Source organism: Streptomyces durhamensis, assembly GCF_000725475.1.
In the GTDB taxonomy this organism is placed as follows: Bacteria; Actinomycetota; Actinomycetes; order Streptomycetales; family Streptomycetaceae; genus Streptomyces; species Streptomyces filipinensis.
Genome location: NZ_JNXR01000006.1, coordinates 279850 through 335734 on the forward strand (window position 1 = coordinate 279850; position 55885 = coordinate 335734).

Consider the following 55885-nt stretch of genomic DNA (forward strand, 5'->3'; position numbering starts at 1 on the left):
CCACCGCGTTGCTCCGGCCGTCCGTCCCGTTCGGGGCAGGCCCCGTGACGACGTCGGGGACGAACCAGAAGTAGTGACCCCACTTCCGGTCGTCGTAGTGGGTCTGCCAGGTGCCGGAGACGGTCTGCATCACCTGCGCACGGGAGATCCAGCCCACCTCCCCGGGCTTGACCGTCATGTTGACGGAGCTGGTCTCCGAGTGGCTGCTCGACCAGGTGTGGCTGTAGGTCGCCGTCACGCTGAGGTCGATGATGTCCGCGATCTTGCCGCCGGCGGTCACGGACACGCCTGCCGAGTCCGTGGAACCGACGGTGTCGGACCAGGTCATCGACTGGGTGGCAGACGAGGTGCTGCAGTTGTAGAGCGAGTCGGACACCCGGTGGAAGCCTCCGAGATACGCCTGGCCCAACTCGGGGTCGTTGAAGGTGCACTTCCCCGCGCCCGAGTCGCAGTCGGCTATGAGCTGCGCCCGGGTCGGCTGGTCGTCGGCCGAGGCCGGACCGGCCATCGCCGCGACCATGCCCAGGGCAGCCGCTGAGAGCGCCAGCACCCGTCCGCCGTGGCGCATCCTGCGGTTGTTCGTCATACATGTGCCTTTCGCTGTGCATGAGGGGGGTCGGTGATCGCCGGAAGAGCGACTGAGGAGTCACCGCGATCACCTCCTGTTGCGATCCAGAGGACGCAACAACTGGCTTATCTACACCATGAGTTGACGGAAGCCCAACCGCAGGCGCGGAAGGATTGCCTCCCGGTGGTCAGGCAGGCACCGTGGAGACCGACGTCGCCGGCTCCGCCTGTCCCAAGGAAGTCGCCCGTGGGAATTCGCAGCTCTGTGCAGATCATGGCCCTGTCGGTACGTCTGGACGCGCGGATCAAACAGATCGGCCTCACCGGTGGCACGGCCGGGCTGGTGGCGCTCGACGCGGCCGTGGAAGACGCGACACGGCTGAGGCGGTTGCTCGAACAGAGCCGCGAGACGCACGTGATCTCCACCGTGGTGCTCATCAGGTTTCACAGCCTTCGCCATCACCTGCTCCCCCTCGGGGAGGGGACAGGAGATCTGCACATCGCCGCCCGTCTGGCGGATGCGGCGCTGAAGTCGAATCCGGCGCTTGTGCCCGGAGCTCTTCGGGCCTGCCGGAACGCCGACGAGGTCGCGGCTCTCCTGGTCTGCGACCGGGTTCGGCGGATGTTCACCGAGGCGGACGCCACGAGCGACCGGTCTTCGCTGGACCAGGCCATCGGCCTGGTGCGTGCCGCCCTTCCCAGTATCTCCACGGCCAACCCGCAGCGGGCAGTGGTGGCTTCGCTGCTGTCCGCGGCGTACCTCACACGGCACCAGCGCTTCCACGAGCCGGAGGACTGCGACGAGGCCGTCAACGCGGGACGGGAGGGCGTGCGGTATGCGGCCACACCGTCCGACCGGGCCCGCGCACAGTTCCACCTCGGCCGGGCGCTGCTCGCCGCGTTCGCCCGCACCACCAGCTCCACCGAACTGGAAGAAGCGATCGGCCTGCTCAGGGCCTCGGTCTCGGCCACCCCGACGACGGACCCCGCACACGAACCGCGGCGCGACCTGCTGGAGGCCGCCCTGCAGTCGGCCGAGCACGTCGAGGGGCTGCTGGACGACGGCGTCGCGATCAGCCGGGCCGTCATGGAGATCACGGGCGACGGCGATCCGTACCGGGCACAGCACCTGGAAGGCCTGGGCTTCTTCCTGGTCGGCCGTCACTACAAGTCCGGCTCCTTCTCCGACTTGGACGAGGGCATAGCCGCGTTGCGCGAAGCGGTCGCCGCGTCCTCGGCCGATGACGACGAACTGCCCTGGCGCAACCTCCAGTTGGGGGAGGCGCTGCTCCTGCGGGCCCAGCACACCGGCGCTCCCGCCGACTTGGACGACGCCGTCGCGATCACCCGCGTCGCGCTGTCCCTCGTACCGGAGGGCGACCCCCGCACGGCGGACCACCTCACCGCACTCGCCGGACAGTTGAGGGTCCGGGCCGAACGCGGCTTCTCCGTCGAGGACCTGGACGAGGCCATCACGCTGGGCCGGGCGGCCGTGGCCCGCGCCGGGGCGGACCGCTCCCACGCGCGGGAGGGGAGCCACGGCCTGATCAATCTGAGCGGCGCGCTCGGCACACGGTTCGCCTGGTTCGGAGCCCTGTCCGACCTTCGCGAGGCCATCGACGTCAGCCGGGCGGCCGTGGCCGTCGCCCACTCCGGAAACCGAGCGCTGTGCCTGTCGAACCTCGGCGCCAACCTGCAGCGGCTCTTCGTCTGGTCGCAGGAGCCGGCCGATCTCGACGCGGCCTTGGAGACGGCGCGCGCGGCAGTGGAGGCATGTCTGCGATCGGACCAGGACCGCAAGCGGTATCTCGCGAACCTGGCCGCCCTGCTGAGCATGCGCGTGACCCTGGGCACGGGACCGTCCGAAGATCTTGACGAGGCGATCGCGGTGAGCCTGGCGGCCCTGGAGCTGACACCGGTGGGGCATGAGGACCGCCCGCGCTGGCTCGCCGGCCGAGCGCTGATGCTGCGCGGCCGGGCCGAGCGCGACCGGGCCGCGACGGAAGCGGCCGAAGCCGCCACGCTCGCGCAGACGGCCCTGGACGAGCTTCCCGCCGTCCACGCCGACAGAGGCCAGCTGATGTCCGTCGTGGCGTCCTGCCTCCATCTGCACGCGGAGTTGGCCGCATCGCCCGCCGACGCACGCCGGGCGATCGGGCTGTGGAGCCAGGCGGCGGAACTGGCGTCGTCGCCGGTGATGGCGCGCGTCACGTCCGCGCGGGCCGCCGCCTACGCGGCGGCGTCGCTGGAGCCGGGGGGCACGGCGGCGGCCGACCTCTATGCGACGGCGGTCTCCCTGCTGCCCCTGGTCGCCTCGCGCGCGATCGAGCGCCGCAGCCAGGAACAGCGACTCCAGAGCGTGGCGGACGTGGCGGGCGACGCCGCTGCCTGCGCCCTGGCGACCGACCGGGCCGAGCAGGCCGTGGAGCTGCTCGAACAGGGGCGGAACCTCATCTGGAACCAGACCCTGGACGCGCACGACGACTTCGCCGACCTGCGTGCGCACCATCGTGAACTGGCAGATCGGCTCCGTGCCGTCTCCTTGGGGCTCAGCGACACGCGTCTCGACGAGACCGGCTTGTTCCCACCTCCCGCACCGCCCTGAGCGGGCAGCGCGGCAACGCCGGTGATCGACAGAAGTCCGCAACGCGGGGGGAATCGGGGATCCGACATGACGAGTACCCCACGGCCCGGGGCGGCCGCCACACGCACGGCCGAACGACGCATGGCCCTGGCACGCGAGTGGGACCGGCTCATCGAAGAGATCCACGGGCTCGACGGGTTCCAGGACTTCCTCGCACCACGGCTGGGCACCCTCCTGCCCGCCGCGCGCTCCGGTCCCGTCGTCGTCCTCAACACCAGTCGGTGGCGGTGCGACGCACTGGTGGTCACCACGAGCGGGGTACAGGTCGTGCCTCTGCCCCGGCTGACCCTCGAGTCGATCGCCGAGCACACGGTGACCCATCTCGAAGCGCTCCAGGAAGTGGACCTGGCCGTCCACGACCTGCAGACGGCCCGCCTGGAGTACGGCCGGGGCGAGCCCACGCCGGCCGCGGCCAGGCACCGTTCGCGGGCGATGGTGTCCCTGCACCGCGCTCTGGAGAGGCGCGAGACGACGCTGGTGTCGCTTCTGCGATGGCTGTGGGACACCGTCGCCGAACCGGTGCTGGGATTCCTGGGCTTCGTCGAGCCGCCCGGCGGCGACACCGCCGCATGGCCTCGGCTGTGGTGGTGTCCCACCGGTCTCCTCACCCTCCTGCCCGTGCACGGCGCCGGCTACCACGACGGAAGCCGCCGCACCGTCCTGGACCGTGTGGTGTCCTCCTACACCCCGACGCTGCGCGCGCTGGCGGAGGCCCGGCGGCCGGTCGACTCGCGCCCCGACGACGAGCGTCTGCTGATCGTGTCGCTTCCCGACGATCCCGGCCAGGTGCCGCTGACCGACGTCGCCCGTGAACGAGAGTTGCTCCTCTCCCTGTTCCCGGACCGGCACACCCTGCTGGAAGGCGCCGACGCCACGGTGCAGGCCGTGCGTGCGCAGCTCCCGCGACACCGGTGGGTGCACTTCAGCTGTCACGGGGGCCAGGACCTGCTGGACCCGTCCCGAGGGGGCCTCTCCCTCCACGGCGGCGACGTCCTCCGCATCACCGACTTCGGCGTCCAGCGGCACCGCGGCGCGTTCGCGTTCCTGTCGGCCTGCCAGACCGCCACCGGCGTGGCGACGCTCCCCGACGAGACCATCACGTTGGCGGCGGCCATGCACTACACCGGCTACCGGCAGGTCATCGGGACGCTGTGGTCGGTGTACGACGACATCGCGGCCGACGTCGCCGCGGCGGTGTACGCGGACCTCACCTCCACCGGCCGTTTCGAGCCCGCCCGCTCGGCCCGCGCCCTGCACACGGCGGTGCGCGCGCTGCGTGACGACCGGCGCCTTGCGCCCGGTGTGTGGACGCCGTTCACTCATACCGGGCCCTGAGGAACCGTCACCCGGAAAGGGCCGCAGCCGTTCGTCCGTGGCCTGCCCCGACCCGTCACCCGTACCGGGCCCTGAACGGGGTCCGCCACCGCAACCGCCCCTCAGGAGTGACCATGGCCTTCGCCCTGCCTGGCCGGAGGCGTCGTCGACCGCTGCCCTACCGGGAGACGACCGCCGCGGAATACGGAGCGCATGTGTCACGGACCTTCACCGTGACCGAGCCGAGGCCCGACACGCTCATCCTGAGCGGCCACTGCCCCCGCTGCGCGGCAGCCATCGACGTTCCGGTCGTCAGCGGCGTCTTCCGCACCGGCGGCCCCCGGTCCGGCCGACGACAGCACGGGACGCCGGACGGCACGGCGCGGCCTCGGGTCGAACTGATGATGTGCACGTGCGACGAGGACCACCCCGACCGGCCGGAAGGCCGGTACGGATGCGGCGCCTACTGGACCGTGCGCGTACCGGCGGCACCTCGGTGAGCCGCCCGCTCTCCCCGGACCCCACCCCGGCCACCCCCGCCGACCTGCGGCGGGCGCAGGAACGCGACCGGCTGCTGCGCACGGAACTGCCCCGCGTACGAGCGGCGGCCACCGCGTGGCGCAACGGGCTCGGGGGGCTGCTCGCCGCCCTCGTGGGGTTCAGCCTGGTCAGGGGCCGCTCCGACATCGGTCAGCTGGCCGAGCACTGGGCCGTGGCCGTGGGGTTCCTGCTCCTGGCCGCGTTGGTCGTGGGCACCTCGGGAGCGCTGATGCTGCTGCGGGCCGCCCACGGAAGGCCGGCCGTCACCGCGGCCGAGGATCTGCTGCCCTCCCCCGTCGGTGACCATGTCGAGGCGCTCGACTGTGCAAAGGCCCTGCGCAGAGGGATCGCCCTCACCCTCGCCTGTGCGCTGCTCCTGCTGAGCGCGGTGGCGACCACCTGGTACGGACCGGAGCGTGCTGACCCGATGACACAGGTCACCACCCCCTCCGGCACGTTCTGCGGGTCCACGGTCCGGGTCGGTCACGGCACCCTGGTGCTCAGGACCGCGGCCGGCGAGGTCACGGTCGACCTCGCACGCGTCTCGGCCCTCAGCGCCGCCACGGCATGTCCGTGAGCGGCCCGGCGGGTTCCGCCCGCTCCCTGCGTCCATAACCCGATGTTCTGGGGATTCGGGAGCTGGTCGTCGGGTCCGGTCCCCTCCACCCTTGGCGCAAGCCCGCTGTGCAATGTCACATCACATAGGAGCTCAATCGTGAGAGCACGACGATCCGGGATGGTCATGGTCGCCGCCCTCGGGCTCGTCGCCGTCGCCGGCTGCGGGGGAGCCGGCGGAGGCGACGGGCAGGGCGGACCCGCGAGCAGGGGAGGCACCCTGCATGTGCTGTCCAGCACCGACCTGGAGCACCTGGACCCGGCCCGCAACTACGTCACGTCCGCCGAGGACGTGGGCCGCCTCGTCTACCGGACGCTGACGACATACGCGGCGGCACCCGGGCCGGCCGGAGGCAGGATCGTGCCGGACCTGGCGACGGACACCGGACGGCCGAGCGCCGATGCCCGCACCTGGACCTTCACGCTCAAGGCGGGGGTGAAGTTCGAGGACGGGCGGCCCATCACCAGCCGGGACATCAAGTACGGGGTCGAGCGGACGTTCGCCGCGGAACTCCCCGAGGGGCCGCCGTACGCACGGATGTGGCTTGCGGGAGGCCGGAGTTACCACGGCCCCTACAAGGACAAGCGCGGGCTCGCCTCGATCCGGACGCCTGACGACAGGACGATCGTCTTCCGGCTCAACCGGCCGGTGGCCGACTTCGGTTCGGCGGTGTCGCTGCCGATCTTCGCCCCGGTTCCGCCGGACAAGGACACCGGGGTCCGTTACGACAGCAGGCCGTTCTCGTCCGGCCCGTACAAGATCGGGGACTTCGAACCCAGGAAGCGGCTCACGCTGGTCCGCAACACGCACTGGAGCCGGGCCACCGACACGGTGCGCAAAGGCCTGCCGGACAAGATCGTGATCGATCTCGACCTCGATCCGGCCGTCGTCGACCAGCGGCTCATCGCCGCTCAGGGACAGGACGCGGACGCCGTCGCCTTCGCGCCGGTCGGTCCGGCCTCGGTCGGGCCGGTGATGGCCAACCCCGCGGTACGGGCGCGACTGGTCACCGGCGAGTCGATCAACACGCGCTACCTGAGCATCAACACCCGGCACCAACCGCTCGACGACGTCCGGGTGCGGCGGGCGATCGCCTACGCGCTGGACAAGGACGCGCTGCGCACCGCCCGGGGCGGCCCGATCGCCGGCGAACTGGCCACCACCCTGCTGCCGCCGTCGCTGCCCGGCGCCGTCCCCGACGATCCCTTCCCGAGCCCCGGCGGCAAGGGCGACCCGGCCAAGGCCAAGGCGCTGCTCGCCCGGGCGGGCCACGCCTCGGGCCTGACCCTCACGCTCGACACCCCGGCCACCGCGGGCGGACAGACGCAGGGCGAGGCCGTACAGGCGTCCCTGGCCAGGGCGGGGATCAAGGTGAACATCAACGCGATCAGCTCGTCGGCGTTCTACAGCACGGTCGGGAACACCTCCCAGGAGCACGACCTGGTGATCGACGGCTGGACCCCCGACTGGCCCGGCGCCTCCACCTACCTGCCCCTCGTGTTCGACGGCCGGCTGATCACACCCGAGGGCAACAACGACCACGCCCAGTACGACTCACCCGCCGTCAACGCCCGCATCGACGCGATCGCCCGGATGAAGACCCCGGCCGCCGCCGCGACGGCGTACGGCGAACTGGCCCGGCACATCATGCGGGACGCGCCGGTCGTGCCGTTCCTGTGGGACAAGGCGGCCGTCCTGACCGGACCTCATGTCAGCGGCGCCTACGGGCACATCGCCTACGTCGGCGAGCTGGATCTGGTCTCCCTGGGGCTGCGCAAGTGACCGGCACCCTTCCCGCCCCGGTACCGTCCGCCGCACCACCGCGCGGCGGAGCGCGCGAGTCGTCCCTGCTGCGCCGGCTGCTGGCCCAGCGCTCCGCCGCGGTCGCGCTGACGATGGTCGTGCTCCTGGTACTGGTCGCCCTCGCGGCCCCGCTGATCGCCTGGGCCGCGGGCACCTCCCCGACCGACTTCCATTCCGAAGCGGTGGATCCGGCGCTCGGCGGACTCCCGCGCGGCACCGGGGGCGGGATCAGCGCCACGCACTGGCTGGGCGTCGAGCCCGGCAGCGGCCGGGACATCCTCGCCCGGGTCGTCTACGGTGCCCGGGTCTCGCTGCTGATCGCCCTGCTCGCCACCGCGGTGTCGGTGGCGCTCGGAACGGCGCTCGGACTGGTCGCCGGGTTCTTCGGCGGCTGGACGGACACCGTCGTCGGCAGGCTGATGGACCTGCTCATGTCCTTTCCCGCCCTCATCTTCATGATCGCGCTGATCTCCGCGGCGCCGGGTGTGAACCGGCAGCTGCTGCTGGTCGTCGTGCTCGGCTTCTTCGGGTGGCCGTACGTCGGGCGGATCGTGCGCGGGCAGGCCATGGTGCTGGCCCGGGGCGAGTTCGTGGCCGCGGCGCGGGTGCTGGGCGCCTCCCGGCGCGCGCTGCTGGCCCGGGAGGTGCTGCCCAATCTGAGCGGGCCGATCCTCGTGGTCGCGACCATGTCGATCCCCGGCTACGTGGCCACCGAGGCGGGCCTGTCCTTCCTCGGCATCGGTGTGCGCCCGCCGACCCCCTCGTGGGGGCAGATGATCGCCTCCGCCGTGCCGTGGTACGCCGCCGACCCCGTCTACTTCCTCGTCCCGGGCGTCTTCCTGTTCGTCACCGTGCTCGCCTTCAACGTGCTGGGTGACGCGGTACGGGACGCACTCGATCCCCGGAGCCGCCGACGATGATCCTCTATGTCCTGCGCAGGCTGGCCGCGACGGCGGCGATCCTGCTGGTGGTCTGCGCGGCCACCTTCGCGATCTTCTATCTGATGCCCGCCGACCCGGCCCAGGGCGCCTGCGGAAAGGCGTGCAGCCCGGAGCGGATCGCCGAGATCCGCGCCACGCTCGGCCTGAACCACTCGGTGTTCGTACAGTTCCGCGACTATCTCGTCGGCATCGTGGCCGGCCGTAGCTTCGGCACGGGCGCACATGCCGTGAACTGCCCTGCCCCCTGCCTGGGTTTCAGCTTCCAGACGGATCAGCCGGTGTGGCGGATGCTCACGAACCGGCTGCCGGTCAGCGTCTCCATCGCCGTGGGCGCGGCGGCGCTGTGGCTGATCGTCGGTGTCACGGCGGGGGTGGTCTCGGCACTGCGCCGCGGCAGCCTGTGGGACCGGGCGGCGATGACGGCGGCGCTGGGCGGGGTCTCGCTGCCGGTGTACTTCACCGCGCTGGTGCTGCAGTACCTCCTCGTCGTCAAGCTCGGTCTGCTGCCCTATCCGCAGGCGATCCCGCTCACCGCGGACCCGGTCGGCTGGGCCGGGTCGATGGTCATGCCGTGGATCACGCTGGCGATGCTCTACGCCGGCATCTATGCCCGGATCACCCGCGGCGAGATGCTCGACAGCCTCGGCCAGAACTACGTCCGCACCGCCCGCGCCAAGGGCCTGTCCGAGCCGGTGGTGCTGCGTCGCCATGCGCTGCGGCCGGCGCTGATGCCCATCGTGACGATCTTCGGCATGGACCTCGGCGCGCTCCTCGGCGGCGCCCTCATCACCGAGTCCGTCTTCGGTCTGCCCGGTGTGGGCAAGCTCGCGGCCGATGCGATCAACAGCGCCGACCAGCCGGTGATCCTCGGGGTGACGCTCTTCGCCGCGTCGTTCGTCGTGATCGCCAACGTCGCGGTGGACCTGGTCTACGCGCTCCTGGACCCGAGAGTGAGGGCCGTGGGATGACCCTGCTGACCGTACGTGATCTGACCGTGGACTTCGCGGGCGGCGTACGCGCCGTCGACGGGCTCGATCTGGACCTGGCCGCCGGGGCGGTGCTCGGCGTGGTGGGTGAGTCCGGCAGCGGCAAGTCCGTGACCAGCCTGGCCGTCATGGGTCTGCTGCCCGATGCCCGTGTCACGGGTGAAGTCCGGTTCGACGGCCGCCGGTTGACCGGACTGGACGGGCGGTCGCTGCGCCGGCTGCGCGGCGACCGGATCGCGATGATCTTCCAGGATCCACTGTCCTGTCTGAACCCCTACTACCCGGTGGGCTTCCAGATCGCCGAGGCCTACCGTGCGCACCGGCGGGCCGGGCGCCGCGAGGGGCACCGGGTCGCGGTGCGGATGCTGGACCGGGTCGGCATTCCCGAGCCCGAGCGGCGCGCCCGCGCGTACCCGCACGAGTTCTCCGGCGGTATGCGCCAGCGCGTGATGATCGCGATGGCCCTGTGCCTGGAGCCCGACCTGCTCATCGCCGACGAACCGACCACCGCGCTCGACGTGACCGTGCAGGCCCAGATCCTGGAACTGCTGCGGGAGCTGCGGGAGACGTCCGGCACCGCCGTCATGCTCATCACCCATGACATGGGCGTGGTCGCCGGACTGGCCGACGAGGTCGTCGTGATGTACGGCGGCCGTGCGGTCGAACGGGGGCCGGTCCGCGAGGTGTTCCACCGTCCGCGTGACACCTACACCAAGGGCCTGCTCGCCTGTGTGCCCCGGGTCGACGGGCCGCTGCCCGACCGGCTGCCCACCTTGTCGGCACGGGAGGTGAGCGCGTGAACGCACCGCTGCTGCAGGCGCGCGACCTGGTCAAGCGGTTCCCGGTACGGCACGGCCTGACCAGGCGGCTCGTCGGACAGGTCAGGGCGGTCGACGGTGTGTCGGTGCGGGTAGACGCGGGAGAGACACTGGGTCTGGTCGGCGAGTCCGGCTGCGGCAAGTCCACCGTCGCACGGTTGCTGACCCGGCTCATCGAGCCGACCTCGGGCACGGTCTCGGTGTCCGGACGGGAACTGACCACGCTGGACGAGCGGTTGATGCGGCCCGTGCGCCGCGACCTGCAGATGATCTTCCAGAATCCGTACTCCTCGCTCAACCCCCGTCAGACCGTCCGGCAGATCCTGACCGCCCCGTACCGCTACCAGGGGCTGGCCCCGGACGAACCGGTGGAGGAGCTGCTGGAGCGGGTGGGCCTGCGGCCGGAGCACGCCGCCCGCTACCCCCATGAGTTCTCCGGCGGCCAGGCACAGCGCATCGGGATCGCCCGGGCGCTGGCGCTGCGGCCGAGGCTGGTGGTGTGCGACGAGCCCGTCTCGGCGCTCGACGTGTCGGTCCAGGCCCAGATCCTCAACCTGCTCAAGGACCTGCAGCAGGAGTACGGGCTCGCCTACGTGTTCATCGCGCACGATCTCGGCGCGGTCCGCCAGATCAGCACGCGCGTCGCCGTGATGTACCTGGGCACGGTCGTGGAGACGGCCGACCGGGACACGCTCTACGGCCGCGCCGCACACCCGTACACACACGCCCTGCTCTCGGCCGTACCGCTGCCCGACCCGGACGCCGAGCGGGCCCGTGAGCGGATCGTGCTGCGCGGTGACCTGCCCAGTCCGCTCGCCCCGCCCAGCGGCTGCCCCTTCCGCACCCGTTGCCCCCGGGCGGCCGACCGCTGTGCAGCCGAGCGGCCCCTGCTGCGCACGATCGCCTCGGGCCACGAGGTCGCCTGCCACTACCCCGAGGGAAGGACCTGATGAGCCTCAGCTACCGCCTGCCCGGTCTCACCGTGACCGGCCACTCCTTCACCGTGCCGCTCGATCACGCCGACCCCACGGGGCCCTCGATCCAGGTGTTCGCCCGGGAACTGTCCGGCCCGGCCCGCGCCGGCGAGCGGCCCCACAGGCTCAGGGCCTTTGCCGCGGGTGCCGCCGCGACGGCGTTCCTGTCGTTCGGCGCCGCCGCGGCCCCGACCGCCGCCCAGGCCGCGACCACCGCCCGGCCCATGCCCGCCGTGCCCGAGCACGGCGCGGCTCCGGCCACGGAGTGCGCCCTTCCCGGCCGGACCGGCTGGACGGACGAGGGCCACACCACCGACTACACCACCCAGTTCCAGCGCCCCCTCGGCACCAGGCACGTGCTGATGCTGTTCGTCGACTTCCCCGACGCCCAGGCCTCGGGCTCCACCTCCGACTACTACCGGCAACTCGCCCCGGCCGCCGACTGGATGAAGCGCGACTCCTACGGACGGACCACGCTGGACATCACCCCGCTGGGCCGGTGGATCCGGATGCCGCAGGACTCCACCAGCTACGGCTTCCAGCGCGGAATCACCTTCGAGCAGCACGAGGCCTACGTCCGGCAGGCGGTGGCCGCAGCCGACCCGTACACCGACTTCTCCCGGTTCGACATGGTCTATGTCGTCCCGGTGAGGTCCGCCTCCGCGATCGGCTTCTCGCCGACGTACCTGTACGACCCCACGACCGCGGGCGTCAGCGCCGACGGCACACGCATCAAGTGGGCCGTGACGTTCGGGCAGGACATGTGGCACTGGGGCTTCAAGGTCGCCGACCACGAGACCGGCCACACCTTCGGGCTGCCCGACCTCTACGCCTTCACCGGCACCGACCACCACCGCTTCGTCGGCGGCTGGGACCTCATGGGCGACATCGCCGGCGCTGCCCCGCAGCACCTCGGCTGGGAGCGGTGGAAGTTCGGCTGGATCGACGACCGCCAGGTCGCCTGCCTGCCCGCGAGCGGAAGCCGCACGGTCCGCCTGAGAGCCGTGGAGAGCCCCGGCGGTACGAAGATCGCGGTGATCCGCACCGGCGAGACCACCGCGTACGTCGCCGAATCCCGCAGGGCCGTCGGCGCGGACGAGCAGGCCTGTTCCACCGGAGTGCTGATCTACCAGGTGGACACGTCCCTCCAGACCGGCTACGGCCCGGTCCGGATCGTGAACGGCAACCCCGGCGCCACCCCGCCCCCGGGCTGCCGGGCGCTGGACATGGCGGCCTTCCGCCCCGGCCGGTCCTTCACCGACCCGGCCACGCGCGTCCGGATCGACGTCGAGGGCGGCGACGCTCTCCAGGACGAGATCTCGATCACCGAGCAGTGAGACCACCGGCTCTCCCGGACAACCGCGGCGACTCCGGATGGCGGCGCCGCCATCGCACGTACGCCGGTGCGGCGGCGCAGGCGGCGAGATACCCCTCGGCCACCCTGCGGAGGACCGCGTCGCCGTGTGCGGCCAGCGGCCCGTCGCGGCGCCAGCCGAGTACATGGCGGTACCAGAGCGGATTGCCGAGGAGAGGGCGCACCGCGACGCCGGGTACCTCGGTGAAGGTCGCCCGGCAGAGGCTGACGGCCAGACCCGCCCGTACCACGTCGATCAGTTGCTGGCCTTCGGCCTCGTAGGGAGCGTGAGGCTGACGGGCCGTCCGGGAGAAGACGGACGCCCAGTACTCCCGGGTGCGATCACTGTCCGGGTGGGGCAGGGCCCAGTCCTCCCCGATGAGTTCCTCCAGGCGCACCTCGTCACCCGCGGCCAGCGGGTGGGCGGACGGCAGGAGGGCGAAGACGGGCTCGGTGGCGACCGGGCGCAGGACGACCGCCTCGCGAGGCGGGAGTTCACGGCCGGGGTTGTCGCCGAGCACCGCCGCCTCCAGCCGTCCCGCCGCGAGGTCGTCCAGCAGGGGCGAGGGGGAGCGCTGACACCGGGTCGTCACCTCGGCGCCGGGGATCAACTCCCTGGTGGCCACGATGAGTTCGGTGATCAACGGCGCGCCTGCCGACCCGAGGCGTATACGGTCCGGGGTGGTTCCGCAGCGAGCCGCGCGGGCGGTGTCCGAGAGCAGGCCGTCGATGCCCGGCAGGATGGCCCGCGCCCGGGGCAGGACCAGCTCGCCCAAGGCGGTGGGTACGGCGCCGGTCTGCCCTCGGTCGAAGATCGCTCCGCCCAGCATCGCTTCGATACGCCGGAGTTGGGCGCTGAGCCCCGGCTGGGTCATGCGCAGTGACGCGGCGGCACGGGTCAGGCTTCCGGCCTCCGCGATCGCGCAGATCACACGCAAGTGCCGTACCTCTAGATCCATGGCGCGGATGGTAGGGACCGGCGGGGGCCTTCCGTCAGGGGGCGGCGCGGCATGGTCCCATATGCAATGTCACATGCCACCCAAGTGTTATGGGACACGCCGCACACGTGAGGCCGGCTCACACCCTTGACAGGCCATTCTCCCCGCTGAAGGCTACCGACCAGTTGGTATGCTGCGCGAACGCCCGGTGCGTACGGAACAGCAGCGCACACCCCGTTCGCCGACTCTCCGAAGAGGTGACCCATGAAGGCAGCGCGTGCGGCCTGGCGCGGACTCGAACCCGTACACGGCATGATCTACTTCGTCCCGGAGGCACGGCGACGGTACGGAGACCTGGGACTGAGCGGCCGCGCCGGGTACTTCGCCTCGCGGAGCGCCGCGTTCGGCCGGGCGTCCGCCGAGCTGGTCATCTCGACCTTCTACAACTTCAATCCCGATCTGGTGCGCCAGGCACTCGACGGGGCCTGGGACGCGACGACGCCGCAGCAGGTGCTGGACGCGCGGTACGCGGCGGCGGGCGAAGCGCTGCGGCGGGCCGGGATCCACGAGCTGCCGCACCTGGCGGAGGTCGTGGAGCTGACCCGCCGGGCAGCCGAGGCGGCCTGTGAACACGCGGAGGGCCGCCCGCTGTTCGCCGCGCACGCCACACTGCCCTGGCCGCAGGAGCCGGTGCTGCAGCTGTGGCACGCCCAGACGCTGCTGAGGGAGTTCCGTGGGGACGGCCATGTCGCGTGTCTGCTCAGCGAGGGCGTCGGGGGCCTGGAGGCCCTGGTTCTGCACGCCGCCACCGATGAGATTCCCGTCGACTTCCTGAAGGCGAGCCGTGCCTGGCCCGAGGACAAGTGGGCCGGCACCCAGGAACGCCTGCGCGAGCGAGGCCTCCTCGACGGCGACTCCCTCAGCCCGGCAGGCGCGCTCCTGCGCCGGCAGATCGAGGAGCGCACCGACCGTCTGGCCCTTCCGGCCTACGCCGTCCTGGGTGACGCCGGCTGTGAGCGCCTGGCCGAACTCGCGAGCCCCTTCGGCCGCGCCGTGGTCGATGCGGGCCTGCTCAAACTCCGCTGACCCGGCCTCTCCCCCGCTGCCTCGTACGCGATCCGCCGGACGCGAAGTCCAGGATGTGCGGGACCGCCTCACGCAGACTGGCGAAGTGGCGGTGCACGCCTTCCACCGCGACCTCGGTGTTCACGCCCCAGACCGTCATCCCGGCTCCCCGTCCGGACCGTACCCCGGACGGGGCGTCCTCGACGACCAGACAGTCTTCCGGCTCGGCACCCAGCCGCTCGGCGGCCCGCAGATACGGGACGGGCGAGGGCTTGCCCTCCTCGACAGCGGCGGCGTCCACGATCAGGCCCGGCAGCGGCAAGCCGGTCCGCAGGAAGCGGCCGCGCACCCGGTGCTCGTAGTTCGAGGTCACCAGCGCCCAGGATCCGGGCGGCAGGCCGTGCAGCAGCTCCGACGCACCGTCGAAAGCCGCGTAGACGCCGGACCGGACGTCCTCGTCCTCCAGCTCGTGCAGCGTGGCCAGGTACGCGCCGGGATCCCGGTCCGGGGCGACCTGGGCGAAGGTCTCCATGGGCCGTGTCCGCAGCGCCACCCGGTGGACGTCGTCCGCGTCCAGCCCGTAGCGCTCCGACCATGTCCCCCAGACCCGGCGCTGGTTGCTCACCGCGTCGATCAACGTGCCGTCGACATCGAACAGGACGTACTTCGTGCGGTCGGGCCCCGCGGATTCACCGGTCACTCATCGATCATGCCAGGCGGCGAGACCGCGTGGCCGATGCCTGTCCTGACCCCGGGGCGGTCGACCGGCTCGCCCCTCGCGCGCCCGGTGTCACGCGGTCCACGCCGTCACGGCAGGCGCTCGCCGCACCTCACGATCACGGGCCGCCCGGTGCCCGGGCGCTGTTCCGGCTTCAGTCCAGGAGCAAGGGATTGGGCAGGTCCGCCGCGGGATGCATGCGCAGCAGCGTGTGCAGGACTCCGCCGAGGCCGGACATGAGGCTGGGCGAGAACGCCTCGCGGGCCAGGCCGCCGACGGGGCCGCGCTGTTCGAGACCGGTGAGGATCTCCGCGTCGAGTTCGAGCGGGTCGCCGAAGCCCAGGGAGGTGAGGAACTCCCAGAGGCCGAGGTCGCCGTGGCAGAGGGTGTGGCTCCAGCCGAAGCCCTCGGCGGCGCAGGCGCGTGCCGCGCGTTCGGCCATGTCGAGGTGGACGGGATCGCCCGTGCGCCGGTGCAGGTCGAGCATGCCGATGCCGATCCCCGCGCTGCCGTGGCACCAGCTGGTGAAGAAGTCCTCCTCGGCCCCGATCCGGACGTCGAGCCAGTTGCCCTGTCCGGGCTGCCAGAGCGACTCCTGGAAGGCGAAGGCCTGCTGAGCCACGCGCCTCCAGCCGTCGCGTTCGGCCACGGAGCCGGCGTCGCTGAGGGCGAGCCGGGCCAGCGCCCAGCCGATGCCGGTGGCGCCGTGGGCGAAGCCGCCGATGCCCTCGGGGTTGAGCCGGGTCGTCCAGCGGGCGCCGCTCGCGTCGAGCGCGGCCAGCCCGGTCAGCCGGCGCCCGATGTGTGCGGCGGCGCCGAGCCACCGGTCCTGCCCGGTGGCGGTGGCCAGGTCGAGCAGGGGGACGATCGCACCCGCGGCCCCGTTGAGGAGGTCCACCTCGATGTCGTCCTCGACCAGCTCAGCCCCCTCGGTGAGCAGCCGGGCCCGCTCGGCGGCCCGTTCCAGCAGGGAGTCCTCGCCGAGCACCCGGTGCAGCGCCAGCCAGGTCCACACCTGGGAAGCCGCACCGCTGAACGCCCCGGCCGACGGCGTCGGCGTGCGGTCCTCGGTGCCGAGCAGCACGCGCAGGGCGCCGTCGAACGTCTCGGCCACGCCCGGGATGTCGTCGGCCCGGCCGGCCCGTACCTCGGTCAGGTACTCCGCGAGCGTCAGCGCGACCCCGCCCTGCCCGGTGTAGAGGTCGGCGGGCAGCACCCGGATGGACCATCCGGCGGGAGTGAAGACGGGGCTGATCCAGGTGACGGTACCGTCGGCGCCGCGCACCGCACCGTCGCACAGCCGCCGTACCATCTGCGCGGCCAGGTCCCGGCGGCGCCGCTCCCGGTCGCGGGCGTGCGGGTCGCGGGCGGCGGCCTGCACCCGGGCGGGCAGCGAACGCTCGTTGAGGTAGGCACCCACCAGCGCGTCCTGGATCACCGCCTCCTCCAGCGCCAGATCGGCGGTGCGCCAGTCCTCGACCGTGTCACGTACGCAGGTCGCGTCCACGGCGAAGGTGAACATCGGTACGTCGCCGGCCAGCAGGTCCGCGATCTCGCTGTCGATGGTCGCGCGGTCGGCGGGCGCTCCGGGCAGCACCTCGGCGTTGCGCCGCAGGATGTCCCGGGCCCGCTCGACCGCTGCCGCCTCGTCGTGCAACGACGCGGGATGCCACAGCATCCGCCCGATGTCGACGTACGCCTGCGTGGGCCGCCGGATACGCCGCGCCTGGGTGCCCTCGAAGCGGTGCAGCAGCCGGTACGGGTCCCGGCCGGGCCGGTGCAGGTGCGCGGTCATCTCGCGAAAGCCGGCAAGGATCCGGTCCCAGTACGTGCTCAGGACGGGTGTGGGGCTGGGGTGGTTGCCGGTGGCGGGCATCGCCACGAGGTCCACCTGGAAGCGGGCCGCCGCGGTGCCGCCGTCCGCGATCACCGGGTTCGGGATGAGCGGCTGCTGGCCGGGCAGCGCCCCGACCCCGGAGATGTCCACTCCGCCGAGCGCGAATCCGGTGCCGCGCACGGGCAGCAGTCCGGTCCGCAGCACCGTACGGCGGATCGCCGCCGCGGCCACGTCCACCGCGTCGCCCCGGTCGCTGGGCGGGAACGGCGCCGGGGCGTCGAAGAGTGTCTCGGCGTCCACGATCACCGGCACCGGACCGGCGGCGATCATGTTCTCGGCGTGCATGTCGGTGCCGCCGGTGAACCGGAGGACGGCCAGCCAGTGTCCGACAGCGCGATAGAACGCGGCGAGTCCGGCGTCGTCCACGCAGTACCGGTGGGGGACGAACTCGGCCCAGCCGTAGCCCTCACGTGCCAGCGTGCGCGGCACGCGGATGCGCTCGTCCACCGCCGGGGCACCGGGGAAGTCCGCGAACAGCTCGTCGAGCAGGGCGCCCAGTGCCACGTCGATCCCGGACGGCCGGGGCTTGTACATGACGCTTCCGCCCGCGAGGTCGACCCGGCTGACGGTCAGTCCGCCCCGGTGGCTGTCGCCCGCGCCGAAACCGACCGCGCGCAGCTCTCCCGGTGACCGGCCCAGCAACGGCGCCAGCAGTGAACGGTCCGCGGCGAGCCGTGTCGCGAACGCCGCCGTCGCCGCCACCGACAGCCGCGCGACGGACGCGATCCGCCGGCCGAGGGTCGGGTACCGGCCGGCCAGCCGGTCGAGGTAGCCCGGGTCGCTGGCCTGCTCGATGAACGCGGACCAGGTCTCCTTGTCGGTGACGGCCTCCCCGGCGCCCGCTGTTGCCGCCTCACCCGCCGTCAGGCGCAGCGCGTGCAACTCGATCAGGAACAGGCGGGAGAGCTTGGCGTGCAAGGACCTGAGGAGGGCGGTGTGGCCGGCCTCCAGCACCACGTCCCGTTCTCCCCGGCCGAGTGCGTCCACGTCGGCCAGCCGCCGGGCCAGCTCGTCCAGCCAGGGCCGGGCGATGCCTCGTACGGGTTGGGTGAACCATTCCGCCTGGTCTCGCGTCTCCAGCCCCGAACCGCTCACCGTCCGCCTTCCCCGTGCCACCTTTGTCGCGCCCTGGAAGGCGCCCGGACGGAGCGTGGGGAATCGTTTCATCAGACGCGTTCCCCACACTCCTGCTCGTAGAACCTCACCCCGCGAAAGCGCTCCGCGAGCGCAGGCCCTCACAGGGCACCGAATGCCTCGAAGGACGAGGCCGACGTGTCAGCAGCACCAACTGCCGTGCGAACCGCTCGGGCTGGAACAGAAGCCGTAGAGGGAGTCGCTCGGGTCGGTGAGTGCGGCCTCGGCAGCCGTGCCGCCGACGTACAGCGGCCCGGCGGGGTTGGACTGGCCGTACGCGCTCTCGGCGCCCGACAGCCAGGCTTCGATCACGGCGGTGTGGGACACACGGGTCTGGGGCATGGGTGGCCTCCGGACGTAGGAATGGGGCGGATTGCCCAGCCCTGAGTATGGCCGTTTCCGAACACACGTCAGATGTCCGATCCGGCCACACACATGTGGTGCTGATGCGGCGCTGCACCGTCTCCGGGGCCGACGAGGGGCTACGACGGCCACGCCGTGCGACGCTTCGGGCAACGGCAGACTCCAGCGCCCGGCACGGTGCGGGCCGCGAGGTGGCGGAAAGAGGTCTCGACGCGTGTGGGGGTGCGTGCGTTACCGGCCGACCGGGCCGCCCGGCGTCCCGACGCGAACGTCGTACGCGCCGTGCGGCCGTTCTCCTCGCCCGCCGTACAACTCTCCGGCCCTGCGGCTGGTCTCCACCACCGTACGGACCAACCGGGCCTTCCGCGCAACTCACCCCAGGGGTACACATGAGCATCGTCCGCAACCCCAGCCGCACCGTCGCGACCGCGGCCGGCGCCCTCCTCATGGCGGCGGCCCTCGGGACCGCCGGTGCCGGAACGTCCACCGCCGAGGCCGCGGCGCCGCGAACCCGGCTGATCGCCTCGTCCGTCCTCGGCAGCGACTACAAGGTCACGCTGACCGCACTGCGGTCGACGCAGGACCAGTACGCCGCCTCCGTGCGCCTGCGCGTCTACACCCGCTCCGACGGCGGCTGGAAGGAGTCGGACCGGGTCACCGTGGGCGACGTCGACGGGTGGTTCTGGTACCCGCTCACGGGCAGCGGTGCCGTCTGCGAGTTCTCGACCGCGAGCACGGAGCCCGCGCCGCTCACCGTGAGCCTGCTGGTCACTCCGTCCATCGGCTGCTCCCGGCCCGCGCACTACGTCGTGAAGCACGGCAGGGTGTTCGCCGGCTGACCCGCCGCCTACCCGGCGGCGGGCGCGGGGCAGGAGGCGACCGGGGTGAGGGAGTCGGCCCGGGACAGGTCCACGGTCGTGGCGACACCGCCCACCTTCAGCACGACCGTTCCCCGGCCGGCCGAGACGACCTCTCCGCACAGGGAGGTGGCGCCCTGCCGGACCAGCAGCCCCGGCGGGTCTTTCGGCGGGGCGTACCAGGTCACTCCGACCGCGGTGACCAGCAGTGCCGTGCACAGACAGGTCAGCACGGTGCCCGTGCGCAGGAAGCGGGCGCTGGCCAGGGCCTCGTCGTGGTCCTCCACCTCCAGCGGCCGCCCGGTCGCGTCGTCGGCCTCGGACAGCCAGCGGGCGTACGGACGACCGTGCGCGGCGCGCAGCAGGCAGAAGGCGCCCGCTCCGCCCACCGTCAGGGCGCCCAGGAGCAGCAGTCCGACGGCCATGGCCCAGCCGGGGGTGATCTGTCCGACGTCGCTGCGGCCTTTGACCAGGCTGAACCCCACGAGTCCGGCCAGGATCGCGCCGAGCCCGTTGCGCCAGGCCACGGCGGCCTCGCGGACCCGGTCCAGCTCCCGCTCCAGGGCCCGGCGCAGCGACCTGGCCCGGCGCAGCTGGGCGGCGGTCGGGGTGGGGCCCGGCAGCAGACCGCCGCTCATCCGCCCGCTCCGGCCGGGAGCCTCAGGCTCCAGAACGCACCGCAGCCGGGCCCGCCGTCCGGGGAGCCGTCGTACACCACCTCGGCCGTGCAGAACATCACGACCGGACGGCCGGGTGCCGGAACCGCCCCCGCGCCGTCCCGGAACAGTTCTTTCACCAGCGTGAACTCCATCTCCTGACCGCACCGCGGGCAAGGCCCGGACAGCACCAGCGCGGAGCCGAAGTCCTCCAGGGAGAAGGTGACCGCGGCGCGCTGCGCGAACTGCGGGTCGGTGCCGCGCTGATAGGGCAGGGGGGACGCTGCGCTCATCGGTGCTCTCCCGTGGGGTTCCGTCGGGGCCGTCCGTCCGGTGAACCGGTGCCGGCATGGCCCGTGTAGGTGAACGCCCCCCAGTCGGAGAGCGATGCGAAGGGGCGGACGGGAGTCTGCGGGGGCGGGGCGGGCGGGGCCTTTGTGACGTCCGGGCCGCGCAGCACGCGCAGTCGCTCGGCCAGCGCGCCGTGCGGCAGGTCCCGTAGCCCGACCTGGGCGGCGCGCAGCGCCTCCGCCGGTGCTGTCCCTTCGGCCCACCGGTCGACGAAGCCGGTCATCACCAGGCAGGCGGCGAGGTCGTTGACCGGCCAGGACGCCGACACGACCCCCCGCGCGCCGGCGCCGATGAGGGTGCTTGGCAGGCCGACCACGTCGTCGGGCAGCTCCCGGCCCGCCACGGAGGTGGCGCATGCGGAGAGGATCACCAGGTCGAGTCCGCCGCGCAGGTCCAGCAGATCCCGAACGGCGAGGCGCGCGCCGCCGCCGAGGACGAGCGCGGAGGACAGGGGCTCGGCGGGGTCCGTCTCGGCGTGGCAGGCGAAGTGGGCGACGCCACCGCCCTGTCGGAGCCAGTCCAGCACCCGCTCGGGTGTGGCCTCCTCGTCCACCAGCACCAGGGACTCGGTGAACCGGCCGACGGCCGCCCGTACCTCCCGCTCGGCGAAGGGGAGTTCACGCAAACCCGTGCCGCGTCCCACCGCCACTCCGAGGTACCGGGGTGTCCGGGCGGGTCCGCCCGTGGGCAGCACACGCAGGCAGGGCGCGAAGCCGACGGCGTGGCCGTCGAGCAGGAACCGGGGCGGCCGCCCGGCGCCGGGTGCGGCGTACGCCGTCTGCCAGGGCAGGTGCACCAGCTCTCCCACGGGGATCAGGGTGAACGGCGCGCCCTGCCCGGGCACCACGTGGGCCAGGACGTCCTCCCAGGCCCACCGGGCGAACCGGTCGAGCCGCTCGCTGTCGCGCCACGTCCCGTCCTGCCAGGGGGCGAGCGCGGTCGCGCCCAGTCCGTCGAGGGGCGTGGCCCTTACGGCCGACTCCGCGACGGTGAAGGCCACGCCTGTTTCCGCGCCCGGAACCAGGTAGACGACGGTGCCGCTGCCGACGAGCGCGTCCGTGCCGGTCGGGTCGTCTGCCGTCCGGCCCAGCCGCAGGCGTTCGGCCAGCAGCAGGGCGCGGGTGCGTTCCAGGCGGGTGACCGCGCCCGCCGCGTCGCCGGACCGCCAGGCCGCCACGGCCACCGCGGCGGGCAGGCCGCGCGAGGTGCGCAGCCAGGTCTCCTTGGCCGCGCGCTGTCCCTGCTCGGCCACGAGCCGTCCCACCGCCTGTTCGGCGAGGTCGAAGGCGGCCACGGCCTGTGGATGCCGCTCCAGCCGGGTCTGCCACAGGCCCCACTCCATCGCGCCTTCCGCCGCGGCGGCCGGATACCGGTCACGGGCCACCTCGTAGCCCTGCCGGTACGCCTCCTCGGCCTCCCGCAGCAGCTCCGGATCGGCGGTCAGCGCATGGCGCAGCCGGCACAGCCCGGCCCGTACGAACACGGCCGACACCCAGGTCCGCGACGCGGGGTGGGCCTCAGCGCGGGCCGCCTCGGCGTGGCCCGCGGCCTCCTCGGCCAGCGCCGCTGAACCGGCGCGTTCCGCCTGCGCGCCCAGCGCGAGTGCCAGTCCGATGCGGGCGTTCACGGGCGATCCCGCCTCCGGGCCGCCCTGGGCGATGGCCTCCCGTTGGGCGGCCACCGCGCGGGCCAGTTCCCGGGGATCGTCGGTGGCCTCGTAGCGTGCCTGGTGGGCGTGGCCGAGGTTGTTCAGGACGGCGCGGCGTTCCGCCGGGTCCGCGGGCTGCGCGGCGGCGGCCAGCAGCCGCTCCACCGCCTCGTCCAGGTCGGTGGCCGTGCCACGCCGCTCGTACCGCTGGTGCAGGGCCACGGCCAGCCCGCTGTGCGCGGTGACGGCGTGCGGCGATCCCGGGCGCCTCCGGTCCGCGGCCTCCTGCCACAGCGCGATGGCCTCGTCCAGCTCGCCCATCGAGCCGCGCGCGAGGAACCGCTCGTACAGCCCGACCGCGAGATTCCCCGCCGTCCGGGGCCGGTCGGGCAGCCCGCCCGGATCGGCCAGCGCCCGCCGCAGCAGGTCCACGCCCCGGTCCAGGGCGCCGGGGTCGGAGGTGAGGCCCGCGAGCCGGACCAGCGCGCTGCCCCAGGCATCGCGGAAGGAGGCGACCAGCAATCCGCCCCCGGGCGGCAGATACGGTGCCGCCGCCTCCATCTTCCGGCAGGCTTCCTCCCATTCCTGCGCGCCGCCGCCTCCGCCCTGCGCCTGCCGGGCGATCCGCGCCTCGGCCGCGGCGGCGGTGGCAGCGAGGTACAGCGGTGACCGGGATCGCAGGGTCGCGGCCGCCTCCTCGGCCAACTCCACCGCTCGGTCGAGCAGTTCCGCCCCGCCGGCCGAAGCGGCGGCGGTCTCCCGGAGTACGACCGCGAGATTGAGCTGTGCTCCGGCGCGCGCGGTGGAACCGTGTGGCAGTCCGGCCAGAGCCCGTTCGAGTGCCGTGCGGGCCCGTGCCAGGCCGTCGCGGGTGCCCAGCAGGCGGTAGCGCTCGAAATGGGCGATGCCCAGGTTCACCGCGCGCGCCGCCGGATTCTCCGCCTGGGCGACCGGCCCGGAAGGATCGAGCAGCCGGATCGCCTCGTCGAAGTCCTCCTCCGACTTGCGCCACACGGCCCGTACGAGCAGGGTGCGGGCGAGCCCCTTCTCCGGCGCGGCGCGCAGGCCCGGGTCGTCGCCCGCGAGGTCCAGAGCCTGGCGGGCACGGTCAAGGGCGTGCGACAGCAGGCGTTCGTCGTGGTCGAGTTCGGCCTGTTCGCGTAGGCATTCGCCCAGCACGTCGAGGGCGGAGATCCAGGTGTGCAGTTCCTCGGGGTCCTCGTCGCCGGTCGAGGGTGCCTCGCCCGCGGTGTCGAGTTCCCGCTCCAGCAGGGTCCGGGCCGTCTTCAGGTCGGCCGGATCCCCGCCTGCCGCGAACCGGTCGGCCAGGCACCGCCCCAGGTGCGCCGCGGTCATGAGGCGCGGCCAGGTGCCTTCGTCGGCCACGGCCAGCACCGCCCGGAACAGGACGATCGCCTCCCGGGCGTCGTCGAGGTCCCCGCGCTCCGTGAACCGCGAGTGGAGGGCGACGCCGAGGCGGAACTCCGCGTCGGGCCGGTCGTCGCTGTCCGAGTCGAGCTCCGTCAGGGCGGCGCCGAAGTGGCGCACGGTGCCGTCCAGATCGCCCAGCCGCTCGCAGACCGCGCCCGCCATCGCGTACCACAACTGCCGTTCCCCCGGCGCGAGGTCCTCGGGCGGACCGGCCGCGGCCCGGTCCCGTACGGGGCCCAGCACCCGGTCGGCGAGTTCCGGGGGCGGCACCCGCAGATCCATCAACTCCGCCAGCGTCAACCGCACTTCGCTCCCCTGCGACGTCCGCGCTCGGCCCAGGTCCGTGCCGAGATCCTACGGGGCGTGGCGGGTCCGTACCGGCCGATGCGGAAAGACCCGGCGGAGTCCTCCGCGGGCCGTGGACGACGCGCCGCCGGTCGCGTCCGGCACGGGGACGGCGGCGCGGCCGCGGCGCACGGCCGTACCGGCGTCCTGTGAGCTGCCTCACCCCGCGCGGCCCGCGCGGTGCCCGAACCGCCTTGCCAGCGCCCTTCCCGACCGTCCGACGCCACTCGTTGGCCGGATACGTCAGTAATCTGTCATTGCAGCCAGTGCGACTTCCGATACAGGCTGTGACCGTGTTGGAGCGACGTGTTGTTGTGGTGGTGTACGCGGGCGCGATGGCCCTGGACATCACCGGACCGATTGAAGTGTTCGATACCGCGAACCGGCTCCTGGGACCCTCGGGCACCGCCTACCGGACCGAGTTCGTCTCCGCCGACGCACCACTGGTGCGCACGAGTTCGGGGGTGGTGGTGGAGGCCTCGCCCCTGGAGGAGGGGCAGGGCCCGATCGACACCCTCCTCGTGCCGGGCGGATGGAGTCTCCACGACGCTCTCGGGGACCAGGCGCTCGTGTCCTGGATCGGCCGGGCGGCGGCCCGGTCGCGCAGAGTGGCCTCCGTATGCGGCGGATCCTTTCTGCTGGCCGAGGCGGGCCTCCTCGACGGCAGACGCGCCACCACGCACTGGGCGTACAGCGAGGCGATGGCGTGCCGCTACCCGGATGTGACGGTGGACGCCGAGCCGATCTTCGTCTGGGACGGCCCCTTCGTGACCTCCGCGGGCGTCTCGACGGGCATCGACATGGCGCTGGCCCTGGTGGAGGCCGATCACGGATCGGCGCTCGCGCTGGAGACGGCACGGTTTCTGGTGCTGTTCCTCAAACGGCACGGAGGACAGTCCCAGTACAGCGCCGTCCTCGACGCACAGCTGGCCGACCATCCGCCGATCCGGGCCGCACAGGAGTGGATTCTGGAGAACCTGGACAGCCCGCTGCCCGTGGCCGAGATCGCGCGGCAGGCCAACATGAGTCAGCGCAACTTCGCCCGGGTCTTCCGGCGCGAGGTGGGCGCGACACCCGGCCAGTACGTCGAGCGGACGCGCATCGCCCGCGCCCGAGAACTGCTGGAGACCACCGACCTGACGATCAGCCAGATAGCCGGCCGCTGCGGATTCGCCGCCACCGAGACGTTCTTCCGCTCCTTCGGACGCACCCTGGGACTCACCCCCAGGGAATACCGGCACCGCTTCCAGGTGATCTCGCCGTCCGGCCTCATCGACCACCGCCACGAGAGGGAGGGAAGCCCCGTATGACCACCATGGCCCCGGAGGCGGGCACGGGAGGAACGGTACGCGTGGTCGACTACCTGGCCGGGGAACTCGCCAGGGCCGGCGTCACCCACGTGTTCGGCGTCGGCGGCGCGAACATCGAGGACCTGTACGACGCGGTGCACCGCGGCGGCGCCGTCCGCGGTGTCGTCGCCAAACACGAGTTCTCCGCCGTCACCATGGCGGACGGATACGCACGGACCACCAGGCGCGTCGGCGTCGTCGCCGCCACCTCGGGCGGCGGGGCGATGAACCTCGTGCCGGGTCTGGCGGAGGCGTACGCCTCCCGGGTGCCCGTGCTGGCCCTGGTGGGCCAGCCGCCGACCGGCCAGGAGGGGCTCGGCGCGTTCCAGGACTCCAGCGGCAGGTCGGGCACCTTCGACGCGCGGGAGGTCTTCGCCCCCGTCTCCCGGTTCTGTGCCCGGGTCGAAGACCCGGACTCGATCGGGGAGTTGCTGCCCCGGGCGGTCGCGGCCGCGCAGTCCGACCCGCGCGGACCGGCCGTGCTGCTGCTGCCCAAGGACGTGCAGCAGGCGCGGATCCAGGTCCCCGCCCGCCGCGCGGTCCCGGCATCGGGGAGCCCGGCGACGGCCTGCGCGGCGCGGCTCGACACCGCTGCCGTCGCCGCCGTGTCGGACGACCTTCGCGGGGCCGGCCACGTGCTCGTCATCGCCGGCGAGGACGTCGCCGCCACCGACGCACGTGAGGAGTTGGCGGAACTGGCCCAGTGCCTGGGGGCGTGGGTGGCGGTCACGCCGGACGCCAAGGACGTCTTCGACAACCGCGATCCGCGGTTCGCGGGCGTGGCCGGGGTGATGGGCCACGCCAACGTCGAGGACTGTCTGCGCCGGGCCGACCTGTGCCTGCTGGTCGGCACCCGGCTGCCGCTCCTGGCACGCGGCGGTCTCGACGAGGCGCTGGCCGCCACCGACGTCGTCTGCCTCGGCCCCGAACCGCCGTTCGTGGCAGGCACCGTGCTCGGCGGGAACCTGCGGGACGCGCTGCGCGCGGTGACCGCCCGGCTGCCGTCGCGCACACGTCCCTGCCCGCCGCACGCCGGCCCCCTGCCCACCCCCCTGCCGGGTCCGCTCGTTCAGGCCCGGGAGCGGACCGTCCCCCAGGCCCAGGCGGTCGCCGCGGTGGCGGCGGCACTCCCCCAGGACGCACACGTCTTCGTGGACGCCGGCAACACGGGGGCCGGCGCGGTCCATCTCCTGCCCGCCCCGCGCCACGGCCGCTTCGTGGTGGCGGTCGGCATGGGCGGCATGGGCTACACCTTCGGCGCCGGCATCGGCGCCGCGCTCGCCACCGGCCGGCGCACGTACGTCCTCGCCGGCGACGGGGCCTTCTTCATGCACGGGATGGAAGTGCACACCGCCGTGGAGTACGACGCACCCGTCACGTTCGTGATCTTCAACAACAACGCGCACGCCATGTGCGCGCTGCGGGAGGAGTTCCTCCAGGGCGGCGGGCGCGGCGACGACCTGTTCACCCGGACCGACCTGGCCGCCGGGGTGGCCGCCGCCTTCCCGTCCCTCGATGCCACGGCAGCCGCCGACGCGGCGGAACTGCGCACGGCACTGCTGCGCGGCAACGCGGGCCGCGGCCCGGCGTTCGTCGCAGTGGAGTGCGACCCGCGGGAGATCCCCCCGTTCCTTCCCTTCCAGTCCTTCACCGAAGCCGCCGAGAGCAAGGAGAGTTCAGATGAGCGAGCCGTCGTCCACGTTGGCTGACATCCCCGGTCTGATCCGGATCGAGAACGCCGGCAAGGAGGAACTGACCGCCCACTGCATGGAGCTCACCCACGCGGTCTACCCCCACCACCAGGTCTACGGGCAGTACTGCACCATCCACGAACACGTCGACTGCCCCCCGGAGCAGGCCTACGACTACCTGCGCCAGGGGCACCACCTGGAGGAGTGGACCTGCAGTCTGCGCGACTTCGCGCCCACCGGCACACCGGGGCTGTGGGTCGGTCACGACCGCCTGGAGGACGACACCAGGATCTACTGCAGGGTGGCGGCGAACCCCGAGGCCATGACCGTGGACTACCACTGCTCCTGGGACCAGGGCGAGACGCTGTGGATGATCTACCTGATGCGCGTCGTCCCGGCCCCCCTGGTGCTCGACAAGCCGGGTTCGGTGATCACCTGGACCAACTGCCGGCACCCCTACTACGACGACAACCCCCACCCCGGCCTGACGCCCCGCCCCGACCGGCCCTGGGTCGGCGACTACTGGGATCTCTTCTACGCGGGACACACCGTGGAGATGCGCAATCTCAAGGCCATCCTGGAACACCGTCACCGCGGCGGTCTGCCGGTCGGTTCGGCTCCGGCGAGGACGGTGGCCAAGTGACCACGGTCAGCCTCACCGACGTCGCGAGCTATCTGCCCGGCGCGCCCGTCCCCGCGGAGTTCTACACGGACTTCCCCGGAGCCGAGGACAAGCTCCGCGACCACCCCATGTTCAAGGTCCCGCCGTTGCGGCACCACGTGGCCGGGGACGAGACCAACGCGGACATGGTCGAGCGCGCCGTACAGCCGCTGATCGAACGGCACGGTGCGGCGGAGATCCGGGGCGTCGACGTGCTGTTGGTGCACAGCCAGTTGCCGGACCTGCCGTTCGTGGGCGCCGGAACCGAGGTGGCGCGGCGGCTGGGCCTGAACCCGGAGTGGCTCGTGGACGTGGCCAACGCGGGCTGCGCGTCCTTCGTGCACATGGTGAAGCTGGCCCGGCAGATCCTGACCTCCACCGATGCGAAGACCGCGCTGATCTGCAACGCGCAGAGCGCCGCGGGGCAGTGGTTCACCCAGTCCGAGGTGCGCAAGCTCGCACAGGCGGCGATCCCGGGCGACGGGTGCGGCGTGGGGTACGTGACGACGTCGGCCGAGTCGCCGGTCCTCGACGTGGAGACCCGGCACATCGGCGAGTACGCCGGCGACATGACCGTGGCGGTCGACGACGGCCGCAAGTACTGGGAGCCGGGAGAGTCCCAGCTGCGGATCGGGTTCACCGACGCGAGCGTCGCCAAGGTCCTCGCACGCGGGAACCGCCTGGTCCCCGAGGTGGTCATGGAGCTGTGCCGGCGGCTCGGCGTGGCGAGCACCGACATCGACGTCCTCATCACCAACCAGCCCAACCGCACCTTCCTGCGGAACTGGCGGGAGGCGCTGCAGCTGCCGGCCGAACGGCACCTGAACACCTTCGACGCCTGCGGGAACCTGTTCGGAGCGGCGATCCCGGTCACCCTGGACCGCGCGCTCAGCTCCGGGCGAGTGGCGGACGGCGACCTGATGGTGCTCGGGGGATTCGCCCACGCGGGTGACTTCGCCGGTGCCGTCGCCGTGCGCTGGCACGGCGGGCGGGGCTGAGCCGTGGACGTCCCCGTGCTGCACCGGCTCGCCCTGAACGAGAGCCCGTATCCCCCACTGCCCTCGGTGCGCGAGGCGATGCAACGAGCCGTCGCACAGGCCCACCGCTACCCGCAGTTCCACCCCGACGACCTCACCGAGCGGATCGCCGCGTGGTGCCGGGTGCCCTGCGACCGCGTCGCGGTGGGCAGCGGATCGGTCGGCGTGGCCCTGCAGTTGCTCCAGGCGGTGGTCCGGCCCGGCGACGCGGTGGTCCACGCCTGGCGCACGTTCGACGCCTACCCCCTGCTGGCCGCCATGGCCGGTGCCCGCTCCCTCCCGGTGCCCCTGTCGCCGGAGGGACACCAGGATCTGGGGGCCCTGCTCGCGGCGCTCGGCCACCGCACCCGCGTCGTGGTGCTGTGCAATCCCCACAACCCCACCGGAAGCCTCGTCACCGCCGGCGCGCTGTCGGCGTTCCTGTCCCAGGTCCCCCGACACGTCACGGTGCTCCTCGACGAGGCGTACGTGGAGTTCGCCCGCGGCACCGACCTGCCGGACACGCCCGCGCTCCTGGACGCGCACCCCAACCTGCTGGTCCTGCGCACCTTCTCCAAGGCCTACGGCCTCGCCGCCCTGCGGGTGGGCTACGGGCTCGGCGCCCCCGGCCTGGTGGAGCGGATCCGCCGGCACCAGCTGCCCTTCGGGATCAACGCGGTGGCGACAGCGGCGGTCAAGGCCTCACTGCGTGCCGAGAGCGAGCTGCGCCTGCGTGTGGACACCGTCGTCGCCGAACGCGAACGCCTCCGGTGTGAACTCGTGTCCCTCGGTTGGCGCGTCCGCCCCGGCCACGCCAACTCCGTCTGGCTCGCCGCGCCCGATCCGGTCGACGAGGGCGCCGCGGCACTCACCGACGCCGGTGTCCAGGCGCGCCACTACCCCGGCGAGGGACTCCGGCTGACCGTCGGCGACCGGAACGCCAACGACACCGTGCTGGGCGCGCTGGCGGGAGTGCGCGCGCACCGGAGCGCGTCGCGGACCTGACGGCGTGCAGGTGAGGTGCCGCGGCAGCCCGGGGCCGGGCGTCACGGTTCGGTCCCCCGGGCGTCCGGCTGCGGTTGTGCGCGGGCGATGAGCAGCGCGACGTCGTCGTGGCCTGCCGGGTGCCGGAGCTGCTGCAGCAGCCGGTCGCAGGTCTCCTCCGTGGAGTGGTCCGGGCCGGTCAGGAGGCGCAGGAGGTCGTCCAGGCGTTCGTCGATGGGGTCGCTTCGGGTTTCGACCAGCCCGTCGGTGTAGAGGACCAGTTGATCGCCGGGGCGCAGGTCGAAGGTGGTGGTCTCGAAGGGGACGCCCCCGACGCCGAGCGGGGTGCCGGTGGGGAGGTCGAGGAGTTCCGGTGGTCCGCCGGCCCGGATCAGGACCGGGGGCAGGTGGCCGGCGGAGGCCACCTGCAGACGGGCGTGGTGGGGGTCGTAGATCGCGTACACGCACGTGGCGATGTACGGGTCCAGGCCGCTGGTGATCTTGTCGAGGTGCGTGAGGATCCGGGCGGGGCCGAGGTCGAGGTCGGCGAGGGTGGAGGTGGCGGTGCGCAGGCGTCCCATGGCGGTGGCCGCCGGGATGCCGCTGCCCATGACGTCGCCCACCGTGAGTGCGGTGCGGTCGCCCTCCAGGGGGATGACGTCGTACCAGTCGCCGCCGACCTCGCTGAACGCCTGCGCGGGCCGGTAGCGGGCGGCGACCTCAAGGCCGGGGTGCCGGGGCGAGAGCTGCGGGAGCAGGCTGCGCTGGAGGGTTTCCGCGGCGCTGCGGATGTGGTGGTGGAGGACGGCGTTGTCGATGCTCAGGGCTGCGGTGGAGGCGAGTTCGCAGGCGAGCGCGAGGTCGTCCTCGTCGAAGGGCACGGGGTTACGGGCGCGGGCCAGACCCATGACGCCGATGACCTGTTCCCGGGCGATGAGGGGAACCGCGATGTCGGTGTGCACACCGGCCCGCGCGAGCAGGGAGGCGGCCTCGGGGTCGGTGGCGATCCGGGTGTGGTCGCCGCTGTCCAGGTGGGTGATCAGATGGGGCTTGCGGGTGCGGACGCAGTACGCGGCCGGGTGGTCGGCGTGGTACGTGGTGAGCCGGCCGGGCGGCACGATCGCCTGAGCGGCGTCCGTGGGGTAGGCGGTCTTCACCGCCAGGGCGCGGAACAGCGGCGGGCCCTCGCCGACGTCCGTGCGGCCCGTCTGCAGCACCGAGTCCAGGAGGTCGACCGAGACCATGTCGGCCAGGCCGGGCACGACGACGTCGGCCAGTTCCTGCGCGGTGCGCTCCACCTCCAGGGTGGTGCCGATGCGGGCCGAGCCGTCGGCCACCAGGCGCAGGCGCTGCTGGGCGCGGTCGGCCCTCCTGGCCGCCTGGTACCGGTCGGTGACGTCGACCACCACGTTGGCGACGCCCAGGACGTTCGCGTGCTGGTCCTCCAGCCGGTACAACGACACCGCCCAGGCGTGGTCGCCCTCCGGGTCGGCGCGTGTGCGGCCCACCACCTGCCGGTCGACCACGGGGACTCCGGTCTCCAGGACCCGCCGCATGGCGGTCTCGGCGTCCTGGAAGGGCGCACCGGGCAGGATCTCGCCGAATCTGCGGCCAACGTGCTCGGCCTCGGCCACGCCGTGCATCGACGCCAGGGCGGGGTTGACCACCACGTACCGCAGGTCGGTGTCCAGGATCGCCAGCCCGATCGGCGCCTGGGTGACCAGCCGGGTGGACAGGGCCACGCCCCGTTCCACCTGGCGGAGGGTGCTCCTGTCGGTGGCCAGTCCCAGGGCGTAGTGGTCGCCGATGTTGTCGGTCAGCCGCATGTTGCGGAACTCGACCATCCGGGTGCTGCCGTCCTTGTGCCGGACGGGAAACGCGCCTGCCCAGCCCCGGCCCGTCTCCATCACCTCGGCGAACAGCATGATCGCCGCATCCCGGTGTTCCGGTTGCAACAGCAGCAGGGCCGCGTACTGCCCGACCGCCTCACTGCCGGTGTAGCCGAAGAGCTGCTCGGCCTGCGGGCTCCACATGTCGATCCGCCCGTCGGCCTCCAGCAGCACCGCGGCGACGCCCAGCAGATCCATCAGGCCGCTCGGGCCCGAGTCCGCGTCCTTCGGACCACCCGGTCGCTGTGGAGGCTGTTGCGCTGGGCTCATCACAGTGGCTCCTTTCACCTGCTGACCTCACCGGCGTACCGGTCCCACGGAGAAGGTCAGGGGAAACGTCCTTCCTGCAGGTCAGCCACCCTTTCCACGATGCTCCACGGGACCTGCGAGGGCCAGTGGGACGCACCGTGGGAACCGCACCGTCCGCTCGGGCAAGCGCCTGGTGGCGGGTGTCGTCGACGGCCGCACCATCAGGGGGAACGACCTGGCGACGTCGCTCGCCACGCTCGGCACCCTGCTGGGGCCGGCCGACCGGGCCGACGTGTCGGCGTCCTCCATCCTGCTGCACGTGCCGCTGGACGCCGCCGCGGAACGCGACATCGACCCGCGATCCTGCGCCGGCTCGCCTTCGCGAAGCAGAAGGCCCGGGAGGTCACGCCACCAGGCCCCCTGCCACGGCCCGAGCGTCAGGAACCCGCGGTGCGCCGCGGTGGGGTGAAGACGTACAGGTCGAGGATGTCCGGCAGGGGCGCCACCCCCGGGCCACCGGCGCGCACCCAGGTGACGATGTCCTCGGTGGCGTCCGGGTCGTTGACGAGCCCGAGCCACACCGGCCGCGCCCCGGCGGCCCGGCCCGCGGCGGAGGGCTGTACGACGATGACGTTGGCCCGATCGCACACGTCGAGGCAGTCGGAGACGCGCATCGGCACCTCCGCCCGCAGCCGCGCGGTCTGCGCCGCGTGATCGACCCCGGTCACCTTGGGGCTGCCACAGCAGCAGTCCCGGCACACGACGACACGGCACGGCACCGTTCCGCCGGCCTCCACGCGCTTGCCTGATGTCCCTGCCGTCGGCCTTCCGGGCACGGCGCCACTCCCCTCCCGGGGAGATCCGCCCCGGTCCTGCTCGAGGAGGCGACCGCGTGAGTCTCCTGGCTTCCGGTGTGCCACTCGCCCCGCTGTGGGGAGTGGCTCACCGGTCACAGTGGCGGGACCGCGCCGGATTCACACCGGCTTCCTCGGAACGCCGTCGCCTTTTGTCGCTGGTCATCATCTCATCAACGGCGAGTGCGCCGACCGGTGGCCGGGCCCACGCGGCTCGGCCACCGATGCGCGGGAGCGGCTACGGAGCCATCTCGTACGCTCCGGACAGTGCCTCGACCCGCTGCCAGACCCGCTCCGTGCGTGCCGCGTCGACGACCGGCCGCCGGATCGACGCCAGCGCCCAGTCCCGCTGCTGTTCGGTTGCCGAGTCCTTGCCGTGCAGTTCGACGGCGTGCGCGGAGAAGTCCCGTACGAGGACGGCGAAGAGTTCGTCGAGCACGTCCTCGTCGAGGCCGGTCAGAGCGGCCTGCTCCAGGACGAGCTGTCCGTGCACGACGAGGGCGAAGAGCTGACCGACCGCGAGGACGAGGTCGAGGTCGCGGCTCTGCTCCGCGTCGGGGGCGGCCGTGGCGACGAACTCGCAGAGCGCGTCGGCCTGTTCGCGCAGTCGGGTCACGTTGGGCAGGTGCGCGAACGCGTCGAAGGCGGGCCGCCAGTCGTGGAAGCGCACCGAGCCGAGGCCGCGGGCCGGTCCCTGCCGGAACAGGAAGTCGTCGTCGGCCGCGTCGAGGCGGGTCGGCACGGCGGGGTACTCGACGGCGTCGAGGAGATGGCTGCGCAGGAACTTCAGGATCAGCGCCAGGTTGACGTGGACCGTGCCCTCCAGCTTCGGGAGGCCGCGGATCTCCACGGCCGCCTGGCCGAAGTAGTTGTCCTTCTCGAAGCCCTTGGCGGCGATGACGTCCCACATCAGGTCGATGACCTTCTCGCCCTCCGTGGTCACCTTCATCTTCGTCATCGGGTTGAAGAGCAGGTAGCGGCGGTCGTCGGGGCCGGCGGAGCGGAAGTAGTCGACCGCGCGGTCGCTGAACGACTTCATGCCGACGAGCCTGACGTACGCGTCGGTCAGCTCCCGCCGCACGTGCGGGAAGCTGGTGACGGGGCGGCCGTAGAGGATGCGGTTGTGGGCGTGGGTGACGGCCTCGTACATCGCGTGCTCGCAGATGCCGATCGAGGCGGTGCACAGGTTGAACTTGCCGACGTTGACGGTGTTGAGGGCGGCGTCGAAGGCGGCGCGGCCCGTGTGCAGGACGTCCTCGGCGGCTACGGGGTAGTCCTGCAGGCGGAACTCGCTGACGAACTTGGAGGAGTCGACGACGTTCTTGACCAGGTGGTAGGCGGGGTGACGGCTGTCGGCGGCGAAGAACACGTAGCCGTCGGGGCCCTCGACGTCGCTGCGGCGGCCGAAGACGGAGACGAGTCCGGCCGCGTTGCCGTTGCCGATGTAGTACTTGGAGCCGGTGGCGCGGAAGCCGCCGTCGCCGTCGGGCTCCAGCAGCATGTCGGTGGAGTAGATGTCGGCGCCGTGCTCCTTCTCGGACAGGCCGAACGCGAACGCCTCTCCCTGGGCGAGGAGTTCCGCGGCGCGGGAGCGGGCGGCGGCGTTGTCGCTCTGCCAGACCGGGCCGAGGCCGAGGATCGTGACCTGCCAGGCGTACCAGTAGTCCAGGCCGTAAAAGCCCAGGATCTCGTTGAGCGCGGCGATCCGGGCGGTGTCCCACCGCTTGTCCGGCTCCCCCTCCCCCGCGGCGGACGACGGCGTCAGGAAGGTGGCGAACAGGTTCTCCTTCGCCGCGAAGGCCAGGAAGTCACCGAGCCACGCGCGGGTCCGGTAGTCCTCGGTCAGCCGCCGCTTCCCGCGCTCCTCGAACCAGTCGACGGTGGCGCGCAGCAAGCGGCGCGTTTCGGGGTCGAAGTGCGCGGGATCGTAGGTGCGCGGGTTGAACAGCAGCTGGTCGGCCATGGTGAGGACGCCTTTCGGCTGGTGGACGAGTGGGAAGGGGAACTCTGACGGCTGGACCGGCGGGATCCGCAGGACCGGGTGGTCCTGCGGACGGTGCGGCGGCGATCAGCGGCCCGGACCGAACCGGGCCAGCGTGGCAAGGACGTCGTCGAGCCAGTCGATCATCATCCGCTCGTACGCGATGCCGCCGCGCAGGACGACGTGCTGGAGCTCCCGCTCCGCGTCCGGTGGTGCCTGCGGACCGGCCGCGTCCGCCTCGGACCTCGTGAAGTCCCGCGCCTCTCCCGCCAGATAGTGCGCCAGCCGGTCCCGGTGTGCCTGCCGGTGCCGCTCCACCTCGCGGATCAGAGCGGCCGGGTCGTCGAATGCGGCGCCCCGGATCTTCACGGCCAGGTCGTGGCGTACGCTCTCCGGCTCGATCGGGTCGTGCAGCCAGGAGGACAGCGCGGCCCGGCCGAGGTCGGCGACCGAGTACTCCTTCTTGTCCGGCCGGCCCTGCTGCGGGACGTCCCGGACGTCGATCCATCCGTCGTTCTCCATGCGCTTGAGCACGCGATAGATCTGTTGGTGTGTCGCGGTCCAGAAGTAGCCGATGGACCGCTCGAAGCGCCGGGCCAGCTCATAGCCGGACCCCGGCTTCTCCAGGAGCGACACCAGGATCGCGTGTTCGAGCGCCATGCCGTCGATCCTGCTATGCAACTCGTTGCATAGCAACCTCGCCCGCACCGATGCGACGCGGCTCACCCCCGCGCGGCCCCCGTCCCAGCCGCGCGGTGCCCCGCGTCCGCCCGCGTGCGTCCGGTCCTCACGCCCGCTCGGGCACCGCCAGCTGGGCGGCCATGAGGCGGACGACCTCCGCCTGGTGTTGGCCCAGGAAGAAGTGGCCGCCGGGGAAGACTTTCAGCGTGAAGGGGCCGTCGGTGTGCCCGGACCAGGCGTCCGCCTCCGCCACGGTGACCTTCGGGTCGTCGTCGCCGACGAGGCAGGTCACCGGGCAGCGCAGGGGCGGCCCGGGTTCCCAGACGTACGTTTCGGCTGCGCGGTAGTCCGCCCGGATGGCGGGGAGGATCATGCGCAGGACCTCCTCGTCGCCCAGCAGCTGGGGGTTGGTGCCGCTCAGGCCGCGCATCTCGGCGACCAGCCCGTCGTCGTCGCGCAGGTGGACGGTCTCGTCGCGGTGCGTGGACGGGGCACGGCGGCCGGAGGCGATGAGGGCGGCGGGCGTGATGCCCCGCTCCCGCTCCAGCCGCCGGGCGATCTCGTAGGCGAGAGAGGCGCCCATGCTGTGGCCGAACAGGGCGACGGGCTGGTCGGTCCAGGGCAGGAGGGCCTCGTAGATCTTGTCGGCGAGCGCCGGTACGGAGTCCAGGAGCGGTTCGGTGCGACGGTCCTGGCGGCCGGGGTACTGCACGCACAGCACGTCGACGCTGTCGGGCATGGACCGGGAGACGGGGAAGTAGAAGCTGGCGGAGCCGCCCGCGTGGGGCAGGCAGACCAGCCGGACGCGGCTGTCGGGGCGCGGGTGGAACCTGCGGATCCAGAGGCCGTTGTCCTTGGTGAGCGGGGAGTGCACGGAATCGTTCCTTTTCGGTCGGGGTGCGAGCACCCACCGTGGCGGGGCATCGCCGGGAGGAGATGGGGCGGGCCCCGCCCACCGCTCGTCAGGAGTTCGCGACGTCCTCCTTGATGATGCGCTCGACGTTGCGCTCCGCCAGCGCCGTGATGGTCACGAACGGGTTGACGCCGATACTGCCGGGGATGAGCGAGCCGTCGGTCACGTAGAGGTTCTTGTATCCGGCGACGCGGCCGTAGTTGTCGGTGGCCTTGCCGAGGACGCAGCCGCCGAGCGGGTGGTAGCAGAAGTCGTCGGCGAAGGCCTTGATCTGCTTGCCGAAGAGGTCGTACCGGTAGATGGTGGTGTTGGCCTTGTTGATGCGGTCGAACAGCGACTTCGCGGCCGCGACCGCGGGTGCGTTCTGGTCCCGGGTCCAGCGCAGGTCGGCCCGGTCCTTGGCGGCGTCGTAGACGAAGGTGCCGCGCTCCGGGTTCTTGGTGATGGCCAGGTAGAGGCTGACCCAGGTCTCCACACCCGCCGGCATGGGCGCGATCTCAGCGAAGACCGGGTTGTTCGGGTTGTCCCAGTCGTCGATGCCGAGGGCGGGGATCGACGACTGCTTGGTGCCCGTGGGGTTCCACATGTGGTTGGCCCGGGCGGTCATGATGTTGCCGTTGGGGCCCCAGCCTCCGCCGATCTCGGAGCTGAGGTCCGGGAGGGTGCCAGTCTCCCGGGCGCGCAACAGCAGTTCGGTCGATCCGAGGCTGCCCGCGCCGAGGAAGAGGTGGCGACAGGAGACCTCCTTGGTCGCGAGCAGCTTGCCGTCGGCGTCCCGCTGCTCGACGGTCAGCAGGTACGTGCCGTCGTTCTGCTGACGGATCGTCCTGACCTGGTGCAGGGTCTCGATGGTGACCTTGCCGGTGCCCAGGGCGGCCGCCAGGTAGCTCTTGTCGAGCGAGACCTTGCCGTGGTTGTTGCCGTAGATGACCTCGGCGGCCAGCGCGGACTTGGGCACCGTGCCGTCCGCCTCACGGCGCATGTAGTCCCAGTCGTAGACGTTGGGCACGAAGGTGGTGCCCAGGCCGGCGTTCGCGGCCTGCTGGCGCGAGACACGCGCGAACGTGTACCAGTCGGTCTGCTCGAACCAGCTCTTGTCGACGGTGTTGACCCGGAGCGTGGAGTTCGCGCGCGGGAAGTACTTGGTGTACATCTCCTCGGCGTCGACCTGGGGCAGCACCTCCTCGAAGTACGAGCGCCGGGGCGTGACCGCCATGCCGCCGTTGACGAGCGAACCGCCGCCGACACCGCGTCCCACGTACACGGACATCTGGTCGAAGTTGACCCGGTCCAGGACGCCCGCGTAGGGATCGATGTCCCGGTTGGCGAGGTCGAGCCACAGGAAGGAGCCGAGCGGGGCCTCGGTGCGGTTCTTGAACCAGCTGGAGCGCTTGTCGGGCTTGAGCATCCCGCAGAACACGTTGCCGTCCGGGCCGGCCTGGTTCCACAGCTGACCCATCTCCAGCATCAGGGTGGTGACCCCCGCCTCGCCGAGACGCAGGGCGGAGACGGCCGCGCCGTAACCGGTGCCGACCACGACCGCGGGGACGAACGTGCCGCCGGAACCGCTGGTCGCGGTGGCGGCGGCCGCCCGGGGCGCCGCGGCGATGGTGGTCTGCCCCGCGAGTGCGGCGGCGCCCAAGGCGGCCATGCCGAGCATGCGGCGGCGCGACAGAGGCTGGTGTGCGAACACGCTGTGTCTCCTGAGCTTCGGATGAGAGAAGAGATGAAGAGAGAGGGCCGGCCGGAGCGGCGCGGCCTCGGGTGCAACGGACCGTGGGGAGATCGCTCGGCGACCGTCACCGGCCTCCGGACCCGGCCCGCCGGCCCTGTGGCAGCCGGGTCCCGGAGGTTCGGTCGCCCGGGGTGTGGAAGTGGGCGTGGGGGTGCGGAAGAGGCATGGGGGTGTGGAAGAGGGCCTGGGGGTGCGGCCCGCTCCCGGCGCGGGCCGTACTCACGCGCGCCTTCACGGGCAGCGGGGGCAGGACGCGGCGTCGCTTCCGGCCGGGGGAAGCTGCCGCCGTCACCGGCGCGAGCGGGCGCCCGGTACGGGCCCCGTGCCGCTCACTTCACGAAGTCGTCCACGACCTCGGGCGGCCAGGTGCCGACCTTGAGTACGCCCATGGAGTAGGCGCGGGAGACCAGCGCGGCACGGTTGGGCACCTTCAGCTTCCGCAGCAGGCAGGTCACGTGGTACTCGACGCCCTGCCGGCTGAGGTAGAGGCTCGCCGCCAAGGGCACGGTGGAGACACCGGCGGCGATGCCCTCCAGGATGCGCGCGTCCATCGCGGACAGGATCGCCTTGCGTTTGGTCACCACACGCGTCCCCTCGGCGTCCCCTGCCGTGGGCATCATGACCAGGATCGCGGTCGTGTCGGGCAGGCCACCGCGTACCGCGACCGCGGTGAGGGGAACGGTGAAGGCGGACTCCTCGCCGGGCCCCACCGCAATGACGGGCGTGACGAATCGCTGGTGCTTCCCTTCCAGCAAATTGGAGAATTGGCGCACCAGTGGCTGCTGCACGCTCGGGTGCACCACGTCACGGAAATTGCGGCCGCATATGTCCTCGGACGAGCCGCTGAACTGGCGGAAGAACTCCTGGTTCGCCTGCTGGATGGTCAGGGTTTTATCGAGGCTCGCCATGCACAGGGCCGGAGCTGCAGGTGCTGGACTCAGCAAGAGTGGGGCTCCCTGTCAGGAAACTTGAGGGCGAAATCAATTCGAGGCTGGTGAGCGGCCGCGAAGACCGTCGACAGGGGCGCCATCGGCCCTGGGACCAGCGGGTACTCCAGTTGTCGTCATCGTGCGCCACCGACCTTGCGGGGTGCTGGTCGAGCCGCTGGCGGCCCCTTGCCGTCGCCCGCCATCGTTTTCCGGACCTGGTGTCGAAATCCTTGCCGAACACCTGCCGATTTCTTGCCAATCGGCGGACCTCCGCCCTGGAAGGCGCTTTCCCTGTGTCAAGATCCATAGGAGACACGGGGGTACGACCAGCCAGCTCGAAGCCGTCCGTCAGCCAGCCGTATCCGCGAGAACGATAGGGACCAGCATGCCCACACCTCCGACCGCAAACGTGTTACCCACGGAAACCGACCAGGCCGAGCTCATATTGAGTGTTCTGGGGCCCATGTCGGCGCGGCACAACGGGCATGATCTGCCGCTCGGCCCGCCACGCCGGCGGACGCTGCTCGCCCTGCTGCTCGTCCGCATCGGCCGCGTGGTGCCCACCGAACTGCTCGTCGAGGAGCTGTGGGGTGACACGGCGCCCCGTCAGGCCGTCGCCACACTTCAGAGCCATGTCTCGCATCTGCGCCGGGCCCTGCATCCCGTGGCGGGATCTGGCCGGCTTTCGGTGCTGCGCCACCGGACGCCCGGTTACGTCCTCGATCTCGATCCCGAACACGTCGACGCCTGCCGCTTCGAGCGTCTGGTCACCGACGGGCGGCGGCTGCTGGAGCAGCGCGATCCGCGCACCGCGCAGGCCCGGCTCACCGAGGCCCTGGGGCTGTGGCGCGGCTCGCCGTACGCGGAGTTCGACAGCCATCCGCCGCTCAGCGACGAGGCCACCCGCCTCGAACAGATCCGGCTCACCGCGGTGGAGTCCTGCGCGGAGGCGCGGCTGACTCTCGGCGCGGCCGAAGAGGTCGCCGCCGATCTGGACGGGGAGGCGCGCCGTCATCCGACGCGGGAGCGGCTGGTCGGCCACCTCATGACGGCACTGTCCCGGCTCGGGCGGCAGGCCGAGGCGCTTGAGGTGTACGAGCGGACGCGCAGTCATCTGGTCGAGGAGTTCGGTGTGGACACCGCAGCCGAGCTACGCCGGGTCAGAGACGCGATCCTGCGCCAGGAGCCGGGTGCGAGCGCTCCCGCGAAGCAGCTCTCCGCCGTGCCGCTCAAGCCCACCGGAGCGTCACCTGTCCTGCTCGTGGGGAAGGAGACGGCCGACGACGGAGTACCGGGGTCCGCGGGCTTCGAGGGCTCCGGGGACGGCAGGACGGCCGTCACGGGGTGCGGCCGGGCGGTGGCCACCGCCGACGCCGAGGGGACGGTCGACGCCGTCGCGGCCGTCGGACGCGAGGGGATCATGGGGGCCGACGCGCGCCCGGCGGCGCGCACCGACGGGCCGCCGGGCGGGCGGACGGACGACACCGGCACGCAGGCCGGGACGGACCGGTGGCTGCCGCTGCCCGGGCCGGAACAGGAACCGGCAGGCGGGTCCGAGAAGTTCGAGTCGGGGTGGACGGCTGCCCCTTCGCCGTTCACCGGCCGCAGCCAGGAGCTCGACCGCCTGACCACCGCTGCCGCGAGCGCGGTCGTGGGCCACGGTCATGTGGCCGGCGTTCTCGGCCCGCCAGGCGTCGGAAAGACCCGCCTGCTGCTCGAACTGGCGGCCCGTCTGGAGAGCATGGACACGCAGGAGAAGGGCTCCCGTCTGGACGTGGTCTGGAGCCACTGCTTCCCCGGCGAGGGCGTCCCCGCGTACTGGCTGTGGACCCAGATCCTGCGGCGGCTGTCCGCCACCCGGCCGGATGCCTTTCGCGAGGCGACGGAACCGTTCGGCGCCCTGCTCGCCCCGCTGATGCCCGAACGGTCGGTGGACCGGACCGGGGGCCCGAGATGGGCTTCCGACTGGAGCCAGGCCCGCTTCCTCGCCCACGACGCGGTCTGCGAGGTACTGCTCACCCTCGCCGGGCAGCACCCGCTCGTGCTGCTCCTCGAAGACCTGCAATGGGCGGACACCGCCTCCCTCGATCTGCTCAGGCTGCTGAGCACTCGCTGCCAGGGGCAGCCGCTGGGCATCGTGCTCACCGCCCGGGAGTTCGAGGCCGAGTCGGACGCGACGCTGCGCCGGATGGTCTCCGACGTGCTCCGCGGCCCCAGGACCGAGACGCTGCGGCTCCGCGGGCTCTCCCGGAAGGCCGTCGGCGCCCTCGTGGAAGCACACGCGGGGTCCGGGGTGGACCCGAAGGTCGTCGACGTGCTGCACCGGCGCAGCGAGGGCAACCCGTACTTCGTGATGCAGCTCCTCTCCCTCGTGGGCGACGCGCGCAAGCTCCATCGCCCGGACGCGGTCGACGCGCTGCTGGCTCACATTCCCACCGGCGTACGTGAGGCGCTGCACCAGCGGTTCGCCGCGCTGCCCGAGCCGGTCCTGCGGGTGCTCCGGCTGTGCGCCGTCATAGGCGCCGAGGTGGACACCGACCTGTTGCACCGGACCGCCACGCACGACGAACCGGTCATCGCCGGCCTTGAGTCGGCCATCCGTGCCGGCCTGCTCGGGGAGGACCCGCACCACCCGGGGCGGCTGCACTTCGCCCACGCGCTGGTCCAGGAGACGCTCGTCGACGAGCTCCCCCGTGAGGACCGCCACCGCCTGCACGCCAGGGTCGCCGACGCGCTGTGCGCACGCAGGCGCGGACAGGTGGAGGACGAGGAGGTCGAGCGGGTCGCACACCACAGCTGGCACGCCAAGAGCGCGCTGCGCGCCGCCGAGGTGCTGCCCCGGCTGCTGCTCGCCGCGGAACACGCCGAGCAGTCCATGGCGTATGAACAGGTGGAGATCTGGTTGCGCCGCGCGGTGCACCTGATCGGCTTCCTGCCGCCGGACGATTCCGCCACGGTGAGCCTGGAACAGACGTTGCACATCCAGCTCGGCCAGGTACTCGCCACCACGCGCGGCTACGGGCACCCCGAGGCCGAGGCGGCACTGACACGCGGTCGCGCCCTCAACACGGCCACGCATGCCCCCGAGGACCCGTCGGTGCTCTGGGCGCTGTGCGCGGCCGACCTGGTCACCGGCCGCTACGACGCCTCGCGGCAGTTCTCCGGCCTGCTGCGCGACATCTCGCGGCAGACCCGGGAGCCCGTGGCGGCGCTCGGTGCGGCGTACGGCGAAGGCATCGTGCTGCATGTGCGCGGGATGCTGCCGCAGGCGCTCGCCGAGCTGGAACGCGCCGTCGGCATGGCGGATCGTTTCGCCGACGAGGGTCATGTGCTGGCCCGTACCTTCCAGCACGACCCACGCGTCTCCTGCCGCTCCTACGACACCTTCACCCACTGGCTCCTGGGACACCGGAAGACGGCCCGCGCCCGCCGGCGTGAGCTGGTGAGCCTCACCGAGTACGACAGCAGGCCGTCCGACCGCTCCTTCGCGCTGTACGTGGACGGGGTCGTGGCGGCCTGGGAGGGTGACACCCGCACCGCGCTCTCTTCGAGCGCCGAGGGCGTCCGCGTCGCGGGGGAACACGGACTCCTCTACTGGAAGGCGATGCTGGGCGTCGTCAAGGGGTGGGGTCAGGCGCACGCGGGGGATCAGGACGAGGGCCTCGCCCTCATCCACACCTCACTGGCCGAACTGGGCCGGTCCAGGACGTACTTGCGCCATCCGCTCCACCTGGGCCTGCTGGGCCAGGCGCAACATCACGGCGGTCGCACCGAGGAGGCGAGGACCACCTTCCAGATGCTGCTGGCCGCTGTCGAACAACGCCGCGAGCGCGTGTACCTCCACCCGGCACTGCCCGCGACCCCGCTGCTCCACGAACTGCTGGGCCACGGTGCCGACGACCCGGTCACGGACCCGGGCCCAGGACGGGATCGGCCCGGCCCGGGCCGATGAGCGTGGCGGATCCGCGCCCTGCCCCGTCAGCCGACTCGTCCGCTGCCCGCGTCCCCCGTGCGGCCGCTGCCGCTCAGTCCTCGAAGACCGCGACCGCCTGGACCGGACAGGCCATGGGGACGTCGCGCACGCGCTGGTCCCCCGCCCCGTCCTCATGCCCCGGGACCAGGGCGACCAGTGCGTCGTCGTCCTGCGTGAAGACGCCGGGTGCGGTCATGACGCACTGGCCGGAGCCGATGCACCGGTCGCGGTCGATGGTGATGCGCATGGCGTGTCCCGCCACCCTTTCTTCCGTTCCGTCCGTTCCGTCCGGCCGGGCCCTCACCAGGTGACGGGGAGCTCGACCGGGCCCTGGGCGTCGTGGCCGGCCTTGATGGGCACCTCGTCCAGGGGTACGGCCAGCCGCAGGCCGGGGATGCGGGCGAAGAGCGTGCCCAGGGCGATCTCCAGCTCGGCGCGGGCGAGGTTCTGCCCGAGGCACTGATGGATGCCGTGGCCGAAGCCGACGTGGTGACGTGCGTTGCGCCGGGCGTCGAAGACGTCGGGGTCCTCGTACGCCTTGGCGTCGCGGTTCATCAGCGTGATGGAGACCAGCACCGCGTCCCCGGCCCTGATGGTCTCGCCGCCGACCTCGATGTCCTCCTTGGCCAGCCGGACCATGTAGTCGGAGACGGAGGTGAACCTCAGCAGTTCCTCGACCACTCCTGAGATCGCACCGGGGTCCTGCAGCAGCACGTCGGTCTGCTCGGGGTGCTGCATGAGCGTGAGGGCCCCGAGGGCGATCGCGTTGACGGTGGTCTCATGGCCGGCCACCAGCAGGACCAGCGCGATCATGACCACCTCGTCGTGGTCCAGCTCGCCCTCCTCCAACTGGCGTGCGATCAGCTCGTCCAGCAGGCCGTCCCCGGGCTCGGCCTGCTTCTTCATGACCAGGCCGTGCAGGTACTTGTACAGCTCGCCGAAGGCCGCGTCGGCCTCCGCCGACGCCGCGGCGCCCACGAAGTTGCGGGAGCACTCCTCGAAGAAGTCGTGGTCGCCGTACGGGACGCCGAGGAGCTCACAGATCGCCATGGAGGGCACGGGCAGCGCGAAGGCCGACACCAGGTCTGCGACCGGCCCCTTCGCCAGCATGTCGTCCAGGAGCCGGTCGACGAGGCTCTGCAGCGAGGGACGGATGGCGTTCATGCGCTTGACGCCGAAGCTGGGGATGAGCATGCGCCGCTGCCGGGCGTGCAGCGGGTCGTCGACGCCGATCAGCGGGAACGCGAGCCCGCCGCGCCCCTCGGTGCGCTGGACGACGACGGGGAAGACCGGGTGACCCCAGTCCGAGGACAGCCGCGGATCGACGAGCAGCGCACGCCCCTCGGCATGCCCGGTGATCAGCCACGCCGGCCGGCCGTCGAACAGCGTGACCCGGGTCAGCGGGCTCTCGCCCCGCCAGTCCGCATAGGCCTTCGGCGGCTGGTACGGGCAGGTCCTGTCCTGGGGGAAGGAGCGGGTCGACGTTTCCGTGAGGCGGATGTCGGTGTCGGTCATGTGGTGCCTTTCGAACAAGGGGCGGTGCAGTCGTTCATCGATACGCGAAGGGAGGGGGGCAGCAGGTTCCAGTCCGTCAGCAGGGCCTTTGCGCAGCCCGGTCGGCACCGGTCGTAGGCCTGATCAGCGCACGCGTTCCGCGGGCGCTGATCTCCTGTGGGAGTGGGCCGTGGTGCGGAGGTCACCAGGTGACGGGCAGCTCGTGCACACCGTAGAAGACCATGTCGGTGCGGAAGCGGAGCTCCTCGACGGGCTTGGCCAGGCGCAGGGTCGGGAAGCGGCGGAACAGGGTCTCGAAGACGATCTGCAGCTCGATGCGGGCGAGTTGCTGGCCGATGCACTGGTGGGCGCCGAAGCCGAAGGCCAGATGCGGGGCGGGGCGGCGGGTGATGTCGAAGCGCTCCGGCTCCTGGACGAAGGCGGGGTCGAAGTCGGCGGCGAGGACGTGCGCGACGACCTGCTCGCCCTTGGCGATGCACACGCCACCGAGCTCCACGTCCCGGGTGGCGACGCGCTCGCCGCCGAACTGGCCGATGGTGAGGTAGCGCAGCAGCTCCTCGACCGCGTTGCCGACCAGCGACGGGTCCTCGCGCAGCAGGGCCAGCTGGTCGGGGCGGTCGAGGAGCAGCGCCGCACCGAGGCCGATCATGCAGGCGGTGGTGTCGTGGGCCGCGATCAGCAGGGTGCCGGCCGCGTTCATGAGGAACATGTCGTCGACGACGCCGTCGGGGTCCTCGGTGGTGATCAGCGCCGAGATCAGGTCGTCCCCGGGGTCGGCCCGGCGCTCCTGGACGAGCTGGTAGAGCAGTCCGCCCAGGCGCATGCCGGCGGCCTCGGTGGCGGCGGCGTCCTGGTCGACCCGCATCATCGCCTCGGCGATCTCCTGGAACTCCGCCCGGCGCTCGACCGGGACGCCGAACAGGTCGGAAATCACCATGGAGGGCACCGGGTTGGCGAAGGTCTTCACCAGGTCGACCGGGCCGCCCTCCGCCTCGATGGCGTCGAGGTGCTCGTCGACGATGCGCTGGATGTTCGGCCGGAGCGCCTGCATGCGCCGGACGGTGAACTCCCTGGCGAGCAGCTTGCGGTCCGACGTGTGCTCCGGCTCGTCCTGCCACAGCAGGCTGCCGCGGCCGGGCTTCTGGGTGACGACACCGTCCTGGGTGTGCAGCGCGTGGGGCACCTGGACGCTGAACGAGGGGTCGCGCAGCAGCGCGCGCACCTCCTCGTAGCCGGTCACCAGCCAGGCCTCGTGGCCGCTGGTGAAGGTGGCCCGGGTCACCGGGGCGGCCGCCCGGACGTCGGCGATGCCGTCCGGCGGCAGGAACGGGCAGCTACGGGCCTTGGGGACGGCGGGCGCGTCGGCGGTGGGCTCGGGCATGGCTCTCCTTGAGCTGGTGTGAGGGGTGTCGTACGACCGGGACGGTCAGGCGGCGGCGAGCGCGGTCTCGCCGCGCCGGGGCGCGTTCACGAGGACGGCCATGTTCCCGGAGGGGTGCACGTTGTCGTGCATCATCTGGTGCATGCGCCCGATGTCCTGGAAGCCGTCGCAGGCGGACAGGCAGGGGTCGAGCTTGCCGGCGCCGACGAGCTCGATGACCTCGCGGCACTCGCGGGTGCCGGCGTAGTGCGAGCCCTGGAGGCGCTTGGAGCGCATCCACAGGTGGCGCAGGTCGACGTCTCCGTTGTAGCCGGAGGTGCCACCGCAGATCACCACCATGCCGGCGTTGTCGCACAGGTACATGGAGGTGGGCAGGGTGTCCTGGCCGCTGTGCTCCAGCACGATCCGCGGGGACCTGCGCTCACCGAGGATCTCCCAGATCTTCTTGCCGACCCCGCGGGCCCCGCGCAGGAACCGCGCCGACGCCTCGGCGTCCCCGACGTCGGGCAGCCGGCCCCAGTGGTCGAAGTCGCGGCGGTTGATGGTGCCCGCGGCCCCGAGGCGGCGGCAGTACTCGGAGCGGTCCTCGCTGGAGACCACGGCGATCGGGACGCCGCCGGCCAGCCTGACGAGCTGGATGGCCATCGAGCCGAGGCCGCCCGCACCGCCCCAGATCAGCACGGGGTCGCCGGGGCGGACCGTGTTGCCCTGCCAGCCGAACAGCTGCCGGTAGGCGGTGGGCCCGGTGAGCAGGAAGGCCGCCGACTCCTCCCACGACAGATGTGCGGGCTTGGGGTGGCACTGGTACTCGTCGACGCGGCAGAACTGGGCGAAGGAGCCGTAGTTGGTCTCGTACCCCCAGGCCTTGATGCTCTCCGAGACCAGGGGGTCCCGGCCCAGCCGGATGTCCTCGGCGGTCTCGTCCCACTGGCCGCTGGTGAGCAGCACGTGGTCACCCACCTTGACGTTGCGGACGCCTTCGCCGACGGCCCACACCACGCCGGAGGCCTCCGAGCCTCCGATGTGGAAGTCCTCGGGCTGGCCCTGGCGCTGCCGCATCCCGATGACGTCGACCGGCTGGCCCAGCGAGGACCACACGTTGTTGTAGTTGATGCCGGCTGCCATCACATAGACCAGCACCTGGCCCCGGCCTGCCGCGGGGGTGTCGACGACCTCGGTACGGAAGGCCTGCTTCGGCTCTCCGAAGCGGTTCTGGCGGATCACCGAGGCGTACATCTGCCGCGGTACCTCACCGAGCGGCGGGGTCTCGCCTATCTCGTAGAGAGCTTTGGTCATGATTTCTCTCCCACATCTGCTCTGTCTGGTTCCGGGGTGGCCGCGGTGGTCGCGGGCCGGTCATGCGGTCGTCGCGTCCGCGGGTGCGGGTGCGGCGGGGCCGGACGGATCGGTGACGACGCCGGCCAGCCAGGAGTCCACCGCCGCCGCGGTGGTGCCGGCGTGGTCCTCCAACATGGAGTAGTGGTTTCCGGGCACCTCGACGACGGTGTCCACGTGCTCGGGCGGTGCCGCGCGCCCGTCGCCGTCCGTGTCGCCGGCCGGCATCGGCTCACTCGCCCGTACGAGCAGGGTCGGCGCGGCGATCTCCGGCGCGGCCCAGTCGTCGAACAGGCGCATATAGCGGCCCATCGCGGTGAGTTGTTCGCCGCCGGACCTCATGAAGTCCAGGCGCTGCGACTGTGCCTGGGCCATCGCGTTGAGCACCTGGTGGTCGAACGGGACCTCTCGGCTGAAGCTGTCGACCATCACCACAGCCGCCGGCTGCTCGCCCATGGCCTCCAGGTGGGCCGCCACGCCGTGGGCGATCCAGCCGCCCGAGGAGTAGCCGAGCAGGACGACCGGCTTGCCGCCGGCGCACTCCCGTACGGTCCGCGCGTGCAGCCGGAGCACGGCCTCCAGGTCGGACGGGACCGGTTCGCCCTTCTCGTAGCCGGGGTGGACCAGCGCCCACAGGTCCAGCCGGTCGCGGAAGGGGGTGGCGAACCGCGCGTACTGGTGCGCCCCGGCCGGTACGACGTACGGCGCGAAGCAGATCAGGGCGAGGGGGTGGTCGCCCTGCGACAGCCGTACCGGGGCGGGCGGCTGGGCCAGTTCCTCGGGCCGCTCGAACGAAGGCCGGAAGCGGGCCGCCTCCATCAGCATCCCCATGGCCTCGGCGGCCGTCCCGTTCTCGCTCGCGTGCCGGTAGAGCTGCACCAGCATGTCGGTGGGCCGCTCCTGTGCCGTGCCGCCGCCGGCGCCCCGGAGCCGCGTCAGCAGGTGTCTGGCGAGCCTGGCGGGCGTGGGGTGGTCGAAGGCCAGTCCGGCGGGCAGGTGGAGGCCGGTCGCGGCCGCCAGGCGCCGGCGCAGGTCGATCGCGGTGAGCGAGTCGAAGCCGAGCTCCAGGAAGTGCGCGGTGGGCAGCACGTCCTCGGCCGACGCGTGGCCGAGGACGACGGCGCTCTGGGAGCGGACGTGTTCCAGCAGCCGCTCCTCCTGCTCGGCCGGGGCGAGTGAGGCCAGCTCGGTCGCCAGCGCCGCTGCGGTGCCGGTCTCCTCGCCGGCGGCCTGCTCGGCCTCCAGCAGCCGCTGTACGTCGGGCAGGTCGGCCAGCAGCGGGCTGGGCCGTCCCACCGTGAAGGCGGGCAGGAACTTCTCCCAGTCGATCGGGGCGACGGCGAGGGCCGCCTCGTCGTGCTCGACGGCCTGGCGCAGGGCGGAGATCGCGAGTTCGGGGGCCATGACGCCCAGGCCCCGCCGCGCGCCGCGCTCCTGGACCGCGTCGTCGACCATGCCGCCGCCCGCCCAGCCGCCCCAGGCGACCGAGGTGGCGGTAAGGCCGCGGGCCCGCCTGCGCAGTGCCAGGGCGTCGAGGAAGGCGTTGGCCGAGGCGTAGGAGGCCTGCCCACCGCTGCCCCAGACGCCGGCACCGGAGGCGAAGAGGACGAACGCGTCCAGTTCGCGGCCGGCGAGCAATGCGTCGAGGTGGAGGGCGCCGGTGACCTTGGCGGCCGCGGATTCGGCGAACTCGTCGAGACCGGCGTCGGCCAGCATGGACGAGCGTGCCGTGCCGGCGGCGTGCAGTACCGCGGTGAGCGGGTGCCGGGACTCGATGCCGGCGAGCAGCCGCGCGAGCGCGTCACGGTCGGCGATGTCGCAGGCGGCGATGGTCACTTCGGCGCCCAGGGCGGTCAGCTCCGCGTGCAGTTCCCGCGCGCCGGGGGCGTCGAGCCCACTTCTGCTGGTGAGCACCACGTGCTGCGCGCCCGCTCCGGCCAGCCAGCGGGCGAGATGCCGGCCCACACCGCCGGTTCCGCCGGTGACCAGGACGGTGCCGCGGGGCTGCCACGGGGTGGCGGGCTCCGCGTCGGCGGGCCGCGCGCGGAGCATGCGCCGGCCGTACACGCCGTCGGCACGGACGGCGAGCTGATCCTCGTCGTGCCGGGCCAGCACTCCGGCCAGGCGGCGCAGCGCGTGCTCGTCCAGCTTCTCGGGCAGGTCGACGAGACCGCCCCAGCGCCGGGGCAGTTCGAGTGCGGCGACGATGCCCAGGCCCCAGAGCTGTGCCTGGCCGGCGTCGAACACCGGGTCGGTGACTCCGGTGGACACCGCTCCGCGGGTCGCGCACCACAGCGGTGCCTGGACGTCCGCGTCGCCGAGCGCCTGCACCAGGGTGACGGTCGTGGCGAGGCTCGCGGACAACGTCGGGTGGGCGGGGTGGCAGCCGGGGGCGAGGCCCAGCATCGACAGGACACCGGCGGGCTGTTCGCCGCCGAGTTCCTCGACGAGCCGTTTCGCGGCCTGCGCGCGGTCGCAGTCCACGGGGAGTTCGACGACCCGCACCTTGGCGCCGTGTGCGCCGAGCACGCCGACGACGCAGGGCGCCCACTGCTCGTTCGCCAGTCCGGCGGGGAGGACGGCGAGCCACAGGCCGTCCAGGCCCGGGGCCGGGTGGTCGGTCAGCCGCCGGAAGGAGACCCGGTAGCGCCAGCCGTCCACCGTGGACTTCTCGCGGCTGCGCCGACGCCAGGTGGACAGCACCGGCAGCGCCGGGGCGATGAGCGCGGCGTCGTCCGCCCCGAGTTCGGCGGTGAGCGCGGGCAGGTCCGTGTTCTCGACCAGCTCCCAGAACCCGGCCTCGGCCGGATCGGTGCCCGCCGGTACCGGGTCGGCGCTCTCCAGCCAGTACCGCTGCCGCTGGAACGCGTACGTCGGCAGGTCCACGGGCCGCACCGGACGTCCCGCGAAGGGGACCGCCAGGTCCGCGTGTACGCCGCTCACGTGCAGTTCGGACACGGAGCGCAGGAAGCGGTCCATGCCGCCCTGGCCTCGGCGCAGCGAGGCGCCGGTCACGGCGTCGGCACCGGCGTCCTCGGCGATCTGCTGCACCGCGTCGGCCAGCAGCGGGTGCGGGCTGCACTCGACGAACACCCCGTGCCCGTCCGCCAGCAGCGCCCCTACGGTCCGCTCGAACTCCACGGTGTGCCGCGCGTTGCGGTACCAGTACGCGGCGTCCAGGGCCGTGGTGTCCAGCACCGTGCCGGTCACCGTGGAGTAGAAGGGCACGTCCGCCGCGCCCGGCGTGACCGGGGCCAGCAGCTCCAGCAGTTCGGGACGCAGGCTCTCGACCTGGGCGGAGTGCCCGGCGCCGGTGGCGCCGCGGACCTTGCGCACGCGCACGCCCTCGGCTTCGAGTTCGGCCAGGAGTTCGTCGACCGCGTCGGGCTCTCCGGAGACGGTCAGGGCTGCGGGCCCGTTCACGGCGGCGACCGACAACCGGTCCCCGTACTTCTCCAGCCTCGCGCGGGCCCGGTCGGCGGGCATGGCGACCGCCAGCATCGCGCCCTTGCCGATGAGCTTGGTCAGCGAGCGGCTGCGCAGGGCCACGATCCGGGCCGCGTCGTCCAGCGTCAGCGCGCCGGCGACGTACGCGGCGGCGACCTCGCCCTGTGAGTGGCCGACGACGGCGGCGGGCGTCACACCGTGGGAGCGCCACAGGGCGGCCAGCGACACCATCACCGTGAACAGGGCGGGTTGGGCGACCTCCACCTCGGCCACGTCGGGCGCACCGGGCTCGGCGCGCAGGACGTCGAGCAGCGGCCAGTCGAGGTAGGGGGCGAACGCCTCGGCGCAGGCCCGCGCCTGCTCGGCGAAGACCGGGGAGGTCTCCAGCAGGTCCCGGGCCATCTCCGTCCACTGCGAGCCATGGCCCGGGAAGACGAAGGCGACCTTGCCGCAGGCCGCTGCGGTGCCCTGGACGACGCTGTCCGCGGGTTCGCCGGCGGCGAGCGCCGCGAGCCCGGCCCGCAGCTCGTGCCGGTCGTGGCCGACGACCACGGCCCGCTGCTCCAGCTGCGTCCGCGTGGTGAGCAGGGCGCGGCCGACGTCGGGCAGGGAGAGCCCTTCGGTGCGGTCCAGGTGGTTCAGCAGCCTGCGGGCCTGCTCACGCAGTGCCCGGGCGGTCTTCGCGGACAGCGCCCACGGGACCACGTCCAGGGGCCGGGCTGCGGTCGCGTCCCGCGCCGCGGGGGCCTGCTCGCCCTCGGTGGCGGGCGCGGTCTCCGGCGCCTGCTCGATGATGGTGTGCACGTTGGTGCCGCTCATCCCGAACGAGGAGACGGCCGCGCGCCGGGGCCTGTCCTGGTCGGGCCAGGCGGTCTGCTCGGTGAGCAGACGCACGGTCCCGCCGGACCAGTCGACGTCCGGGGTCGGCTCGTCGACGTGCAGCGTCTGCGGCAGGACGCCGTTGCGGATGGCCATCACCATCTTGATGACGCCGCCGACGCCCGCGGCCGCCTGCGTGTGGCCGATGTTGGACTTCAGCGAGCCCAGCCACAGCGGCCTGCCCCCGGAACGCTCCTCGCCGTAGGTGGCCAGCAGCGCCTGCGCCTCGATCGGGTCGCCGAGCCGGGTTCCGGTGCCGTGGGCCTCCACGGCGTCCACCTCGTCGGGGGCGAGCCGGGCGTTGGCCAACGCCTGCCGGATGACCTGCTGCTGGGCCTTGCCGCTGGGTGCGGTCAGGCCGTTGGAGGCGCCGTCCTGGTTGACCGCGCTGCCCCGGACGACGGCCAGGACCTCGTGTCCGTTGCGGCGGGCGTCGGACAGCCGCTCCACCAGGACCAGGCCCACGCCCTCGGCGAAGCCGGTGCCGTCGGCGGACGAGGAGAACGCCTTGCAGCGGCCGTCGGCGGACAGCGCGCGCTGCCGGCTCGACATCGTGAACGCGGACGGTCCGGCCATCACCATCACGCCGCCGGCCAGTGCCATGGAGCACTCGCCGCCCCGCAGCGCCTGCACGGCGAGGTGGAGGGCGGTCAGCGAGGACGAGCACGCGGTGTCGACGGTGACCGACGGCCCCTGCAGGCCGAAGGTGTAGGAGAGCCGGCCGGAGATGACGCTGGCCGCGTTGCCGCTGGGGAGGTAGCCCTCGACGCCGTCGGGCACCTTGAGCGGGCGGCCGGTGTAGTCCTGGTAGCCGGAGCCGACGAAGACGCCCGTGGCGGTGGAGCGCATCGTGTCGGGGGCGATCCCGGCGCGCTCGAAGGCCTCCCAGGTGGTCTCCAGCAGCAGGCGCTGCTGCGGGTCCATGGCGACGGCCTCGCGGGGGCTGATCCCGAAGACCGCGGGGTCGAACTCGTCCGCGTCGTAGAGGAATCCGCCGTGGGTGGTGTAGGTGGTGCCGGGGTGGTCGGGGTCCGGGTGGTAGAGCTGCTCGATGTCCCAGCCGCGGTTGCCGGGGAAGCGGGAGATCGCGTCGCGGCCGGAGGAGACCAGCTCCCACAGGTCCTCGGGCGAGCGCACGCCGCCGGGGTAGCGGCAGGCCATCGCGATGATGGCGATCGGCTCGTCCAGCACCGCGGCGGCCGCCTCGGCCGTGGCCTTCGCGTCCTGGCCGCCGGTGAGTTCGGCGAGCAGGTGGTCGGCGAGGTCGGCGGCCGTGGGGTGGTCGAAGACCAGCGTGGTGGGCAGGGCGAGGCCGGTGGCCTCGTTGATCTTGTTGCGGAGTTCCACCGCGGTCAGGGAGTCGAAGCCGAGGTCCCTGAAGGGCCGGTCGGCCTCGACGGCGCCCGCTGTGCGGTGGCCGAGTACGGCGGCGGCGTGCGTACGCACGAGGTCCACGAGGACGCGTGCGCGGTCTTCCTGCGACAGCCCGGCCAGGCTCTCGGCGAGTGCCCCGGCGCCGTGGCCCGTCCCGGGGGCGTCCTGCGCGAGCGTCGCACGCACCTCGGGGAGGTCGCCGAGGAGTGGGCTGGGCCGGCCGAGGGTGAACGGCACGATGAAGCGCGACCAGTCCACGTCGGCCACGGTCAGCAGGGTCTCGTCGCGGTCGAGTGCGCGCTGCAGGGAGGTGATCGCCGATGCGGGGGTCATCGCGCTCAGGCCGCGGCGGCGCAGCCGCTCCTCGTCGTCGCCGTCCTCGACCATGCCGCCGTCGGCCCAGGGGCCCCAGGAGACGGCGGTCGCGGTGCGGCCGCGGTCACGGCGCTGCCGGGCGAGGGCGTCGAGGTAGGCGTTGCCGGCGGCGTACGCGGCCTGGCCGCCGCTGCCCCAGACGCCGGAGATGGAGGAGAACAGGACGAAGGCGTCCAGCTCCTGGTCGCCCAGCAGCTCGTCCAGGTGCGCCGCGCCGCCCGCCTTGGCGGCGAGCGCGGCGGCGAAGGCATCCGGCGTGGTGGTGTCCACCAGGCCGGCGTCGGCGACCCCGGCGGCGTGCACGACGGCGGTGAAGGAGTGCTCGGCGAGCAGGGCCGCCACGGCGTCGCGGTCGGCCACGTCGCAGGCGGCGAGCGTGACGCGGGCGCCGAGGGCCTCCAGCTCGTCCCGCAGGGCGGTGGCGCCCGGGGCGTCCGCGCCCCGGCGGCTGGTGAGGACGAGGTGTCCGGCGCCGCCGCGCGCCAGCCAGCGGGCGACGTGGCCGCCCAGCGCGCCCGTACCACCGGTGACGAGGACGGTGCCGCGGGGCTGCCAGCGGCGGGTGGCGGCCCGTGCCGGTGCGTGGGCGAGCCGCCGGGCGAAGACGCCCGAGGAGCGGACGGCGAGCTGGTCCTCCTCCCACCGGCCCGTCAGCGCGTGTCCCAGCACGTCGGCCAGGCGTGCGGCGGCCCGCTCGTCGACGGACTCCGGCAGGTCGATCAGGCCGCCCCAGCGCCGGGGCAGCTCCAGGGCGACGGTGCGGCCCAGGCCCCAGACCTGGGCGTGCCGGGCGTCGCGTACGGCGTCGGAGCCGCTCACGGCCACCGCACCCGAGGTGAGGCACCACAGCGGGGCGTCGACGCCCGCGTCGCCCAGGGCTTGGACGAGCAGCAGGGTGGGCAGCACGGGGTCGCCGGTGACGAGCAGGGACAGTACGCCGTCGACCGGCCCGGTCCCGGCCAGCTCGCCGGCCAGACCGGCGCGGTCGCTCGACGGGCCGACGACCAGCGTCTTCAGCGTGGCGCCGCGAGCGGTGAGCGCGGTGCGGACCGCGGCGGTCTGCTCGTTCTCCTCCTCCGGCACGGCGATCAGCCAGGTGCCGCCGAGGCCGGCCGGTGCGAGCTCGCCCAGGGGCTTCCACGACTCGCGGTAGTGCCGGTCGTCGACGGCGGACTGCTCCCTGCGCTGCCGGCGCCACGACGACAGCCTCGGCAGCACGTCACTGAAGGCGTCCTCCGCCCCGACGTCCAGGGTCTCGGTGAGGGCCTGCAGGTCCTCGCGCTCCACGGTGTCCCAGAACTCCGCGTCCACCGGGTCCACCGCCGCGGCGCGCTCCGGGGCCTGCACCCAGTACCGCTCGTGCTCGAACGCGTACGTCGGCAGGTCGGTCTGGTGCGCACCGGCGAAGAAGACGCTCCAGTCCACCGCGACGCCGAGCGTGTGCAGATGGGCCACGGCCGTGACGAGTGCCTGCCGCTCGGGGCGGTCGGCCCGCAGCACCGGGACCGTGAGGGCGTCGTCCAGGCAGCCCTGTGCCATGCCGCTGAGGACACCGCCGGGGCCGATCTCGATGAAGGTCCGCACGCCCAGGTCGTGCAGGGTACGGACGCCGTCGGCGAAGCGGACGGCCTCGCGGACGTGCCGGACCCAGTACTCGGGGGTGTAGGCCTCGACGGGCTGACCCGTGAGGTTGGAGACGACGGGTAACTGCGGCTTCTCGAAGGCCAGGCCACCGACGACCTCGGCGAACTCCTCCAGCATCGGGTCCATCAGCGGCGAGTGGAACGCGTGGCTGACCTTCAGCCGGGACGTCTTGCGGCCCTGCTCGGCGAAGGCCGCGGCGATCGCCAGCGCCGCCGTCTCGTCCCCGGAAACCACCACCGACGAGGGGCCGTTGACCGCGGCGACGCTCACCCCGTCGGTGAGGCGGGGCAGGACTTCCTCTTCCGTGGCCTGCACGGCGACCATCGCGCCGCCCGCGGGCAGCGCCTGCATCAGCGCGGCGCGGGCGGACACCAGCTTCGCCGCGTCGTCGAGGGACAGCGCACCGGCGACGTGCGCGGCGGCGATCTCGCCCACCGAGTGGCCCATGACGAAGTCGGGCCGGACGCCCAGGGATTCGAGGAGCCGGAACAGGGCCACCTCGACCGCGAAGAGCGCGGGCTGGGTGCACCCGGTCCGGTGCAGCGTCTCGGCGTCGACGTCGACGGGGGCGTCCAGGTGCGCGCACACCTCGTCGTAGGCCGTGGCGAAGGCGGGGAACGCGGCGTACAGCTCGCGCCCCATGCCGATGCGCTGCGAGCCCTGCCCGGAGAAGAGGAAGCCGGTCTTGCCGCCGGCCGGGCGGCCGAGCAGCACACGGGCCGATGGGGTCCCGGCGGCCAGGTCCTGCAGCCCGAGGAGCAGTTCCGCACGGTTCTCCCCGACGACCGCGGCCCGGTGACGCATGGCCGCGCGGGTCGTGGCGAGCGACAGACCGACGTCCTGCGGCCGGACCTCGCCCTGTGCGACGGGCAGCAGCCGGGCCGCCTGGGCCCGCAGCGCCGCGCCGCTCTTGGCGGAGAGCACCCACGCCAGGGGGCCGTCGGCGGGAGCCCCCGCGGGCTCCTCGTCCTGGGCCGGTGGGGCCTGTTCGATGATGGTGTGGGCGTTGGTGCCGCTGACGCCGAAGGACGACACGGCGGCCCGGCGCGGGTGATCGGTCTCCGGCCACT

Annotated in this window: 37 protein-coding genes, 1 pseudogene and 1 riboswitch (1 of these 39 cut by a window edge); of the genes and pseudogenes, 18 read left to right on the forward strand and 20 right to left on the reverse strand. The window is 72.7% G+C overall.

From position 1 onward, the window contains the following. Window positions 1–586, reverse strand: the 5' portion of a protein-coding gene (locus tag IO33_RS0110800; protein ID WP_031163067.1) for a hypothetical protein. The gene continues 89 nt to the left of window position 1, outside the view; only the first 586 of its 675 coding nucleotides appear in the window; it begins with the start codon at window positions 584–586; its stop codon lies off the left edge, out of view. A 228-nt stretch (window positions 587–814) separates the two neighbouring features. Between IO33_RS0110800 and IO33_RS0110805 the strand changes: the two genes are divergently transcribed. From IO33_RS0110805 to IO33_RS0110850, 9 genes are all read left to right on the forward strand, one after another. Next, window positions 815–3172, forward strand: a complete 2358-nt coding sequence (locus tag IO33_RS0110805) for a hypothetical protein (protein WP_157857824.1) — start codon at window positions 815–817, stop codon at window positions 3170–3172. Between the two features lie 66 nt (window positions 3173–3238). Continuing rightward, window positions 3239–4546: a CHAT domain-containing protein gene (locus IO33_RS0110810; protein ID WP_107069277.1), complete on the forward strand. Its 1308-nt coding sequence runs from the start codon at window positions 3239–3241 to the stop codon at window positions 4544–4546. 433 nt (window positions 4547–4979) lie between these two features. Next, on the forward strand, window positions 4980–5642 hold the full coding sequence (locus IO33_RS0110820; protein ID WP_051926598.1) for a hypothetical protein: 663 nt from the start codon (window positions 4980–4982) through the stop codon (window positions 5640–5642). A 138-nt stretch (window positions 5643–5780) separates the two neighbouring features. Next, on the forward strand, window positions 5781–7463 hold the full coding sequence (locus IO33_RS0110825; protein WP_245235749.1) for an ABC transporter substrate-binding protein: 1683 nt from the start codon (window positions 5781–5783) through the stop codon (window positions 7461–7463). Continuing rightward, entirely contained in the window at window positions 7460–8404 is a 945-nt protein-coding gene (locus tag IO33_RS0110830; RefSeq protein ID WP_037685186.1) for an ABC transporter permease, read from the forward strand. Before IO33_RS0110825 ends, IO33_RS0110830 begins: the two co-directional genes overlap by 4 nt. Then, window positions 8401–9393 carry an ABC transporter permease gene (locus IO33_RS0110835; protein WP_031163086.1) on the forward strand — a complete coding sequence of 331 codons (993 nt, stop codon included), beginning with the start codon at window positions 8401–8403 and terminating at the stop codon, window positions 9391–9393. Before IO33_RS0110830 ends, IO33_RS0110835 begins: the two co-directional genes overlap by 4 nt. Then, complete coding sequence (locus IO33_RS0110840) at window positions 9390–10211, forward strand: ABC transporter ATP-binding protein (RefSeq protein ID WP_051926600.1); 822 nt, start codon at window positions 9390–9392, stop codon at window positions 10209–10211. The genes IO33_RS0110835 and IO33_RS0110840 overlap by 4 nt, the downstream gene beginning before the upstream one ends. Then, window positions 10208–11179: an ABC transporter ATP-binding protein gene (locus tag IO33_RS0110845; RefSeq protein WP_051926601.1), complete on the forward strand. Its 972-nt coding sequence runs from the start codon at window positions 10208–10210 to the stop codon at window positions 11177–11179. The genes IO33_RS0110840 and IO33_RS0110845 overlap by 4 nt, the downstream gene beginning before the upstream one ends. After that, window positions 11179–12540, forward strand: a complete 1362-nt coding sequence (locus tag IO33_RS0110850) for a M6 family metalloprotease domain-containing protein (RefSeq protein WP_078963485.1) — start codon at window positions 11179–11181, stop codon at window positions 12538–12540. The genes IO33_RS0110845 and IO33_RS0110850 overlap by 1 nt, the downstream gene beginning before the upstream one ends. Here IO33_RS0110850 and IO33_RS0110855 read toward each other — a convergent pair. Continuing rightward, window positions 12527–13516 carry a LysR family transcriptional regulator gene (locus IO33_RS0110855; RefSeq protein ID WP_031163094.1) on the reverse strand — a complete coding sequence of 330 codons (990 nt, stop codon included), beginning with the start codon at window positions 13514–13516 and terminating at the stop codon, window positions 12527–12529. The two genes, IO33_RS0110850 and IO33_RS0110855, sit on opposite strands and share 14 nt — an antisense overlap. Window positions 13517–13759: 243 nt before the next feature. Here IO33_RS0110855 and IO33_RS0110860 point away from each other — a divergent pair, with 243 nt between their 5' ends. Beyond that, entirely contained in the window at window positions 13760–14581 is an 822-nt protein-coding gene (locus IO33_RS0110860; protein WP_031163096.1) for an SCO6745 family protein, read from the forward strand. Here IO33_RS0110860 and IO33_RS0110865 read toward each other — a convergent pair. The 3 genes from IO33_RS0110865 to IO33_RS0110875 all read right to left on the reverse strand — a co-directional run bounded on the left by IO33_RS0110865 (window position 14568) and on the right by IO33_RS0110875 (window position 18651). Next, the gene (locus IO33_RS0110865; protein ID WP_051926602.1) at window positions 14568–15260 is read right to left on the reverse strand and encodes an HAD family hydrolase; all 693 of its coding nucleotides are present in this window, start codon (window positions 15258–15260) and stop codon (window positions 14568–14570) included. The genes IO33_RS0110860 and IO33_RS0110865 overlap by 14 nt on opposite strands. A 172-nt stretch (window positions 15261–15432) precedes the next feature. Further along, entirely contained in the window at window positions 15433–18270 is a 2838-nt protein-coding gene (locus tag IO33_RS0110870; RefSeq protein ID WP_209438837.1) for a type 2 lanthipeptide synthetase LanM family protein, read from the reverse strand. Window positions 18271–18450: 180 nt separating this feature from the next. Beyond that, a complete protein-coding gene (locus IO33_RS0110875) occupies window positions 18451–18651 on the reverse strand; it encodes a DUF6229 family protein (RefSeq protein ID WP_031163102.1) in 201 nt (66 codons plus the stop codon). A gap of 410 nt (window positions 18652–19061) precedes the next feature. Between IO33_RS0110875 and IO33_RS0110880 the strand changes: the two genes are divergently transcribed. Next, a complete protein-coding gene (locus IO33_RS0110880; RefSeq protein WP_031163104.1) occupies window positions 19062–19511 on the forward strand; it encodes a hypothetical protein in 450 nt (149 codons plus the stop codon). Window positions 19512–19519: 8 nt separating this feature from the next. On the opposite strand, the gene IO33_RS0110885 is transcribed toward IO33_RS0110880, so the two are convergent. The 3 genes from IO33_RS0110885 to IO33_RS0110895 are packed head-to-tail and all read right to left on the reverse strand — an operon-like array spanning window position 19520 to window position 23921. After that, window positions 19520–20167: a hypothetical protein gene (locus IO33_RS0110885; protein ID WP_031163106.1), complete on the reverse strand. Its 648-nt coding sequence runs from the start codon at window positions 20165–20167 to the stop codon at window positions 19520–19522. Continuing rightward, complete coding sequence (locus IO33_RS0110890; RefSeq protein ID WP_031163109.1) at window positions 20164–20478, reverse strand: hypothetical protein; 315 nt, start codon at window positions 20476–20478, stop codon at window positions 20164–20166. Before IO33_RS0110890 ends, IO33_RS0110885 begins: the two co-directional genes overlap by 4 nt. Further along, window positions 20475–23921, reverse strand: a complete 3447-nt coding sequence (locus IO33_RS0110895; protein ID WP_157857825.1) for a CHAT domain-containing protein — start codon at window positions 23919–23921, stop codon at window positions 20475–20477. The genes IO33_RS0110890 and IO33_RS0110895 overlap by 4 nt, the downstream gene beginning before the upstream one ends. A 332-nt stretch (window positions 23922–24253) precedes the next feature. Here IO33_RS0110895 and IO33_RS0110900 point away from each other — a divergent pair, with 332 nt between their 5' ends. Genes IO33_RS0110900 through IO33_RS0110920 form a run of 5 tightly spaced genes read left to right on the forward strand, consistent with a single transcriptional unit; the run spans window position 24254 to window position 29682 of the window. Continuing rightward, window positions 24254–25270, forward strand: a complete 1017-nt coding sequence (locus tag IO33_RS0110900; protein ID WP_245235750.1) for a GlxA family transcriptional regulator — start codon at window positions 24254–24256, stop codon at window positions 25268–25270. Further along, window positions 25267–27018 (forward strand): thiamine pyrophosphate-binding protein, encoded by a 1752-nt coding sequence (locus IO33_RS0110905; RefSeq protein ID WP_051926603.1) that lies wholly within the window; start codon window positions 25267–25269, stop codon window positions 27016–27018. Before IO33_RS0110900 ends, IO33_RS0110905 begins: the two co-directional genes overlap by 4 nt. Next, entirely contained in the window at window positions 26990–27643 is a 654-nt protein-coding gene (locus tag IO33_RS0110910; RefSeq protein WP_031163116.1) for an SRPBCC family protein, read from the forward strand. The genes IO33_RS0110905 and IO33_RS0110910 overlap by 29 nt, the downstream gene beginning before the upstream one ends. Then, window positions 27640–28659 (forward strand): ketoacyl-ACP synthase III family protein, encoded by a 1020-nt coding sequence (locus tag IO33_RS0110915; protein ID WP_031163118.1) that lies wholly within the window; start codon window positions 27640–27642, stop codon window positions 28657–28659. The genes IO33_RS0110910 and IO33_RS0110915 overlap by 4 nt, the downstream gene beginning before the upstream one ends. Window positions 28660–28662: 3 nt before the next feature. Beyond that, entirely contained in the window at window positions 28663–29682 is a 1020-nt protein-coding gene (locus tag IO33_RS0110920) for a histidinol-phosphate transaminase (RefSeq protein WP_051926604.1), read from the forward strand. A 41-nt stretch (window positions 29683–29723) separates the two neighbouring features. Here the strand turns inward: IO33_RS0110920 and IO33_RS0110925 are convergent, their stop codons facing one another. After that, window positions 29724–31820: a SpoIIE family protein phosphatase gene (locus tag IO33_RS0110925; RefSeq protein ID WP_031163122.1), complete on the reverse strand. Its 2097-nt coding sequence runs from the start codon at window positions 31818–31820 to the stop codon at window positions 29724–29726. Between the two features lie 160 nt (window positions 31821–31980). On the opposite strand from IO33_RS0110925, the pseudogene IO33_RS52335 reads away from it, so the two are divergent. After that, a pseudogene (locus IO33_RS52335) lies at window positions 31981–32204 on the forward strand (hypothetical protein); the annotation flags it as partial. A gap of 32 nt (window positions 32205–32236) precedes the next feature. Here the strand turns inward: IO33_RS52335 and IO33_RS0110935 are convergent. The 6 genes from IO33_RS0110935 to IO33_RS0110960 form a co-directional block, all read right to left on the reverse strand. Beyond that, window positions 32237–32578: a hypothetical protein gene (locus IO33_RS0110935; protein WP_051926611.1), complete on the reverse strand. Its 342-nt coding sequence runs from the start codon at window positions 32576–32578 to the stop codon at window positions 32237–32239. Between the two features lie 95 nt (window positions 32579–32673). Further along, a riboswitch (cobalamin riboswitch) is annotated at window positions 32674–32813 on the reverse strand. A 78-nt stretch (window positions 32814–32891) separates the two neighbouring features. Then, on the reverse strand, window positions 32892–34616 hold the full coding sequence (locus IO33_RS0110940; protein WP_031163129.1) for an acyl-CoA dehydrogenase family protein: 1725 nt from the start codon (window positions 34614–34616) through the stop codon (window positions 32892–32894). A gap of 105 nt (window positions 34617–34721) precedes the next feature. Then, window positions 34722–35294, reverse strand: a complete 573-nt coding sequence (locus IO33_RS0110945) for a PadR family transcriptional regulator (RefSeq protein ID WP_031163131.1) — start codon at window positions 35292–35294, stop codon at window positions 34722–34724. 127 nt (window positions 35295–35421) lie between these two features. After that, window positions 35422–36189 (reverse strand): thioesterase II family protein, encoded by a 768-nt coding sequence (locus IO33_RS0110950; RefSeq protein WP_031163134.1) that lies wholly within the window; start codon window positions 36187–36189, stop codon window positions 35422–35424. An 88-nt stretch (window positions 36190–36277) separates the two neighbouring features. Then, window positions 36278–37888 (reverse strand): GMC oxidoreductase, encoded by a 1611-nt coding sequence (locus IO33_RS0110955; RefSeq protein WP_037685233.1) that lies wholly within the window; start codon window positions 37886–37888, stop codon window positions 36278–36280. A 404-nt stretch (window positions 37889–38292) separates the two neighbouring features. Continuing rightward, the gene (locus IO33_RS0110960; protein ID WP_031163138.1) at window positions 38293–38871 is read right to left on the reverse strand and encodes a LuxR C-terminal-related transcriptional regulator; all 579 of its coding nucleotides are present in this window, start codon (window positions 38869–38871) and stop codon (window positions 38293–38295) included. Window positions 38872–39355: 484 nt separating this feature from the next. Between IO33_RS0110960 and IO33_RS0110965 the strand changes: the two genes are divergently transcribed. Further along, window positions 39356–42844, forward strand: coding sequence for an ATP-binding protein (locus IO33_RS0110965; RefSeq protein ID WP_245235752.1), 3489 nt, complete (start codon window positions 39356–39358; stop codon window positions 42842–42844). A gap of 73 nt (window positions 42845–42917) precedes the next feature. Here the strand turns inward: IO33_RS0110965 and IO33_RS0110970 are convergent, their stop codons facing one another. The 5 genes from IO33_RS0110970 to IO33_RS0110990 form a co-directional block, all read right to left on the reverse strand. Then, entirely contained in the window at window positions 42918–43112 is a 195-nt protein-coding gene (locus IO33_RS0110970; protein ID WP_031163141.1) for a ferredoxin, read from the reverse strand. Between the two features lie 53 nt (window positions 43113–43165). Then, complete coding sequence (locus IO33_RS0110975; protein WP_031163143.1) at window positions 43166–44380, reverse strand: cytochrome P450; 1215 nt, start codon at window positions 44378–44380, stop codon at window positions 43166–43168. Window positions 44381–44561: 181 nt separating this feature from the next. Continuing rightward, window positions 44562–45761, reverse strand: coding sequence for a cytochrome P450 (locus tag IO33_RS0110980; protein WP_031163145.1), 1200 nt, complete (start codon window positions 45759–45761; stop codon window positions 44562–44564). 45 nt (window positions 45762–45806) lie between these two features. Then, window positions 45807–47057, reverse strand: a complete 1251-nt coding sequence (ccrA, locus tag IO33_RS0110985; RefSeq protein WP_031163147.1) for a crotonyl-CoA carboxylase/reductase — start codon at window positions 47055–47057, stop codon at window positions 45807–45809. A 60-nt stretch (window positions 47058–47117) separates the two neighbouring features. Then, window positions 47118–55885, reverse strand: an 8768-nt coding sequence (locus tag IO33_RS0110990; RefSeq protein WP_037685236.1) for a type I polyketide synthase, incomplete at its 5' end; no start/stop codon positions are given.

What these genes read in the sequence shown, in the direction of transcription:
- IO33_RS0110955 (WP_037685233.1), bottom strand. Translation starts at nt 37,888, where the DNA reads ATGCTCGGCATGGCCGCCTTGGGCGCCGCCGCACTCGCGGGGCAGACC.
- IO33_RS0110980 (WP_031163145.1), bottom strand. Translation starts at nt 45,761, where the DNA reads ATGCCCGAGCCCACCGCCGACGCGCCCGCCGTCCCCAAGGCCCGTAGC.
- ccrA (WP_031163147.1), bottom strand. Translation starts at nt 47,057, where the DNA reads ATGACCAAAGCTCTCTACGAGATAGGCGAGACCCCGCCGCTCGGTGAG.
- IO33_RS0110945 (WP_031163131.1), bottom strand. Translation starts at nt 35,294, where the DNA reads ATGGCGCTCGAACACGCGATCCTGGTGTCGCTCCTGGAGAAGCCGGGG.
- IO33_RS0110840 (WP_051926600.1), top strand. Translation starts at nt 9,390, where the DNA reads ATGACCCTGCTGACCGTACGTGATCTGACCGTGGACTTCGCGGGCGGC.
- IO33_RS0110880 (WP_031163104.1), top strand. Translation starts at nt 19,062, where the DNA reads ATGAGCATCGTCCGCAACCCCAGCCGCACCGTCGCGACCGCGGCCGGC.
- IO33_RS0110875 (WP_031163102.1), bottom strand. Translation starts at nt 18,651, where the DNA reads ATGCCCCAGACCCGTGTGTCCCACACCGCCGTGATCGAAGCCTGGCTG.
- IO33_RS0110965 (WP_245235752.1), top strand. Translation starts at nt 39,356, where the DNA reads ATGTCGGCGCGGCACAACGGGCATGATCTGCCGCTCGGCCCGCCACGC.
- IO33_RS0110940 (WP_031163129.1), bottom strand. Translation starts at nt 34,616, where the DNA reads ATGGCCGACCAGCTGCTGTTCAACCCGCGCACCTACGATCCCGCGCAC.
- IO33_RS0110820 (WP_051926598.1), top strand. Translation starts at nt 4,980, where the DNA reads ATGCGGCGCCTACTGGACCGTGCGCGTACCGGCGGCACCTCGGTGAGC.
- IO33_RS0110885 (WP_031163106.1), bottom strand. Translation starts at nt 20,167, where the DNA reads ATGAGCGGCGGTCTGCTGCCGGGCCCCACCCCGACCGCCGCCCAGCTG.
- IO33_RS0110905 (WP_051926603.1), top strand. Translation starts at nt 25,267, where the DNA reads ATGACCACCATGGCCCCGGAGGCGGGCACGGGAGGAACGGTACGCGTG.
- IO33_RS0110855 (WP_031163094.1), bottom strand. Translation starts at nt 13,516, where the DNA reads ATGGATCTAGAGGTACGGCACTTGCGTGTGATCTGCGCGATCGCGGAG.
- IO33_RS0110890 (WP_031163109.1), bottom strand. Translation starts at nt 20,478, where the DNA reads ATGAGCGCAGCGTCCCCCCTGCCCTATCAGCGCGGCACCGACCCGCAG.
- IO33_RS0110910 (WP_031163116.1), top strand. Translation starts at nt 26,990, where the DNA reads ATGAGCGAGCCGTCGTCCACGTTGGCTGACATCCCCGGTCTGATCCGG.
- IO33_RS0110975 (WP_031163143.1), bottom strand. Translation starts at nt 44,380, where the DNA reads ATGACCGACACCGACATCCGCCTCACGGAAACGTCGACCCGCTCCTTC.
- IO33_RS0110960 (WP_031163138.1), bottom strand. Translation starts at nt 38,871, where the DNA reads ATGGCGAGCCTCGATAAAACCCTGACCATCCAGCAGGCGAACCAGGAG.
- IO33_RS0110810 (WP_107069277.1), top strand. Translation starts at nt 3,239, where the DNA reads ATGACGAGTACCCCACGGCCCGGGGCGGCCGCCACACGCACGGCCGAA.
- IO33_RS0110835 (WP_031163086.1), top strand. Translation starts at nt 8,401, where the DNA reads ATGATCCTCTATGTCCTGCGCAGGCTGGCCGCGACGGCGGCGATCCTG.
- IO33_RS0110925 (WP_031163122.1), bottom strand. Translation starts at nt 31,820, where the DNA reads ATGAGCCCAGCGCAACAGCCTCCACAGCGACCGGGTGGTCCGAAGGAC.
- IO33_RS0110860 (WP_031163096.1), top strand. Translation starts at nt 13,760, where the DNA reads ATGAAGGCAGCGCGTGCGGCCTGGCGCGGACTCGAACCCGTACACGGC.
- IO33_RS0110970 (WP_031163141.1), bottom strand. Translation starts at nt 43,112, where the DNA reads ATGCGCATCACCATCGACCGCGACCGGTGCATCGGCTCCGGCCAGTGC.
- IO33_RS0110850 (WP_078963485.1), top strand. Translation starts at nt 11,179, where the DNA reads ATGAGCCTCAGCTACCGCCTGCCCGGTCTCACCGTGACCGGCCACTCC.